A 56,520-nucleotide genomic window follows, 5' to 3' on the forward strand; every position below is an offset into this window, starting at 1 on the left:
AGTTGCCGCCGATCACGTCGCCGGCCGAGATGCCGGTGTCGACCCGCACGCCCGGGCCGGTGGGCAGCCGCAGTGCGGTGACCGTGCCCGGGGCCGGCAGGAAGTTGCGGCCCGGGTCCTCGCCGTTGATCCGGAACTCGATGGAGTGCCCACGCGGCGTCGGGTCCTCGGTGATCCGCAGCTTCTCACCGTCGGCGATCCGGAACTGCTCGCGGACCAGGTCGATGCCGGCGGTCTCCTCGGTGACCGGGTGCTCGACCTGGAGTCGGGTGTTGACCTCCAGGAACGAGATGGTGCCGTCCACGCCGACCAGGTATTCGACAGTGCCGGCGCCGTGGTAACCGGCTTCGCGGCAGATCGCCTTGGCGCTGTCGTGGATCTGGGCCCGCTGGGCGTCGCTGAGGAACGGCGCGGGAGCCTCCTCCACGAGCTTCTGGTGCCGACGCTGCAACGAGCAGTCCCGGGTGCCGACCACGATCACGTTGCCGTGCTGGTCGGCGAGGACCTGCGCCTCGACGTGCCGGGGCTTGTCCAGGTAACGCTCGACGAAGCACTCGCCCCGGCCGAACGCCGCGACCGCCTCCCGGGTGGCCGACTCGAAGAGCTGCGGGATCTCCTCCATCGTCCGGGCGACCTTGAGGCCGCGTCCGCCACCACCGAAGGCGGCCTTGATGGCGACCGGCAGGCCGTGGTCGACGGCGAACGCCATCACCTCGTCCGGGTTGGCCACCGGGTCCGGGGTGCCCGGCACCAGCGGAGCGCCGGCGCGCTGGGCGATGTGCCGCGCGGTCACCTTGTCACCCAGGTCGCGGATCGCCTGCGGGGTGGGACCGATCCAGGTCAGCCCGGCGTCGATGACAGCCTGGGCGAAGTCGGCGTTCTCGGAGAGGAAGCCGTAGCCGGGGTGCACGGCGTCGGCGCCGGACCGGGCGGCGACGTCGAGCAGTTTGTCGATGCGCAGGTACGTCTCGGTCGCGCTGTCGCCGCCGAGCGCGTACGCCTCGTCCGCGAGGGTGGCGTGCAGGGCGTCACGGTCGGAGTCCGCGTACACGGCGACGCTGTCCAGACCGGCGTCGCGGCACGCACGAATCACCCGGACGGCGATCTCGCCGCGGTTGGCGATGAGTACCTTGCGCACCTTCGTGGCTCCTCCCGGGCAGGTTACTGACGGGGAGTGTATCGGCCACCCTGCCGGCCCTAACGATCGCTCAGTGTGGGATGCCGCACTGTGCCGCAACACTCTAGTCAAACTTGTCTATTACGCTTGTGTGGTGTCTTCGACTCGATTGATGATCCTCGGTCTGGTGCGGTGGATGCAGCCCGTGCACGGCTACGACGTGCGCCGTGAGCTGCTGAGCTGGGGTGCCGACAAGTGGGCGAACGTGCAGCCCGGCTCGATCTATCACGCCCTGCGCAAGCTCAGCGAGGAAGGGCTGCTCAGGGCCGTTGCCACCGAGCAGGTCGGTGCCCGTCCGGCGCGGACCACGTACGAGGTGACGTCGACGGGGGAGGACGAGTTCCAGACGTTGCTGCGCGGCTTCTGGTGGGGGCTGTCCGAGCCGTTGGACCCGTTCTCCGCGGCGTTCGGCTTCCTGCCGGCGCTGCCCCGCTCCGAGGCGGCGGCGGCCCTACGGAACCGGGCCAACCTGCTGCGCGCCAGCGTCGCCTCGATGCGTGCCTCGTTGGAGTCCGACTGGATGCGCAAGAGCAAGCCGGTGCACGTCGGTTGGTTGTTCGAACTCTGGTCGGAGCGGGCGGAGGCTGAGCTGGGCTGGTGCGAGCGGATCGCGGAACGGATCGAATCCGGTGTGTCGTACCTGCCTGCTGAGCTGGAGAACGCCGAAGGTTGGTCGGGTTGGGGGAACGACGGGGACCCGCCGGGCTCCAACGCGAAATAATCAACGTTGACCATAGAAGCTATATCGCGTTAGCCTGCTGACGGCACAGCGGGGGAGTGCGCCGTCCGGCGTCGTCCCACTCGGAGGTCGGCCCGGCCGACCCGAACGACCAGGAGCAGAGATGATCGAGACCAGGGGGCTGCGGAAGTCCTTCCGCTCCCGCGCGGGTCGAGAGACGAAGACGGTGGACGCCGTGCGGGGCGTCGACCTCAAGGTCACCGAGGGCGAGATCTTCGGCTTTCTCGGCCCGAACGGCGCAGGCAAGACCACCACGCTGCGGATGCTCGCCACGCTGATCGAGCCGGACGGCGGCGACGCCACCATCGCCGGCGCCGACCTGCGCAAGGACCCGGCCGAGGTGCGCCGACGGATCGGCTACGTCCCGCAGGGCGGCAGCACCTGGGACGAGTCCACCGCCCGCGAGGAGCTGGTGCTGCACGCCCGCATGTACGGCATCGGCAAGGCCGACGCGCAGCGCCGCGCCGCCCGCGCGCTGGACGCCTTCCAGCTCACCGAGTACGCCGACCGCAAGTGCAAGACCTACTCCGGTGGACAGCGCCGGCGGGTCGAGATCGCGCTCGGCATCATCCACGAGCCGAAGATCGTCTTCCTGGACGAGCCGACCACCGGCCTCGACCCGCAGAGCCGCGCGCACATGTGGGACGAGATCCGGCGGCTGCGCAACGACGGGATGACCGTCTTCATCACCACGCACTACCTGGACGAGGCCGACGCGCTCTGCGACCGGATCGCGATCATGGACAACGGCGAGATCGTGGCCGAGGGCACCCCCGCCGAGCTCAAGCGGGAGATCTCCGGCGACGTCGTGCTGGTCGGCCTCGACCTGGCCGCCACCCCGCAGGCCGCCCAGTCGCTCGACGGCGAGGCGTACGTCAACAAGCTGGAAACCGTTGACGAGGGCGGCCTGCGCCTCTACGTCGACGAGGGCGCCACCGCCATCCCGCAGGTGCTACGCCGACTCGACCACGCAGGCCTGGAGTTGCGCTCGATCGAGCTGCACCGACCCAGCCTGGACGACGTCTTTCTCACCAAGACCGGCCGCTCGCTGCGCGAGTCCTGACCACCCGGAGACCACTCATGAAATTCGCCCGTGACACGTGGCTGATCTTCCAGCGGCAGACCCAGTTGCTGCTGCGCAACCCGGTCTGGGTTTTCGTCGGCGTCTTCCAGCCGGTGATGTACCTGCTGCTCTTCGCCCCGCTGCTCAAGCCAGCCCTGAACGCACCCACCCAGGCCGCCGCCTACAAGATCTTCGTGCCCGGTCTGCTCGTCCTGCTGGCCATCTTCGGTGGCCTGTTCCAGGGCTTCGGCCTCATCGCCGAGCTGCGAGCCGGGGTCATCGAACGCTCCCGGGTCACCCCGATCAGCCGGCTCGCCCTGCTGCTCGGCCGCTCGCTGCGCGACGTGGTCTCACTTCTCGTGCAGGCCGTCATCATCACCCTGTTGGCGCTCCTGTTCGACCTGCGGGTGTTCATCGGTGACCTGCTGCTGGCGTACCTGATGCTGGCCCTCATCGCCCTCATGACCTCGGCCGTCTCCTACGGCGTGGCGCTCAAGGTCAAGAGCGAGGACGCGCTGGCCCCCCTGATGAACACCGTGGCACAGCCGGTGCTGCTGCTGTCCGGCATCCTGCTGCCGCTGACGTTCGCGCCCGGTTGGTTGCAGGGCATCGCCGACTGGAACCCGTTCTCCTGGGCGGTCGACGGCACCCGCGCGTTGTTCGCCGGTGACCTGGGCAGCGACAAGGTCTGGCAGGGCCTGAGCATCACCGCGGTGCTCGCCGTGCTGGGCGTCTACTGGGCGGCACGCCAGTTCGCCCGCAGCGTCCGCTAGAAGCTGGCCGGCCTGCCTGCCTGGCGCCGGCCTGCTTGCCTGCTCGTCCTTGATCGACTCGGTTTCCTGGAAGTCGGGGTGTCCTACCGCGTGGGATGCCGCGACTTCCAGGAACTCGAGTGGATCATCGCGCTCAGCGCACGCGGGCGAGGGTGAGGCCGTCCGCGATCGGCAGCATCACCGGGTCCACCCGTACGTCGGCGAGCACCTCGTCGTTGAAGGCGGCGATGGCACGGTCGCCTTCGTTCTGCGGCGCGAGGATCCGCCCGCCGCGCAGGACGTTGTCGACCGCGATCACTCCACCGGGCCGCATCCGGGGCACCAACTCGGCCCAGTAGACCGGGTAGCCCGTCTTGTCGGCGTCGATGAACGCGAAGTCCAGGTAGCGCTCGTGCGGCAACTCCCGCAACGTTTCCCCGGCCGGGCCGATCCGGAGGTCGATCCGGTCCTGCACACCGGCACGCGCCCAGTAGCGCCGGGCGATGCCGGTGAACTCCTCGGAGACGTCGAAGCAGGTCAGTTGCCCACCGTCGGGTAGCCCACGGGCGATCGCCAGCGACGACAGCCCGGTGAACGTGCCGACCTCGACGGCCTGCCGCACGTCGAGGAGCCGGGTCAGGAAGGTCAGGAAGGCCGCCTGCTCCGGTGCCACCTGCATGGAGGCGTGCTCCGGCAACACCGACCGGGTTTCCTCGGCCAGATCCTGGATGATCTCGTCGGGCGGAGCGCCGTGTGCGACAAGGTACGCGTGCAGCTCATCGGTGAGCGGGATCGACTTGGTGGTCATGACCGGACGTTACCGAGTGGCTCGACAGATTGGCCGCCCGGCGCGACCTTCGTCCAGAGGTCGGTGATCCGCAGATCGAGTTCGGCGAGGAGGCGGCGCAGCAGCGGCATCGACAACCCGACCACCGTGCCCGGGTCACCCTCGATCCGCTCCACGAACGCCCCACCGAGCCCGTCGATCGTGAACGCGCCGGCCACAGCCAGCGGCTCGCCACTGGCCACGTACGCGGTGATCTCGTCGTCGCTGATGTCTGCGAAGTGGACGGTCGTCGACGCGACCGCCTCCGCGCGCCGCCCGGCGACGACGTCGATCAGGCAGTGCCCACTGTGCAGAACACCGCTGCGCCCACGCATCCGCTGCCAACGCCGCGTCGCATCGGCCGGGTCCGCCGGCTTACCGAGGATCTCCCCGTCGAAGGCCAGCACCGAGTCACAGCCGATCACCAACGTGCGTTGATCGCTGGCCGCGCTCAGCCGGGTCAGCACCGCCTGTGCCTTGAGCCGCGCCAACTCCAGGCACAACTCCTCGGCCCGGTCGGTCACCACCAGGGATTCGTCCACCCCGCTGACCAGCACGTCCGGCTCGATGCCGGCGGCCTGGAGGGACTTACGACGGGCAGGGCTCGCCGAAGCGAGCACGAGGCGAAGCGGCAAAGAGTCAGACACGAGCCCGACGTTACCGGCAAGCCCTCCACCACGACTCAAGACCAACCGTGACCAAGGTCGATCGCCCCTGATCCTTTCGGGCTCGCCCTCGATCTCCTGGGGCTCGCCCTTGATCGACTCGGGTTCCTTGAAATCGGGGGTGTCCTGCTGGCCTGGATACCGCGACATCAAGAAGCCCGAGTCGATCAGCCTGCCGCAGACCGATCAGCGGCTAATTCTGGGCGGCGGATCATCGCTGCGGCGCCGACGCCGCGCCACCACCGCCCAAGCCACCCCGGCAGCCACGATCACGCCCAGAGTGGCCAGGCCTCGTGCCGTCGCGCCGCTGCCATCATCACCTGGCCGCCACCCGGCCGCCGTCGTCGACGGGCCAGCACCGGCCGGCGCGCTCACCGACTCAAACCCAAGCGGCGGTACGTCTGCCGTCAGTGCCGCCACCAGGTCGATCACGCCATAGCCGTACTCGTCGTCACGCCCAGGCGGGCCCTTGTCGACGGCGGTCGCAGTGAGCCGGTGCGCTACCTCACGTGCGGGCAGATAGGGGTACTTCGACCTGATCAAGGCCGCCGCCCCTGCCACGATCGCCGTCGCGTCGGAGGTCCCAGTCCCTTTGCGGTACTTGCCGTCGATGCTCGTGCTGTAGATGTCGACCGCAGGTGCGACCACGTCAATCTCCGGTCCGGTAACGGAGACAGCAGCGCGGTTCCCATCCCGGTCGACTCCACCAACAGCGATAACCTCTGGATAGCGTGCGGGATAGCCAACGTTTTGTGCCGAAGGCGTATTGCCAGCGCCGGCGACAACAAGTATGTCGGATTGCGCAGCTGTTCTAATTGCCTGCTGTAGTCGACCACTCGCGCTGCCGCCAATCGATACGCTGATGACGTCCGCGCCACTGCTGATAGCATATTCGATCGCGGCTGCCAGTGACTCTGTATCGCCCTCCCGGCCAGGGGGTGAGCAAAAGATCGGCAAGATCTTGGCTCTAGGTGCAATGCCAACTGCGCCTAATTTCCCTTCGCCGTGAGCAGCGATCAGTCCAGCCATGCCTGTCCCGTGACCGTCTTTGTCGGCAAGTCCATCCCCGCTGCCTCCAGGGATCACATCCTTGCCGGGAAGGAGGTTCCCTTGTAGGTCCGGGTGCTGATCTACGCCGCTATCCGGAAGTGCAACCGTAATTCCGTCGCCCTGATTAATCTTGTGCGCATCCGCGACCCTGAGAAATCCTAGGTGCCACTGCTCCGGGTTGGTGCGATTGTCAGGAATTTGAAAATTAGGTGCGGCAGTTCCCCCCGGAAGGGTTAACACCGCCAGGAAGGTGAGGACAAGAAATGATCTCACCGAGGAAGGCCGAGGGCGGGGCCTGGGTCGACCGGACCATCCTCGTCGGGCGGCAGCACGACTGGGGCTACTCCTTGCTCTGTTCTCCAAGGATGGTCAGGGTCCCACCTGTCTGGCTTCCCGTCGCCGTCATCGTGATGGGGTCGCCCAGCGCGAGCGGATGGGCTGCCCAAGCTCCAATTGGTGCCTGTGCCAGGGGCGCCACCAAGGGGCGGCATGCCATTTGCGCCACCGTGCGCACGCGGAGCACTCGGCCGTGAGCCTGCCCCTCCCGTTGGTGCTGTTCCAGCGCTACCACCCCCGATAACTCCCCCAACGGGATTGACTCGACGCGGTGGGGTTGAACCACTGTTCGGTTGACCAAGTCCTAGAGCGGGTGTTCCACCGATTAAGCCGCCAGGTGGCATCGGTCGGGGCGTTGTCGTTGGGCTGACCCCATTGCCTCTAGATCCCTCAGAAGTTTGTCGTCCAAGCGGTCCGCGTGGTTCAGTCGGCGCCCGGCCGATTCGCGACCCAGTGGGAGCGGGCCCGAGGTTTGGTGGCAGCCCCAAGCTTGAAGGCTGGTTTACCTGGCCCAACTGCGGAGAGCGTAGCGAGTCCTGGACTGGTGTAGCTGGCGTCATGCTTGCCCCGCCAAGTACAGGACCCACCCCAGTCGCTGTGGACAATCGCTCTGCTTGGGGATTGCTCGGCGGGCGTTCGGCTGGGTAACTCGGTCCCGATGGTCGAATCGGTACCGGAATAATAGGGGGAATTAGCGGAGCGGCTTCTACCGACGTAGTTGAAAGCTGCTCATCGATCCGGGGGGCGGGTCGTGGCGGTGGTTTTTGGAGCGTCGCTTGGGCTTGTTGCAGTTCTCCGCTGAGGCTGAACATCATGGCCCGTGCCTGCGAGTTCAGCCGTTCCAGCTCGCCATCCGTAACGGGCGCCTCGGTGACCCGGTTGCCCATCACGGCTTTCGGGTCGGCGGCCATCGAGTCGTACGCCTGCTTCTGCTGGAGCTTGGCCGCGTACTCCTCGTAGATCTTGCTGAGCGCGGCGCGGGTGGTGCCGATGGCCTGGGTGGCGGCGGACAGGGCGGTGTAGTTCGCGGCGGCTGCGTCGTGGGTGCGCCGAACCTTGTCGATCAGCTGGTCGAGTTCGGCGAGGTACGTGCTGGAGGCGGCGCTGGTCTCGGGTGGCCAGGCCTCGGCGAGCCCGCGCCGGTATTCCTGGAGGCGGCCGAGGTGGATCTGCGCCAGGTCGCAGACCTTGCGCCAGCCGGCGACCTGTTTCCAGTGGTTGGCGGTGTCGTGGTCGTGCAGGCAGGCCCACATGCTGTTGACGTCCATGAGCTGCCAGTCGGTGAGGCCGGAGGTGCGGCCGGTGCCCCGTTCGATCACGGCAGCACCACCGGTCCTTCGGCGTCGGGGCCGGTCGGGTCGGTCAGCATGGGTGTCGGGCGGCCGGACAGGACGGTGCTCGGGTCGGCGAGGGCCCGTCGCACGTCGACGACGCGGGCGGCGGTGAAGGCGTCGCTGTCGGCGTAGTGCGTGGCGACCCGATCGGCGGCGGCGGCCAGGTGGCCGGTGGCGCCCCGGACGGCGTACACCATGTCGGCGGTGGCCTGCTGCGTCTCGTGGTGCGCGTGCAGGAACGTGACCAGCTCGACGAACGCGTCGCACGGGTTGGGCAGCTTCGCGGACATGTCCTCGGCGATGTACGACAGGTGCGGCGCGTAGTTGCTCTCGACCTCGGCGGCCAGCCGGTCGGCGAAGTCGCGGAGCTGGCTGATGTCGGCCTCGATGCCGCCGTAACCGCGTAGCCAGGGCGCTGGCCGGCCCTCTTCGGGGATCATGGATCCTCCCTACCTGTGACGGCACCGCTTCCCTGAGTGAGGGTAACGGCTGGGCGTGCCCCTGGCAGCCCCCGCCCGGGCGGGTCGGGTCAGCGGGGCAGGCCGGCGGCGCGCCACCCGCGGGAGCTGGCCGGTCGGCCGCTGTGCGCCCAGGCGGACGTGGCCGCCGGTGCGGGGGCCGTGGCCGGGCGGGAGCGGACGACGATCGCCCCCACGAGGGCGGCCAGTTCCTCGGCGGTGGGTACGCCGCGGACGACCCGGATCAGCGGCTCTTCGGCAGACATGACGCCAGGGTACGCGGCGCGAAGTTGCGGGAAGCGGACAGTGGCGTGCCGGCGGTGTGAGCGTCGGCGGGTCCGGGTACCGTCTCACCGATGTCGAACGCGCTTCCCCAACTTGTCGCTGACCGATACCGGCTTCTGTCGCCGCTCGGCCAGGGCGGCATGGGCCGGGTGTGGAAGGCGCGCGACGAGGTGCTGCACCGGGACGTCGCCATCAAGGAGTTGGTGCCGCCGCCCGGTCTCACCGACGAGGAGCGCCGCGAGATGCGGGAGCGCTCGTTGCGGGAGGCCCGGGCCATCGCCCGGCTCAACCACGCCAATGTCGTCCGCATCTTCGACGTGCTGCGCACCGATGGCGATCCGTGGATCGTCATGGAGTACGTGGCGTCGAAGTCGTTGCAGGACACTCTCGCCGAAGACGGCCCGGTGTCGGTGGCCCAGACGGTGGAGATCGGCCTCGGTGTGCTGGGTGCCCTGAGCGCCGCGCACAAGGCGGGCGTCATGCACCGCGACGTCAAGCCGGGCAACGTGCTGCTCGGTGACGACGGCCGGGTGGTGTTGACCGATTTCGGTCTCGCCACGATCCCGGGTGACCCCAATGTGACCCGCACCGGCATGGTTCTCGGCTCACCGGCGTACATCTCCCCGGAGCGTGCCCGCGACGGCACCGCCGGGCCGGAGGCGGACCTGTGGTCGCTGGGCGCGACGCTCTACGCGGCCGTGGAGGGCAAGTCTCCGTACGCTCGGCCGTCGGCGATCGGCACCCTGGCCGCGCTGGCCACCGAGCCGATCCCGCCGCCGAAGAACGCCGGCCCGCTCAAGGCCGTGCTCAACGGGCTGCTGCGCAAGGACCCGAACGAGCGGATCACCGCCGAGGTGGCGGAGCGGTTGCTGCGCCGCGCCGGGGGCAAGCGGGCGCGCGGGATTTCACTGCTCGATGGCGTACGCCGGCCGGGGCCGAACGGCCCGCGCCAGCCGCGCCTGCCGGTGGTGCCGGCACCGCGACCTGCCGAGAGCGCCGACCGGCCGGTGTCGCCGCCGCCGGCCTCCGCCACAGCCTCGGTTGCCGCTGCTGCGGCCCCCGCTGGCGATGCCAAGCCGACGACCGTCGTCCCCTCCGGCGAGCATTCCGACCCGACCGCACCGGTGCCAGCCGACCCGACCGCGGTGGTGCCGGCCGAGCCGACCGCCACGATCGACAGCCCGTCCGATGCCGACCCGACCGCGAAGGTCACGGCCACGGCCGACACGACCGGCGACGGTACGACGAGCGTCGGCGACGGTACGGCGAACGTCGACGAAGAACCGACTGTGGTCGACGGACCGCCGGTGGCCCCGGAGCAGCGCAAGCCGACGACGCCGACGTCGCTCATGCCGCCGGTGAGTCCGGCCGGGCGTGCGGCGGTCCCGCCGTCGGACGGCACGAAGCCGAACAACACCCGACGCAACGTGCTGATCGGGGCGCTTGTGGCCCTGCTGCTGATCGGCCTCGTGGTGATCGTGCCGATGCTCACCAAGGGCGACGACAACGAGACCCCGCAGACCGGCCCGACGACCGGTGCGGCCGCGACGTCGGCGCCGGCGCAGTCCTCGGCTCCGGCGGCGCCTCCGCCCACCACGGGCGCACCGAGTGCGTCGCCCTCGGCCACGCCGTCGATCGACCCGAACGCGCTGCCGGCGGGTTGGAAGCTGCACGAGGGGCCGACCTTCTCCATTCCGCTCCCACCCGGCTGGAGCGGCCGTCAGACCAGCTCGGACACGGTCGTCTTCAACCAGTCCGGCGGGCCTGGCAAGTTGCTGGTCCAGTGGACCCCCAGCCCGAAGAAGGACGCGGTCGTCGACTGGAAGGGTCAGGAACCGTACCGCAAGGGCCGGGTCACCAACTATCAGTTGGTGGGCAGCATCAAGTCCTGCGACTGGTATCGGACCTGCGCCGACTGGGAGTGGCTGGAGAGCCGGGACGGCACCCGCATCCACGTGCGCAACCGGGGCTTCGTAACCGCCACCAACCGGGGTTACGCCATCCGGTGGGAGATCGCGGAGAAGGACTGGCAGGCCAACCTCGCCAACTTCGACCAGATCGTCAAGGGCTTCAAGCCCGATCGGGTCAACTGACAGGCGTTCCGCACCTGCGCGAACCTCTCTCGCATGTTCTTGCGTCGTTCGGGGTATCTGATCTCCAACGACGGAGGGAGGTGCGACATGGGTTACCGATACAGGAACGCCCGGCCCCGGCTGGCACTGTGGATGCTCGTCGCACTCGGCGATGTGGCACTGCTGCTGATCAGCGTTGGGCTTCCGGTACTCGTCGCGCTGTTCGGCGTCGTTGCCATCACCGTTGGTTCGGTGGGCGTCCGGCGGCTCAGCCGGCGGGACGCGCTGGTCCGCGAGGATGCTCCGGTGATGGTGCCGGCGTTGAGTCGGCGGCGGGCCTGACCCGTAGCCCGGTGTGTGGCGGCAGCCGGACCGATTGTCGACCGTTTGGTGACCGTCGATCCCGCTGCCGCCAACGGCCCGGTCAGGTGTTGTTGGCCAACGCGATCAGTCGGCTCCGGTCGCCGTTCCAGTAGTTGCGGTCCACGTTGCCGCTGATTCCCGAGACGGCCCCGGTGCTGGTGTACTGCCAGAAGCTCCACACCGACGCGCCTGCCGGTAGGGCACCCGGCGTGCTCGACCAGCGGGCCAGCCAGAGCGGGTGGTTCGCCCACGGGCCGGTCCAGCTGCCGGTGCACTGGTTCCACCAGCTGGCGGTGGTGTAGATGACCGCGTACCGGCCGGTGCGGGAGCGGTAGGTGTTCAGGAAGTCCTGCACCCAGTTGCGCATTCCGGTCGTGCTGAGCCCGTAGCAGTAGCCGCCAGCGTACGGGTTGCCCTCGATGTCCAGGGCCGCCGGCAGGGTGCGGCTGTCCGCCGACCAGGCGCCACCGTTGGAGGCCAGGTAGTTGGCCTGGGTGGAGCCGGCGGAGATGTTCGGCCGGGCGAAGTGGTACGCCCCGCGGATCACCCCGGCGTTGTACGAGTTGACGTAGTTCGCGTTGAAGCGCGGGTCCTTGTAGCTGGTGCCCTCGGTCGCCTTGATGAAGGCGAACTGGATGCCCGCGTTGCGGACGCTGGTCCAGTTGATGGCGCCCTGGTAGTTGGATACGTCGACGCCCGGGGTGGTGGCGGCGGACGCCGGTCCGGCGGTCGCGACCAGGGCCGCCGCCGCGGTGGCGAGGACGGTGAGGCCGGCCGCGAGTGCGCGGCGCAGCGATGATCGGGTACGGGCCATGAGTGCCTCCAAGGGGGTGACTCTATCGACAACCATCTTTGAAGCTAAGTGCCCTAGATCGCAAGGCGAGCAGAGAAAAGCTTCATCGGCGGGTCGTGAAGGCCCCGTGGTCGTGGAGGGTGGTTCAGCGGAGAGTGGCCGGGTCGAGCTGCCAACGGAACGGCTCGACGACGGTCAGAGTCTCGCCCGGCTTTGCCACCTGGTCCTCGACGTAGTGCTCACCGTCCAGCCGGAACAGCCGCAATGAGTGACCGTCCCCGTCCTGCTCGACCAGCAGATACCAGGGGATTCGCGCAATGGCGTAGAGCTGCATCTTGACCAGCCGGTCGGCGGCGGCGTTGCCGGGCGAGACGATCTCGCAGACGAGCACCACCTCGGCAGCCTCCACCGCCGTGCCCTCGTCGTCGGTGTCCGCAACAACCACATCGGGGATGACGATCCGATCCACCCCGAGTCGAACGTTGACCGCCTCGAAGACGAGGAGGGATTGTGGTCGCACCGCTCGACGCAGGCTGTAGACGAGTTCCCACGACACCAACTGGTGCCGCTTGCTCGGGGCAGGGCTCACGATCAGGCTCCCGTCGAGCAGCTCGATCCGGTCCGGGGTTTCACCCAAGGCGAAGTAGTCGGCCTCGGTCCAGAGCCCGACATGGTGTCCCAGGGGTTCGGCACTCATCGGCGCTCACCTCCCGCTTCACTCGCCGCCCGATCAGTTTCACAGGATACGAGCCGGTGCCTCGGGAGCGACACGGAACGCCGCCGGTAGGCTCGCGCCCCATGATGTCGATGGACGGGCTGGGCGACCTGTGGGACACGCTGTTCGGTGCGCAGCCGGACCCGCCCCCGCTGCTGGTGCTGATCACCGCGGCCGTCGCGCTGGTGGTGGTGTCCACCCGACTGCCCTGGCGGATCGCCCGTAACGCCATCACCATCGCCCACGAGGGCGGGCACGCGCTCGTCGCCCTGCTCACCGGCCGCAAGCTGCGCGGTATCCGGCTGCACTCGGACACCTCGGGGCTCACGCTCTCCGCAGGGCGACCCACCGGCCCCGGCATGATCCTCACCCTGCTCGCCGGATACGTCGCCCCACCCCTGGTCGGGTTGGCCGGTGCGTGGCTGCTCGGCGGCAACCGGATCACCCTGCTGCTCTGGGTCGCTGTGGCGCTGCTGCTCGCCATGCTCATCATGATCCGCAACGCCTTCGGCGTGGTGTCGCTGCTGGTCACCGGCGCGCTGGTGTTCGCCGTCTCCTGGTACGCCACCCCGCAGGTGCAGGCCGCGTTCGCGTACGCCGGGGTGTGGTTTCTGCTGCTCGGCGGGGTGCGCCCGGTGGTGGAGCTGCAACGGCTGCGGTCGCGCGGCCGGATGCCCGCCTCCGACGCCGACCAGCTCGCGGGGCTGACCCCGTTCCCGGCGTTCTTCTGGGTGACCGTCTTCGCCCTGGTCAACCTGGCCGCCCTGATCACGGGCGCCCTGCTCCTGACCGGCCCGATCCTCACCGATGCAGGCCTGACGCTCAACCCCCCGGCCTCCGTTCGGGTCGATCAAGGAGTTGTGGTGGGCCGCGAAAGCCGCAATACCTCCGCAGCCAGGCACCACAACTCCATGATCGACGGCGGGAGGGGTGGCGGCGGGCAGAATGGGCGTCATGCGGTACGTGATCATTGGCGCGGGTGCGGTAGGCGGGACCATCGGCGTACGGCTCGCCGAGGCCGGCCGGGACGTGACACTGGTGGCCAGGGGCGCTCACCTGGACGCGATTCGTGCGCGGGGTCTGACCCTGCGGCAGCCCGACGGTGAGGTGACCGCCCGGCTCACCGCCGTGGATGGGCCCGACGAGCGGCCACTGCCTTCGGACACGGTGCTGGTGCTCACCGTCAAGTCGCAGGACACCGCCGGTGCGCTGGCCGCCTGGGTGGACGCCCCGGTGGTCGGCGGCGGTACGGCGGGCGAGCGGTTGCCGCTGGTGACCGCCCAGAACGGGGTGGCGAACGAGCGAGCGGCGCTACGCCTCTTCGCCGACGTGCACCCGGTCTGTGTCTGGCTGCCGGCCACCCATCTGGACCCGGGCGTGGTTGTCGCCAACGGCTACCCGCACCCCGGGATGCTCCACATCGGTCGCTACCCGGGCGGCGCCGACGACAGCGACCGGGCCATCGCCGCGGATCTGGACGCCGCCGGTTTCGTCGCCCCGGTGCGCGCGGACGTGCTGCGCTGGAAGTACGGCAAGCTGCTCAGCAACCTCGGCAACGGCCTCCAGGCGCTGCTCGGGCAGGGCATCCCGGACGCGCTGGTTGAGCGGGTACGCGGCGAAGGTGTCGCCGCGCTCGCCGCCGCCGGGATCGCGCACACCTCGCCGGAGGAGGAGAAGGTCGAACGCGGTGACCTGGTAGGGCAGCGCCCGGTCGACGGGGAGGCCCGCTCGGGTGGCTCCACCTGGCAGAGCCTGGCCCGGGGCACCGGCTCGACCGAGGTCGACCACCTCAACGGCGAGATCGCGCTGCTGGGCCGGCTGCACGGCGTGGCGACGCCGGTCAACGTCGCCGTCCAGCGGGCCGTACGCCGGGCGGTCCGCGAGCGAATCGCGGCCGGGGCGTTCCCGCTCGTCGAGCTGGAGAAGATGATCGGCTGATCGGGGCAACCGACGACCCTGCCCGGCGCGTGTTCCCTGCGAGCGACACGGGGAGGTAGCGGGTGCCGGACGTCGACGGGTTCGACGAGTTCTACCGGGGGAGCCGTCAACGGCTGCTCGGGTTCGTCTACGCCCTCACCGGCGACCGGGGCGAGGCACAGGACGCCGTGCAGGAGGCGTACATCCGGGCGTGGCAGCGCTGGTCGACGGTGAGCCGGTACGACGAGCCGGAGGCGTGGGTGCGGGTCGTGGCCAGCCGCATCGCGGTCAGCCGGTGGCGCAGCCTGCGCAGTCGTGCTCGCGCGTATCTGCGACACGGGGCCGTCGAGACCGTCCCCGGCCCGGGCACCGACACCGTCGAGGTGGTCGCCGCGCTGCGTCTGCTGCCCGAGGAGCAACGCGTCGCCATCGCCCTGTACTACCTGGTCGGCATGCCGGTCGCCGAGGTGGCACGGGAGACCGCGGCCCCGGTGGGCACGGTCAAGGCTCGACTCTCCCGGGGGCGCGCCGCGCTCGCCGGCCTGCTCGCCGTCTCTGAGCTGGAGGAGGCCACCGATGCGTGACGAACCGACCTTCGTCGAACACGTCCGGCGGGACCTGCTCGACGTGCGCTGGCCGGAGCCGCAGGAGATCCGCGCCCGAGCCCGTCGCCGCAGCCAGCGCAGGATCGTGGTGTCCACCGTCGTGCTGGCCCTCGCCGGGGTTTCCGCCGTGGCGGTCGCCGCGCCGAGGACGTCCCCGCCATTGGTTCAGCCGGCAGCCTCCGCCTCGCCGACCCGGCACGAGATCACCACCGACGCCCTGCTCCAGCCGACCGACCTGCCGGAGCCGGTTTACGTGCAGCTCAGCCAGGCAGGGCTGGGCGAGCCGGTCCGGCTGGACGACACGCTCCTCCGTTGCCGGACGAGCCAGGGGCAATCGGACGGCTGGCAGATGTCCGTCCTGTCCCGTTCACAGACCCTCATGCGGAAGGCCACTCAGGGCGTCCTGGTGCCGGGCGACGCCCTGGTCATGCAGGATCTCTTCAGGCTGGAACCACAGACGGCTCGACAGCTCTTCACCAGTCTGGACGACCTGGTCGCGCCGTGCGCCGAGTGGCGAAGCGTCGAGCAGTGGGAGTTGGCGGGCACGGAGACGGTGGACAGCACCCACACCGTGGAGGTGGTCCACCGGTGGGCGGTGGTGCAGCGGGGCTTCGCGGGGGACGACGCCGCCATCCTGCGGGACACGTTCACGGCTGCTCGGGACGTGCAGACCGGGCAGACGTTCGGCAATGCACCGCCGCCGACCCTCCTGGCCGTCGTCCGGGTCGGTGACACTGTCTCGCTGCTCCGCATCGCAGATGGCGGCACCGAGGCGAAACTCCGCCAGCTCGCCGTGGCGGCGGCAGCCCGGATGTGCGCCGCCGCCAACCCGGCCTGCTGACCCCAACCGAGGCGCTCGACCCGAGCAACACGCGGCGATGATCCGCACAACATCAGGGATGTTGGTGCCTCCCGGCGCCGGGAGGCAGCAACAACGCTGAAGTTGCGCGGATCAGGCGCGGATCAGGCGCGATCAGCGCCGCAGGGGCCGCGACAAGGGCTCAGAGCGGGATGTTGCCGTGCTTCTTCGGGGGCAGGGTCTCCCGCTTGGTGCGCAGCACGCGCAGCGCCCGGACGATCTGGGTGCGCGTCTCGTGTGGGGGGATCACCGAGTCGATGTATCCGCGCTCGGCCGCCACGTACGGGTTGGCCAGGGTGTCCTCGTACTCGGCGATCTTTTCGGCCCGGACCGCCGCCGGGTCGTCGGCGCCTGCCAGTTCGGAGCGGTAGAGGATGTTCACCGCGCCCTGCGCGCCCATCACGGCGATCTGGGCGGTCGGCCACGCGAAGTTCAGGTCCGCGCCGAGATGCTTGGAACCCATCACGTCGTACGCCCCGCCGTACGCCTTGCGGGTGATCACGGTGACCTTGGGGACGGTCGCCTCGGCGTACGCGTAGATGAGCTTGGCGCCCCGGCGGATGATGCCGTCCCACTCCTGGCCGGTGCCGGGCAGGAAGCCGGGCACGTCCACGAAGGTCAGCACCGGGATGTTGAACGCGTCGCAGGTGCGGACGAACCGGGCGGCCTTCTCCGAGGCGGCGATGTCCAGGGTGCCGGCGAAGTGCATCGGCTGGTTGGCCACCACGCCCACCGGCCGTCCCTCGACCCGGCCGTAGCCGACCACGATGTTCTGCGCGTAGAGCGGCTGGACCTCCAGGAACTCCCCGTCGTCGAGGACGTGCTCGATCACCGTGTGCATGTCGTACGGCTGGTTGGCCGAGTCCGGGATCAGGGTGTCCAGGGCCCGGTCCTCGTCGCTGACGGTCAGGTCGGCGGGAGCCTCGAGGACCATCGGCTCGTCGAGGTTGTTCGACGGCAGGTACGACAGCAGTGCCTTGACGTAGTCGACCGCGTCCTCCTCGTCGCTGGCGAGGTAGTGCGCGTTGCCGCTGCGGGAGTTGTGCGTGCGTGCCCCGCCCAGCTCCTCCATGCCGACGTCCTCGCCGGTCACCGTCTTGATCACGTCGGGGCCGGTGATGAACATGTGCGAGGTCTGGTCGACCATCACGGTGAAGTCGGTGACCGCCGGGGAGTAGACGGCGCCGCCGGCGCAGGGCCCCATCACCAGAGAGATCTGCGGGATGACGCCGGAGGCCCGCACGTTGCGGAAGAAGATCTCACCGTAGAGGCCGAGCGAGACCACGCCCTCCTGGATGCGCGCGCCACCGGAGTCGTTGATGCCGACCACCGGGCAGCCGATCTTCATGGCGAGGTCCATCACCTTGACGATCTTCTGGCCGAAGACCTCGCCGAGCGAGCCGCCGAAGACCGTGAAGTCCTGGGCGAAGACGCACACCTGCCGGCCGTCCACCGTGCCGTAGCCGGTGACCACACCGTCGCCGTACGGGCGGTTCTTCTCCAGCCCGAAGGCCGTGGACCGGTGCCGGGCCAACTCGTCGAGTTCGACGAAGGAGCCCTCGTCGAGCAGCATCTCGATTCGCTCGCGGGCGGTCTTCTTGCCGCGCGCATGCTGCTTCTCGACCGCGCGGGCCGACCCGGCGTGCACCGCCTCGTCGACCCGGCGCTCCAGGTCCGCCAGCTTGCCGGCAGTGCTGTGGATGTTGGTCCCGGTCTCGGTAGTCACCCAGGGAATATAACGATGGTTCAGGTCGGTGCCGCTGTGCAGTACGCCTCAGTGCCGCCGTGGCGACCGTCGTAGGCTGGCGGAATGTCGGGCTCCCCGTACACCAATCTGGACCGCCCGCCGCTGTCGGCGGCCCGGCTGAGCCGCGCGTTGATCGCGCCGAACGGGCCGTGGGCCCGGCTGGAGCTGCGCGCCGAGACCGGCTCCACCAACGCCGACGTGGCCGAGGCCGCCCGGGCCGGCGAGCCCGAGGGCCTGGTCGTGGTCGCCGAGCAGCAGACCGCCGGGCGCGGCCGGCGCGGTCGGGTCTGGCAGTCGCCGGCGCGCGCCGGCATCGCCACCAGCGTGCTGCTGCGACCCGGCGAGGCCGTGCCGGACCGCGGCTGGCTGCCGGTGACACCCACGGGGTACGGGTGGCTGCCGTTGCTGGCCGGGGTGGCGCTGGTGGAGGCGGTGGCCCGGTTGGCCGAGCTGGAAGCCTCCCTGAAGTGGCCCAACGACCTGCTGATCGACGGCGCGAAGTGTGCGGGCGTGTTGGCCGAGGTCGTGCCGGGTCGTTCGCCCGACGAACCGCCGGCCATCGTGCTCGGCATCGGGCTGAACGTGACGCTGCGCGCCGACGAGCTGCCGGTCAACCCGACCGGGTTGCCGGCCACCTCGCTGCAGCTGGCCGGCGCGGTGGCAACCGACCGGGACCCGCTGCTGCGGGCCCTGCTGCGCGCGGTGGCCGAGTGGTACGACCGTTGGCGTTCGGCGGGCGGCGACGCGGTGGCCAGCGGCCTGCGTGACGCCTACCTGGCGGCGTGCGGAACGGTTGGTCGTGAGGTGCGCGTCCTGCTCCCCGACGGGGAGGTTCTGACCGGCACCGCCACCGGGGTGGACCGGGACGGCCAGCTTCAGGTGGCCACCCCGACGGCCACCCGCACCCTGGCCGCTGGAGACGTCCTCCACCTGCGCTGATCCACCCTCCCGCGATCTTGCGGTCGCCGCCCACGCGCGACGGGCGAGAGCCGCAGGGCGGCGCCCCGACGTGCATGATCGGGAAGAGCGGGGTGGGGCCGCGTGGCGGATGTTGTGGTGGGCCCTGGGGGGTTTACCGTCTGCGCGTCGAGAAGAAGGCGTTGGAGGTTCCCCGTGGCGTTTCCAGAAGACGTGCTCACCAAGGACGAGCACGTCGTGCTGCACCTGCATCCGCACTGGAAGGCACTGATCCGGCCGATCGTGGTGCTGGTGCTGGCCATCGCCGCGGTGGTGGTCGGCGTGCTCCTGCTGCCCGAGAGCAGCGGTGGTTCGATCGCGATCGCCGTGATCGGGGTGGTCGCCCTGGTCGCGGTGCTCTGGCTCGGTCTGTGGCCGTTCCTGGTCTGGCGGACCACCCACTACCTGTTCACCAACGAGCGCGTGCTGCTCCAGCAGGGTGTCTTCTCCCGGGACCGGCGGGACCTCCCACTCACCCGGATCAACGACCACTCGATGAACCAGCACTTCTTCGAGCGGCTGCTCGGCTGCGGCACGCTCACCATCGAGTCGGCCGGCGAGCGCGGCCAGTCGGTGCTCGCCGACGTGCCGGGGGTCGGCCGGGTGCAGACCACCCTGTACGAGCTGGTCGAGGCACAGCACGACAAGCACTCGCTGGGTGACGGGGAGATGCGCGACATCCTCGCCGACATGCGCGAGGGAAAGCCGCTGCGCGACACCACGACCTGATCGTCCGCGCCGACTGAGGCCCGCCCTGGCCGGAGTCGGGGCGGGTCAGTCGTGTGGTTCGGCCTTCGTCGGGCCGCCTTCGGGCTGTTCGGGCCCGTCCGGGCTGGTCTCGGCTGGGTCGGTCCCGTCCGGGCTGGTCTCGGCTGGGTCGCTCGCGGGCTGGTCAGCGCCGGTCGGGCCGTCGTCGGGCCGGTCAGTCTCGGGCAGATCCGCCTCGGGTGGGTCGGCCGGGCCGGCTGGTTCGGCTTCGGTCGGTCGGGCGGCGAACCAGCCACGGAAGCGGGTCCGCAGCACCTCCTGCTCGGGCCGGTCGTCCGGGCCGAGGCGCAGCATGGTGCCGGTGAGGCTGACGGTGCCCAGCCCTGGGCGGGCGGTGGACGGCCGGGCGCCCATCACGTCGACCCGGACGGCGAGCCGGTCCCCGGCGCGCACCGGAGCGAGCCAGCGCAGCTCCTCCAGACCGGGGGAGGCGTCCGCGGCCGCCCGGGACAGCAGGTGGTCGACGTACGCGCGCATGAACAGGCTGACCGTGTAGAAGCCACTCGCGATCAACCCGCCGTGCCGGCTCTCCCCGGCCAGGTCGGTATCGACGTGGTACCACTGCGGGTCGAAGCGGCGGGCGAAGGCGACCATCTCGTCGCCGTCCACGGTGACCACGCCGAGATCGACGGTGAGCCCCGGGACGAGATCCTCGAAGAACAGCTCGGCGGGTTGCCCGGTGCCGGAGCGCGCGGCGGGTGTCGTCACCGGCGGGGCGAACGGCGGGTGCCGACGTGCATTTCCGCGGCGAGTTCCGCGTCCAGGTCGGCGGCGGGGCTGACGCTCAGCGGCGTGGCCCGACCCTGGGTGGGTGCGCCGGGCGGTAGGTCACCGCGTTGCACGGACTCCGCTTCCTCCAGCTCGGACACGGACTCGGCGAGCTCGGCGACCGGGTCCATCTCCGCCATGGTGTCCCACTCGTCGCGCGGGATGCCGTGCCAGGTGGAGTCGGGCTTCGTCTCCTCCTCGACCGGTGCGACGGGTTGGAAGACGAAGGTCCGGTAGGACCAGAACCGGAACAGCGTGGCCAGCAGGACACCGACGGTCTTGGCCACGTTCAGTGCCAGGAGGCCGTGTACGCCGAGGCCGTACTTGGCTGCGGCCACGGCACCAAGCTCAATGAGCAGACCGGCACCGTTGAATAGGAAGAAAAGGATGTATTCCCGGCGAAGTGCCGATTTCGGGCGATCTCGGTACGTCCAGTGCCGATTCATCAGGTACGACGTGATCGTGGCGACGATGGTCGCGATCACGGTCGCCTTCAACTGACCATTGACGAAAACAGTCAGTGCAAGGGCATTGAACACCGCGTAATTGATGACAGTGTTGATGCCGCCGACGATGCCGAACTTGAGCGCCTCGTGGATGAACTTCTGCCAGCGCTCAGGCAGCAGACGGACAAGACGCATGCGAAACACCTTAGGGCAGTTGGTGCGGCCGGTGATCACCGGCCGAACGAGGTGGGCGGCAGGTCACGCTCGGTGGTCACGCTCGGGCTTCACCTGCGGAAGAGTCGGGGTTCCCGCTTCGACGAAGACGAACCGCCGGTACGACCAGAATCGGAACAGCGTGCCAAGCCCCGTGCCGACGATGTAGCTGGCCACGTTGTCGGCCAGACGCGTCTGGAACACGGACGGCCAGATGCTGCCGAGCCCGTACCGGCTGAGCGCGAGGCAGGCCACCGCGATGCCGAGGCCGACCGCGTTGAACAGGAAGAACAGCGCGTACTCACGGGCCGGGTTGTTGCGTTGACGGTGTCGCCACGTCCAGAACCGGTTGCCGATGAAGGCCACGGAGGCCGCGATCACGGTGGAGATGGTCTTCGCCGTCAACTCCTCGACGCCGCGACTGCTCGTCAGGTAGTTGAAGAGCGCGAAGTCGATGAGGAAGGCGATCCCGCCCACGGTGGCGAACTTGCTCATCTCGCGGACGAGGTGGCCGAAGCGGTCCAGCAGTTTGCCGACCAGACCCCGTCGGGTCTGCCGGGGTCCCGGTTGCTCCCCGGTCATCGTGGCGGCCACGCAGGGAGCCTACCGGCTGCCGACCAGTCAGAGGGGTAGCAACGGCGAGCAGGCGTGGTCGCTCGAAGGAGCCCGTCACCCTGCGCGAAACCGTTGAACGCAGCGTAACCAATTGGGAGGACTGACGCGCCTCGGAACGGGAATCCACGCACCGGTCGGCGGGGCAGGTCACGGTCCGACCGCAACAAGCGTCCGCCGGGGTGCACAACAAGATTTGCGTGAAACTGCGCGGGAAAGCGGGTATCAGCTCGTGATGCCGCAGCGTGGCCGTACCTTGTGCAGTTCTTCACAACCAGTCCCACTGACTCGGAAGGCTGCCCGGTTTACGCTGAGGCCAATCCCAGGTTTCCACGAAGGCGACGCATCGCGCCGCTGAGTCTCGTGCATCCCATAGATCGGTCAGCGTCGACCACAAGGAGATGTGTCATGGTTGCTCCGGCTGTTGTGCGGGGTATTGATCAGGCCCCGACGTCCCATCCGAAACTGCTCGCCTGGGTCCGTGAGGTCGCGGAACTGACCACCCCCGATCGTGTGGTCTGGGTGGACGGGTCCGACGACGAGTGGCGCCGCCTCACCGACGAGCTGGTCGAGGCCGGAACGCTCATCCGGCTGAACCCGGAGAAGAAGCCCAACTCGTTCTACGCGCGTACCGATCCGACGGACGTCGCCCGGGTCGAGGAGCGCACCTACATCTGCTCCGTCGACGAGGCGGACGCCGGCCCCACGAACAACTGGATGTCGCCGCCGGAGATGAAGCGGACGATGACCGATCTCTACCGCGGCTCGATGCGCGGTCGGACGATGTACGTCATCCCGTTCGTCATGGGCCCGGTCGAGGCCGAGTCCCCGATGTTCGGTGTCGAGATCACCGACAGCCCGTACGTGGTCGCCTCGATGCGGATCATGACGCGGATGGGCGCCCGGGTTCTCGAGGCGATGGGTGACGACGCGGACTTCGTGCACGCGCTGCACTCGATCGGCGCCCCGCTCGCGCCCGGCCAGCAGGACGTCGCCTGGCCGTGCAACGAGACGAAGTACATCTCGCACTTCCCGGAGACCCGGGAGATCTGGTCGTACGGCTCGGGTTACGGCGGCAACTCGCTGCTCGGCAAGAAGTGCTACTCGCTGCGGATCGCGAGCGTGATGGGCCGGGACGAGGGCTGGCTCGCCGAGCACATGCTGATCCTCAAGATCACCTCGCCGGAGGGCAAGACCTACCACATCGCCGGCGCGTTCCCCTCGGCCTGCGGCAAGACCAACCTGGCCATGGTCGAGCCGACCATCCCGGGTTGGAAGGTCGAGACGATCGGCGACGACATCGCCTGGATGCGGTTCGGTCCGGACGGCCGCCTCTACGCGGTCAACCCGGAGTACGGGCTGTTCGGTGTGGCGCCCGGCACCGACTGGAAGACCAACGCCAACGCCATGCGCACCCTGGACCGGGGCAACTCCGTCTTCACCAACGTCGGCCTCACCGACGACGGTGACGTCTGGTGGGAGGGCATGGGGGAGCCGCCAGCGCACCTGATCGACTGGAAGGGCAACGACTGGACGCCGGAGAGCGAGGGCCTCTCCTCGCACGCGAACAGCCGTTTCTGCACCCCGATCACCCAGTGCCCGATCCTCGCCGACGAGTACTTCGACCCGAACGGCGTGCCGATCGACGCGATCCTCTTCGGTGGCCGCCGCAAGGACACCATCCCGCTGGTGACCGAGGCCCGCGACTGGGTGCACGGCGTCTACATGGGTGCCACGCTCTCCTCGGAGACCACCGCTGCCGCGTCCGGCGCCGTTGGCGTGGTCCGGCGTGACCCGATGGCGATGCTGCCGTTCATCGGCTACAACGCCGGGGACTACTTCCGGCACTGGATCGAGATGGGCAAGGGCACCGACGGCGACGAGGCGAAGCTGCCGAAGATCTACTACGTCAACTGGTTCCGTAAGGACCCGGAGGGTTCGTTCCTCTGGCCGGGCTTCGGGGAGAACTCCCGGGTGCTCAAGTGGGTCGTCGAGCGGATCGAGGGCACGGCTGACGCGGTCGAGACGCCGGTGGGTATGGTTCCCGCACCCGACGCGCTGGACGTCGAGGGCCTGGACATGACCCCGGAGGACGTTCGGATCGCCCTGAAGGTCGACCCGGACGAGTGGCGCAACGAGCTGCCGATGATCACCGAGTGGTTCGAGAAGTTCGGTGACAAGCTGCCGGGCGTGCTCTGGGCCGAGCTGGACGCGCTGCGCGCGCGCCTCGACGCCGCACAGCCGCAGCGGTAGGTGTGAAGAGCGCCCCCTGCGGGCAACATCGGATCCCATGAGGAGGACGGCCGCCGAGACCCAGGTCCGGCGGCCGTCCGCCGTCCGGGTGCTCACCATCCTGCTCGCGACGACGGCGGCGGCCACCGTCGTGGTCGAGCTGCTCAACTGGTGGTACGCCCCGGAGCAGGGTTTCGGGCTGGCCGTACGGACCGGCTGGGCGATGCTGCGCTCGTTCGGTTTCCTGCTGTTGATCGGGCACGTTCGGAAGGGCCGGACGGTGGCCCGCCCGTTCGGGCTGATCCTCGCGGTCACCACGATCTTCGCCGTCGGCCGGCTCATCGTGCCTCGGCAGGGGGTGCCGCCGCTGCCCGGCCTGCTCGGCTTCGCGATCCTCACAGCGCTCTGTGCCGCAGTGGTCTGGCTGCTCTACCGCTCGTCGGCGTTGGCCGGGCACCTGGTCCGGCACCGTCCACGCCTCGTCATCGACCGGGAGGGCATCTCCTGGCGGGAGACCCCTCCACGCCGACCGCAGGCCAGCGCCTGGCTGCTGACCAGCCGGGTGGCGGCGTTCACCTACAGCCCGCTGATGCTGGTGCCGGCCCTGGTGGCCGGGGGTTCCATCCTGGACGGGCGGCTGACCGCGGTGCCGGCCGTGCTGCTCTGGTTCGGTGCCGGCATCGCCGCCAGCTACGCGGTGCTGTTCTGCACCGCGTTCCTGATGCGGGGCAAGGACTGGGCGCGTGGGCTGCTGGTCGTCGTCACTGTGGCCGTACTCGCGGTGGACCTGCCGCTGTGCTGGTGGCTGTTGGGCTTGGACGGCCTGGTCCGCGACGGCGGCCCACTGCTCGCCGCGGCTGGGCTGGCCCTCTACGGCCTGCGCCGCGCTTCCCGCGCGGACGACGTCACGCCGGCCTGACGGCGGCGCCATCCCGCGCCCGGCTGGCCGCCATCCCTCAGCTCTGACCAGGTAGTGACAGCCGCTGTAGAGCTGCCCCAGATATGGGGCGACCCGCGCTGAAGTGGCGACCCGCGCTGAAGTCGCTCCCGCTCCGGCTCCGCTCCGGCTCCGCTCCGGCTCCGCTCCGGCTCCGCTCCGGCTCCGCTCCGGCTCCGCTCCGGCTCCCGTGTCCATGCCGTCCAGGCTCTGCCCGATGCCCCACATTCGGGGCAGGTCTACAGGCTGTTGGACAGATGGGCCCGCCTCCGCGCGGCGCTCATGCTTCCCGGCATGAGCGGCCTCTTCTGGCCACGCCCGGACTGCTCGCGCCTGCCGCTGGCGGCGTTCGCGTTCCTCACGGCAGGAAGTCAGCGCCGTGCGGGTGCGGCCCGCACGAGCGGACAGAGGGCAGGATGGCGGGTGGCGTCGGTCACAACGGTCGGCGCGGGTGGATCGTCGGGGCGGTGCGGGGACGGGCACAGCCGCATCGCGTTGGTCGGAGGGAGGCGCGGTGAGCGACGAGTTCGACGTGGTGGTGGTGGGAGCGGGGCCGGCCGGGGCGGCCGCCGCGCTGACGGCGCGACGGGCGGGTGCCAGTGTGCTGCTGCTGGACCGGGCCGACTTTCCCCGGGACAAGGCGTGTGGCGACGGGATCGCCGCGCATTCGGTGGACGTGCTCGCCGAGCTGGGGGTGACCGAGGCGGTGGAGGGTTACGCGCCGCTGCCCGCGCTGCGGATGATCGCGCCGGGCGGTGGCGCCGTGGCCCGGGCGCTGCCCCGACCCGCGTACACAGTGCCTCGGGAGGTTTTCGACGCGCGTCTGGTGGCGGCCGCCGTGGCGGCCGGCGCCCAGCTGCGCCGGCACACCGTGCGCCAGGTCGAAGCGCGCGCCGACCGGGTGGTGCTCGACGGCGAGTTGTCCGGCCGGGTGGTGGTGGGCGCGGACGGCGCCGGGTCGGTGGTCCGTCGGGCGCTCGGCCACCCGCAGAATCCCGACCGGCACCTGGCGCTGGCCATCCGGGGGTACGCTCCGGCGCTGCCCGGCCCGTCCGAGCAGCTCATCGTCACCTCGAAAGCCCGCTGGCCGGCGTACGCCTGGTCGTTTCCTATCGGTGACGGGCGGGCCAACGTCGGGTACGGGGAGGTGCTGCGCGGTGAGCCGTTGAGCCGGGCGTACCTGCTGGACCGGCTGGCCGCGCTGCTGCCCGGCACCGACCTGGCGACGGTGACCGCGTTGCGCGCCCATCACCTGCCGCTGTCCACCCACCGGCCGTCACCGGGTCAGGGGCGCACGCTGCTGGCCGGGGACGCGATGTCGCTGATCAATCCGTTCACCGGGGAGGGCATCTTCTACGCGCTGCTCTCCGGTGCGCTGGCCGGGGAGGCAGCGGCCCAGGCGCCGGAGACGGCTGCCCAGCGCTACGCCCACGGGTTGCGCCGCCGCCTCGGCACCCACCTGCGACACAGCTCGGTTGCGGCGTGGCTGGCCCGGCGGCGTCGGGTGGTGGATGCGGCGGTCCGGGCTGCCCGCCGGGACGACCGGGTGTTCTACGACGTGGTCGAGCTGGGGCTGGGCGACGGACGCCTCACCGCTCGCACGCTGGCAATGATCGGGATCGGTCTGCCCGGCGGGGATGGGGCTCCGAGGCAGTGATCTGGTCGAAGGGTCGCTACGCTGCTAGGTGATGACGCTGCGGAACCTTATCTACTCCGTCTACGAGCGCCGGCTCACGGCGAAGCTCGCGGGTAAGCCGGTGCCCCGACACGTCGGGGTGATGTGCGACGGCAACCGCCGTTGGGCGAAGGAAATGGGCTTCGTCGACCCGAACGACGGGCACCGGGTCGGCGCGGCGAAGATCAAGCATGTGCTCGGCTGGTGTGACCAGGCTGGCGTCGGGCACGTCACCCTCTATCTGCTGGCCACCGACAACCTGCGCCGTCCGGCGAGTGAGCTGGACCCACTCCTCAAGATCATTGAGGACCTGGCGGTGGAGTTGGCGGAGGAGGGCAACCCCTGGCGGCTGCGCATCGTCGGGGCTCTCGATCTGCTGCCGGCGCAGACCGCAGCGGCGCTCAAGGGCGCCGAGGAGCGCACCCGTGAGCGCACCGGCGGTGCGGAGGTCAACATCGCGGTGGGGTACGGCGGTCGCCGGGAGATCACCGACGCGGTCCGTTCGCTGCTGCTGGAGCACGCGGCCACCGGCGGCACGCTTGAGGAACTGGCCGAGGTGCTGGACGTCGAGCACATCGCCGAGCACCTCTACACCCGTGGCCAGCCCGACCCCGACCTGGTCATCCGCACGAGCGGCGAGCAGCGGCTGTCCGGCTTCATGCTCTGGCAGTCCGCGCACTCGGAGTTCTACTTCTGCGAGCTCAACTGGCCGGATTTCCGGCACATCGACTTCCTGCGGGCCCTGCGCTCGTACGCCACCAGACAACGCCGCTACGGCGTCTGAACGGGCGGCGACAGAGCTGTCGCCGCCCGACCGGTCAGGGCAGGCGGGTCAGTGCTCGGGTGAGGAAGTCACCCAGCGCAGCCGGGGACTCGATCGTCAGGTCGGCGGCGTTCGCCACCTCCTGACCGGTCTCCGGGTTGGCCACGGCCACGCAGACACCGACGAAGTCCGGGTCGGCGGCGGCGCGGGTGCGCAGCGCCGCGAAGGCCTTGATGTCCGAGACGTCGTCGCCGAAGTACCAGGCGCCGGTCGCACCCTTGATCGCTTCGCCGATCACCATGCCCTTGTCCCGGTCGACCGGAGGCTTGAGCTCCAGCACCATCCGCCCGGCCTGCACCCGCAGCCCCAGCCGGTCGGCCTGCGCCTGCCCCCACTGCTGCACCGTGGAGCCGAGCTGCGGGGCGGTACGCCAGTGCAACGCCACGGAGAGCCGCTTGAACTCGACCAGCGTGCCGGGCGGCAGCTCCGCCCGGGCCTGATCGGCCAGCTCCTCCATGGTCGGCACCCAGGGCAGCGCGGCCGGCTCGGTGACGGTTTCCCCGCCGCAGTGGCTGTGCTCCAGCCCGTAGAGGCCGTAGAGGTCCACGCCGGTGAGCCCGCCGAGCTGGTCCCGGAGGAACTCGACGGGCCGGGCGGACACGATCGCGACGCGCTGCACGATCGGGGCCAACGCCTCGATCGCGGCCAGCACCTTGGGCGCCGGGCGCACCGCGGTCGGATCGTCGTCGACGGGCGCGAGCGTGCCGTCGAAGTCGAAGAAGAGCACGGTCCCGGCCGCCCGGCTGGCGGTAATCCGCCAGGCCTGGTCGGCGTTCAACGGGGTTCTCGGCTGCTGATTGCCCAGATTCAACGGCGGCACGCGCGTCAGCGTACCCCGGCGATGGGGGCTCATTCCTGGCCGAGCGGACCCGTTCGGCGGTACGAGATCAGCGTTCAGCGGCTCCTCGTCCGCGCCGGCCGAACGGCACCACCGCCGCCTCCTGGCCATGGCTCAACAGGTAGCCCTCCACGAACCCGGTATTGCGATCACCGGTGTGGTTCTCGATCTCGTTGAGCCGTGCCACCAGAAACTCGGTGAGGGCGCTGATCCGGTTGTCGAGGCGCTCGTGCAGCTCGGCGACGACGGCCAGGACGACCGCGGTGCCGGCGGTGACGAGCGCAAAGAGATTGACGAGCAGCGGAAGCTGCCCACCTTCGACCGCGAGGGTCACCACGTTGCCGGTCGCCCACAGTGTCAACGACACCGTTGCGACCACGACTGCCAACCACTTCAGGGTCATGGACAGACCCCTCCTTCTGTCCCGCAGGGCTAGGTTCGGCCTTGTCCCGTCCCCCCGCCGATGACGAGCCCAAGCAGTACGAATAGGGACGCTAGCGTGCCCGTTCCTGCCCCGGAGGTAAACGAATGAACCCGACCAGGCGTTCTTTCGCTATCTGAGGAACTACCCTGCTTGATTGCCCCTTTTTCGGACATCGACCGGCAACGTTGGGCGGTATGCGAGATATCTGATGGTTTCCCGGATGTGGAACTTCTCCGCGTCCGACACGTTCGGGTCGACCAGGCGGCGCAGTAGCGCCTCGACATCGGGGTCCATCGGAGGGGCGGGTTGACCCGTGCGGGGGCCGGCCGTGGTGCGGTCCCAACCGAGCGCGGCGAAGGCGGCGGCCGGATTCAGCCCGAGGCCCTCGCAGAAGGCGACCACCCGTTCGGCTTCCGGGTCGCTGGCCCAGTCGCCCCGGACCCACCGGTTGATGGTCTGCCGGGAGACGCCGGTGCGCCGGGACACCTCGGTGCCACTCCAGGCCCGGGTCGCCCGTGCCTCGTCCAGGGCGCGTCGGACGAAGGTGGCGAAGGCGATCTTCCGCGCATTGGCCGTCTCGGTCACCCCGTGACGGTACGGCCAGCCTGCGACGGGCGCGCGCGCCGCCTCGCCACTGTCACGCAGACGTGACGGGATCTTCGGGTTTCCGGTAAACGATTCAGCTTCACTGTTGAGGGGTGCCACGCGGGCAGAATAGATGCCCGTAGTGGCGAAGGTAAGCGGACGAAAAGCTGATACTGTCACGCCCATGGGACAATCTACGGTGTGTCTCGTGCATGAGACGATTGGTGCTCACATGCGTCACCCCTCCGGTGCCAAGGGGGTGTGGTGACCGAGCTCGCCACCCGCGCCCAGGCCTTCGGGCTGATCGCCGAGGGAGTGGCTGCGGGGCTGACCGCCCCCTGGCGCCTCTACCTGGCCCGAGGCTGCCGCTACCTGTCGCTGAGCGTTGGCGATCGCATCGAGTGGAACGCCTGGCGTACCCATCTCGGCTGCCCTGAGCTGAGCGTTCGCGTCTACGACGCCGGCGGTGAGATCCGCAGGTCCTCGGTGGCCGAGGTCGTGCTGGACGGCTGCCGGATCAGCGTCGAGCTGGTCGAGGAGGTCAGCACCGACGACCTGGACCGGCTGCTCGTCGCGGATCCCACCACCATCGAGCCGGAGGAGCGATGACCTGCCGTCCTGGCCGGGCCGGAGCTGCCCGATGAGCCCTTTTCTCGCGGTCTTCCTCGTCCTGGTGCTCGGTGCCACCAGCTATGCGGCTGGCCGGCTGCACGGGCAGCTCAGCTACCGCATCGGCTACCGCTTCGGTTACCGGCAGGGCTACTTCGACGGTGACCGGGGCGCCTGGAACAGGCGTCGCCGCGACGCTCAGGCGGCGATCGCCTCGGCCCTGTCGGTCGCCCCGGCGAGCGTGACCCGATCGGCCAGCACCGTCGCCCGCCCGGGCACCACGTACACCGGCTCGTCGTTCACCGCGCCGGCCGCCCCGATCACCGGGCGGCACCCGACCGGCACGCTCGTCCGACGCACCGGTTGAGGTCGGTCGGCGGGCGTACACCCGCCGACCGACGCCACGAGCGCGGTGCGTCGTCCGCGGCGGACACGCACCGTCGGGCCCCGTCAGACCGGTGACGGTGGCCCCACCGGCCGGGATGCGCGCAGGGGGCATGCATCCCGGCCGGTTCCGCCGCGTCCACTGCCGGCATCCGCGCTGCTGAGGGGCCAGGCCAACCGGTGTGCGCACACCCGACTTGGGAGATCCACGTCCGACCTCTAGCCGGAAGGGTCCGGCGGGGCTAGCGTCTAGGCATGGCACGGGGTTCTCCCGAGCCAGCCGGTCCGCCCGGATCTGCGACCTCGCGCATGGGGTTCCGCATCCGACCCCGTGTCCCCGGGCACCGGAGGAGGCGGAACACGGGTGGCGGGTGCCCATCCGTCGGAGCAGGCCTGTGACGACTCGCCGTACCACCGCCGGTGCCGACCAGACCCCGGCCGCGACTGCCACGACCCGCCGCGCCACCAGGAGCCGCCGTACGGCGGCCGCCGCGCCGGCCGACCCGAAGGAGCCGCGACCAGCCGGCCAGGCCTTTGTCCTGGACACGTCCGTGCTGCTCTCCGATCCGGCGGCGTTCCACCGGTTCGCGGAGCACGAGGTGGTGCTGCCCCTGGTGGTCATCACCGAGCTGGAGGGCAAGCGGCACCATCCGGAGCTGGGCTGGTTCGCCCGGCAGTCGCTGCGGATGCTCGACGACCTGCGGGTTCGACATGGTCGACTCGACCAGCCGGTGCCGGCCAACGACGTCGGCGGCACCCTGCGTGTGGAGCTCAACCACACCGACGACGGGGTGTTGCCTCCCGGTTTCCGCACCGAGAGCAACGACGCCCGGATCCTCTCCGTCGCGCTCAACCTCGCCGGCGAGGGTCGGGAGGTGACCCTGGTCAGCAAGGACATGCCGCTGCGGGTCAAGGCGGCCTCGGTGGGCCTGCGCGCCGACGAATACCGCCACGGTCAGGCCAGCGACCCGACCTGGACCGGCATGTCCGAGATGGATCTGACCGATGAGCAGATCGGGTCGCTGTACGCCGGCGAGACGCTCGACCTCGACGAGGCGGCCGGGCTGCCCTGCCACACCGGCCTGGTGCTGCACTCGGGGCGTGGTTCGGCGCTCGGCCGGGTGCTGCCGGACAAGTCGGTCCGGTTGGTCCGGGGCGACCGGGAGGCCTTCGGGTTGCACGGCCGCTCGGCCGAGCAGCGCATCGCCCTCGACCTGCTGCTCGACGAGTCGATCGGGATCGTGTCGATGGGCGGTCGGGCGGGCACCGGCAAGTCGGCGTTGGCGCTCTGCGCCGGGCTGGAGGCGGTGATGGAGCGCCGCCGGCACAAGAAGGTGATCGTGTTCCGCCCGCTGTACGCCGTTGGTGGCCAGGAGTTGGGCTACCTGCCGGGCTCCGAGTCGGAGAAGATGTCGCCGTGGGCCCAGGCGGTCTTCGACACGCTCGGCGCGGTGGTCCACGAGAACGTGCTGGAGGAGGTCACCTCGCGGGGCATCCTCGAGGTGCTGCCGCTGACCCACATCCGCGGGCGCAGCCTGCACGATGCCTACGTGATCGTGGACGAGGCCCAGTCCCTGGAGCGCGGGGTGCTGTTGACCGTGCTGTCCCGGATCGGGCAGGGCTCCCGGGTGGTGCTCACCCATGACGTGGCCCAGCGGGACAATCTGCGGGTCGGCCGGCACGACGGGGTGACGGCCGTCATCGAAGCGCTCAAGGGCCATCCGCTCTTCGCGCACGTCACGCTCAGCCGTTCGGAGCGGTCGCCGATCGCCGCGATGGTGACGGATCTTCTGGAGGACATCCCGATCTGATGGAGTTTATGTAGGGGTTTGTCCGCATTCTAGGTGTGGCACAGATCACAAACAGGTCGGTTGGTTTCCCATCAGCCTCACTGTGCGCAATCGTGTCCCACGAGCGTCCACGCACCATGAGCATCGTTGATGATCGTTCGTCCTGGGATGGGCGGCATCGGCGGCGGTCGGTGCGTCGGCGCGACCGGCAACCGGTCGGGGCGCTCGTGGCACGGCTGACGGCCCACCTGTGGCCAGCCGCGCCGCGTCCTTGCCCCCGACGAAGGGACCACTTCGTGAGTCGGCTGTGGAGCCGGTTGGGTGCCCGTACAGCCGCCGTGGCGCTGCTCTCCGTGGGCGTAGCCGGCGGCTTCTATCTGGGCGAAGACCGTGAAACCCAGCAACAGGGCCTGACCGAGCAGGTCAGCGTCGAGGTCGACCGGGCCGATTTCGCGTACCAGCGCGAGCGGCAGTCGGCCCACCAGGTGAAGTTCGCCCAGCAGCGGGCCGCCGAATACCAGGCCAAGCTGCGTGCGGCGCAGGCCGCCAAGGAAGCCGCCGAGCGGGCCCGCAAGGCCGAGGCCGCCGCGGCGTCCCGTAAGCGCGAGCGCGAGGCCGCCGCCAACACGCCCGCCAAGCCGTACACCGGGCCGATCCCGGCGTCCTGCGAGGAATACAGCGGCAACCGCAAGACCGGCTGCGCCATGATGATCGACGCCGGCTTCGGTATCTCCGAGTTCCCCTGCCTGGAGAAGCTCTGGACCAAGGAGAGCGGCTGGAACCACAAGGCCGCCAACTCCTCGTCCGGTGCGTACGGCATCCCGCAGGCCCTGCCGGGCAGCAAGATGGGCACTGTCGCCTCCGACTGGCGGACCAACCCGGCCACCCAGATCAAGTGGGGGCTGGGCTACATCAAGGGCAGGTACAAGACGCCCTGCGGTGCCTGGGGTTACTTCCAGAGCAACGGCCACTACTGACGACGTCGACGGCGGGGCAGGTGGGCGACCACCAGCCCCGCCGTCGCGCGTACGCCGGGCTGCTCGGACGGGACGCGAGTGGCGGTAGGCCGATTTTGCTGATAGCAGTTGTACGGTGACCCTGCACCCGTCAAGCGGCGACCCCTTCCGGTTCGGCACCGAGGCGTTCTACGCCGCGCTCGGCCGAGCCTTCGTCGCCATGTGTGCGGTGGTCCCGTTCCTCTTCCTCATCGAGGCCGTCGACCAGGGTCTCGCGTTCGGCCTGGACGCCACCGCCGGCATCATCCCGCAACGCATCGACGGGCTGGACGGGGTCTTCTTCTCCCCGTTCCTGCACCACGGCTTCGACCACCTCTACAGCAACAGCATCCCGCTGATCCTGCTGGGCACGTTCGTCCTGGCCGCCGGAGCCCGCCGGTTCCTCTGGTCGACCCTGGTCATCATCCTGGTCAGCGGGCTCGGCGTCTGGTTCACCGGCTCACCCAACTCGGTGGTGGTCGGCGCCAGCGGCGTCATCTTCGGCTACCTGGGCATCCTGCTCACCCGGGGCATCGTCGAGCGCAGCTGGTGGAACTTCGCCGTCTTCCTCCTGGTCGGCCTGCTCTACGGCTGGCAACTGGTCGGCATCCTCCCCACCGACGAGCGGATCTCCTGGCAGGGTCACCTGTTCGGGCTGCTCGGCGGGGTGGTCGCGGCGATCCTGTTCCGCCGGCGGCGCCCGGCCGTGGACGGGCCGGACTACTCGGGTGACACACTCCGCCTGCCCTGACCGATTCCCCGGCGCGCCTCTGGGACATGCTTGCCGGACCGTCATCGCCCGCCTACGGTCGAGATCAGCAAGCGTTGATCCGTGAGCGGAAAGCGACGGTACGCCATGCGTGAGGTCGATGTCGCCGTGATCGGGGCCGGCCCGGCCGGTCTCTTCGCCGCGTACTACGCCGGGTTCCGGGGGTTGTCGGTGGCGGTGATCGACGCGCTGCCGGAACCGGGCGGCCAGGTCACCGCGATGTACCCGGAAAAGTTGATCCTCGACGTGGCCGGCTTTCCCGCCGTCAAGGGTCGCGACCTGGTGGCCAACCTGGTCGCCCAGGCAGCCCCGTTCAATCCGCAGTACCTGCTCGGCACACGCGCCGAGAAACTCTCGTACGCCGATGGGCGTCCGGTGCTCGGCCTGGCCGGCGGCGAGCAGCTCGGCTGCGGCGCGGTCGTGGTCACCGGCGGGCTCGGCAGCTTCAGTCCTCGGCCGCTGCCGTGCGCCGACGGCGCCCCGGCTCGGGGATCGTCTACTTCGTCACGGAGCCCGCCGAGTTGGCCGGCCGGGACGTGCTGATCGTCGGTGGCGGCGACTCCGCCTTCGACTGGGCGCTGGCGCTACAGCCGTTGGCCCGTTCGGTGACCCTGGTGCACCGACGGGAGAAGTTCCGGGCACACGCCTCGACGGTGGCCCGGGTGCTGTCGCTGCCGGTGCGGGTGGTGGTCAACGCCGAGGTCAGCCGACTGATCGGGGACGGCACGGTGACCGGCGCCGAGGTGACCGTACGCGGTGGTGCGGCCGAGACGCTGCCGGTGGACGTCGTGGTGGCGGCCCTCGGCTTCACCGCCGATCTGGGGCCCCTCGCCGAATGGGGGCTACAGCTCGACCGCCGGCACATCCTGGTGGACAGCGCGATGGCGACGAACCTGCCGAGGGTCTTCGCGGCGGGTGACATCACCGAATACCCGGGCAAGGTCCGGCTGATCGCGACCGGCTTCGGCGAGGCCGCCACGGCGGTCAACAACGCGGCCGTGGCCATCGACCCGAGCGCGCACCTCTTCCCCGGGCACTCCTCCGACGCCGGCTGACCCTCGGTACCGGAGACAGACCGGCTCGTGTCCGGATCGAGACGGGCGCCTGGCGCTTCGCGGTCAGCGCCTGGCGGGTGGCGCCAGCGCGGCGATCAGCACGGCCACCATGGTCAGCGCGGCCCCGAGCAGGGTGTTCAGGCCGGGGTGCGAGGCGGCTGTGGGCGAGACCAGGTCCAGCAGGACCGCCCCCACGATCTGGCCGGCGATGGTGGCCAGACCGAGCAGCAGGACCCCGGTGAAGCGCACGATGGCCGCCGCGATGGCGATGAACACGATGCCGATCGGCCCGCCCAGATAGAGCCACGGCTCGGTGGGGAGGTGACCGGTCGGCCAGCCGCGCACCGCGAGGTCGATCGCGAACGCCACGAGCAGGGTGACCGTGCCGACGAAGAAGTTGACCAGCGTGGCGGTCAACGCGCTGTCGGCCGCCGCCCGGACCCGGCCGTTGACCGCCTGCTGCCAGGCGGTGCCCACCCCGGCGATCAGGGGCAGCAGGGCCAGCGCCAACATGCCCGGGTCCTTGAGTCGGTCACCGACCGCGAGGCCGACCGCCAGCACGGTGAGCACCGCACCGGCGAGCCGTTGTCGGGTGACCGGCTGCCGGCCCGTCGGTCCGATCCCCGCCCGGTCCACGGCGAGGCTGCTGCCGCTCTGGCCGGCCACCACCGCCACGGTGAAGACGGCCACGCCCAGCGAGCCGATGGTCAGGCCCTGGGAGGCCACCAGGAACGCCCCACACATGCCGCCGAGGCACTGCCACGGCCGCAGCGCGCCCCTCGCGAGCGCGCCCCGCAACGCGGCCAGGCCACGCCGTCCACCGGGGGTGAGCGGCACCAGCACCAGGAGCACCACCAGGCCGCCGCCGAAGGAGACCACAGCGGCCGCGAAGCCGTCGGCCAGGCGTTCCCCCAGCTCGCCGTTGATGCGGGACTGCACCGCCACCGCGACCCCGGAGATCGATGCCAGCGCGACACCGATGATCCGGCGGGCGGCGGACAGGACCGGTGGGGTCGCTGTGTCGGTGATGGTCACTCCTGTTCGGCCAGCGGACGACCGTCGAAGTCGATCGCGGAGTAGAGCGCCAACTTCTCCAACCGGTGGTACGAGTCGATCACCCGGATGGTGCCGCTCTTCGAGCGCATCACGATCGACTGCGTGTACGCGCCGCCGGCCCGGTAGCGCACCCCGCGCAGCAGATCCCCGGAGGTGACCCCGGTCGCCACGAAGAAGCAGTTGTCGCCGGTTACAAGATCATCGGTGCTCAGCACCCGGTCCAGGTCGTGCCCGGCTGCGATCGCCTTCTCCCGCTCCTGCTCGTCGCGCGGCCAGAGCTTGGCCTGCATCGCACCGCCCATGCACTTCAATGCGCAGGCGGAGATGATGCCCTCCGGGGTGCCGCCGATGCCCATCAGCACGTCGACATCCGACTCGCCCCGGGCGGCCGCGATGGAGCCCGCGATGTCACCGTCGGAGATGAACCGGATGCCCGCCCCGGTCCGGCGGATCTGCGCGACCAGGTCGTCGTGGCGGCTCCGGTCCAGCACGCAGACGGTCACCTCGGAGACGTCGGTGCCCTTGACCTTGGCGATCCGGCGCAGGTTCTCCGCCACACCGGCGTTGATGTCGATCACGTCGGCGTACACCGGCCCGACGGCGAGCTTTTCCATGTAGAACACGGCGCTGGGGTCGAACATCGCGCCGCGCTCGGAGACGGCCAGCACCGCCACGGCGTTCGGCATGCCCTTGCTCATCAGCGTGGTGCCGTCGACCGGGTCGACGGCGACGTCCACCTCCGGGCCGGTGCCGTCGCCGACGTGTTCGCCGTTGAAGAGCATCGGGGCGTTGTCCTTCTCGCCCTCGCCGATCACCACCACGCCGCGCATCTGGATCGAGTTGATCAGCTTGCGCATCGCGTCGACAGCGGCTCCGTCGCCGCCCTCCTTGTCACCCCGGCCCACCCAACGGCCGGCGGCCATCGCCGCGGCCTCGGTGACCCGGACCAGGTCGAGGGCAAGGTTTCGGTCGAGATCCTGTGGGATCCGCGTCCTGGTGTTCGTCATGACGGCTACTCCTCCTCGCGACGGTGCGGGGACGACCGACGTCGGGGAGGCCCCCACTGCCGGCTTTGTCGCTGATCCTCACACGATGGCCGACCCGGGGTCGGCGCGGGGCGGTGATGGCCCGGATACCGCCGGTCGGGCGGCTGCGAAGATGGTGGGGTGGAACCTGCACAGCCAGCCGACCGCGTCCCCGCCGACCGCACGCCGCCCGACGGTCAGCCGCCGGTCGACGTCCCCAGCGGCCCCGGTGGTGAACCCGCCGCGACCGATCCGACGCCACCGCCTCCGCTGAAGTCCGGCAAGTCCGAGCGCTCGCCGAAGGACATGGCGATCTCGTTGCTGGTGCTGCTCGTCCCGATCGCCCTCCTGCTGGCGTTCTACCGGGGATTTCTCGGCGGCGACGAGCCCACCACAGTCGATCCGGCACCCGCGATCGAGCAGGCCCGGTCGGCGAACGTGTTTCCGGTGAGCCAACCGGAGGGCCTCGGCTCCGACTGGTCGACGGTCAGCGCCCGCTACCAGACCGTCGAGGGCGGCGCGAACCTGCGGCTCGGCTACCTCACGCCGGAGGGGCGGGGCGTCCAACTCCTGCAGAGCAACGTGCCGGCGGAGCGGTTGCTCCCCGCGGAGCTGACCAGTCAGGGTCAGCCTCAGGGCCCCACCGAGCTGGGCGGGCGCACCTGGCAGCTCTACACGGCCCGGGGAAACCAGCAGGCACTCGTGCTGCTGGAACCGACCCGGACGGTGATCGTGATCGGCGATGCCCGGGACAACGAACTGCGCGAACTGGCCGGCTCGCTGCGCTGAGCGAGCTGGGTCGATCGACGGCCCTGGTGGTGGCCGGAAAGGGCAACCGGACAGAAGGGTGATTGTCCGACCCGTCAACAGGGAACAGAGAGGGAGTGATCCGGGCGCGCTGCTCGGCCCGGGTCGCGCGGCGCAGCCGACGGTGCTGCTGCGTCGCCCGGTTTCCGGCGCCGTCCAGGTCGTCGGGTGACCCTCTTGGGAGACACGCATGACTGTTCGACGACTCGGCGCCGGCCTGGTAGCCGCCGCTCTGTTCACGCCCGCCCTGGCTGCCTGCGGCGACGGGACGACCGGCAACGCCGGATCGACCGCGTCCCCGACGGCGAGCTCCTCCGTCGCGCCGAGCGCGGCCAGCGGTACGCCCGTGCCGGGCGATGCCAAGCAGGCACTGCTCGACTCCACCAAGGAGATCAGCAACGGCAACTTCCGGTTCGCCCTCACCGCCGTCGGCTCGACGGTGGAGGGGCAGGTGCACCAGCCGAGCCAGAGCGCGGCCATGAAGATCGCCATCGGTGGGCCCTCGTCCGACCTGGCGATGAAGCTCGACGTGATCCACTACAAGCCGGACAGCTGGGTCAAGCTGGAGCTGACCGGCCCCACCGCCAACAGCCTGCCGGCCATCAAGCAGCTCAACCTCGGTAAGTACCAGCACCTGGACCAGGCCCGGATCAAGGGCAACCGCAACCTCGGCTTCGACTTCGACAAGGTCGACCCGGCCGGCAGCGCGGTGCTGACCCAGGGCATCACCGAGGTACGCAGCACCGGCACCGGCGCGTACGCCGGCACCATCGACGTCACCAAGGCCGCCGAGGCGGGCTCGCTGAACGCCGCCACGATCGCCGCGCTGGGCACCCAGGCGAAGACGGTCCCGTTCACCGCGAAGGTGGACCCGCAGGGCCGCCTCAGCGAGCTGGTGTTGCAGTTGCCGGCCGCCGGGCAGACCGCCGCCCAGGAGATCAAGATGACGTACTCCGACTACGGCACCGCCACCGCCGCGCAGAAGCCGCCGGCGGACCAGGTCGTCGAGGCGCCGGCCGAGCTGTACAGCCTGTTCAACTGACGTACGTGGGTGGGGGCGGCTCCGGCCGCCCCGCCCGCGGTCAGGAAGCGGGCTCCTGCCGGGCAGCGTCGATCCGTGCCCGCGCGCCATCCAGCCACCGTTGGCAGATCACCGCCAGTGCCTCGCCGCGCTCCCAGAGCGCCAGCGACTCCTCCAGGGACGTGCCGCCGGCTTCCAGCCGCTCGACCACTGAGGCCAACTCGGCGCGGGCCTGCTCGTAACTGAGCCGCTCGTCCGGCCCGGCCTTCGTGTCGTCGCTCATCCGTACCATCCCATCACACCGGGCCCGGCGACGTCGCAGGCGCTGGTGCACGACGTGCGGCCGACAGTAGCTGGTTGTCCAGCCGACACCGCCGAGGAGCGCTCGTGGTCCGACGTGCCGGTACGTTCCGATTGCTCAGACAAGCTGCTGGGCGGACGGGTTTCGCCGAGGTGAGGGTGAAGATCGGCTGGGACCGCGCGGGTCAGCCCGGGGTGGTCTGGAGGGTCGACCCGCTGGACGACACGTCTGTCCAACCTGAGCGGGACCCCGAGCTGGCCCGGGCGGCGGTGGAAGGCGCCATCATCGGGCTGCGCGCCATCGCGGCGATGGGATTCGACGTTGCGTCTACAACGGTTCACCTCACGTGGATCGGGATGAACGTGGTGGATACGGAAGCCACAGCGGTGAGAGCAGCGGCTTGTGCTGCCACCGCGGATGCCTTCGGCCTGCTCGATCGATTCGAGGTGTCTGGTGATGCCCAGGGGTGGCGGTGCGAACCGACACGGCAGTGAGCAGACCAGGCGGACCCCTTCTGTCAGCCGTCGACGGTGGCGGCCAGCTCGCCGTCGGCCAGCCGTACCCGCAGCGGGTCGCCCTTGCCCACCTCGGCCGCCGCCCGCACCACGTGCCCGTCGGCGCGCTGCACGATGGCGTACCCCCGGTCGAGGGTGGCGGCGGGGGAGAGGGCGCGCAGCCGGGCGAGGGTGTGCCGCAGCTCGTCGTCGGCGGCGGCGAGCCGGTGGTCCAGGCAGCGTCCGGCCCGTTGCTGCATCGCGGTCAGCTCGGTGGCGCGCTGGTCGACCATCACCTGGGGCCGGGCCAGCACCGGCCGGGAGCGCAGCAGGTCGAGGCGGTGGGTCTCCCGGTCGACGAGGTTGCGGACCGCCCGTTGCAGCCGGGAGCGGGCCTGGCCGATGAGGCGTACCTCCTCGGTGAGGTCGGGGACGATCCGCTTGGCCGCGTCGGTGGGGGTGGAGGCCCGCAGGTCGGCGACGTAGTCGATCAGTGGCGCGTCGGTCTCGTGGCCGATGGCGCTGACGACCGGGGTGCGGCAGGCGAAGACGGCCCGGCAGAGTGCCTCGTCGGAGAAGGGGAGCAGGTCCTCGATGCCGCCACCGCCCCGGGCGATGACGATCACGTCGATGCTCTCGTCGGCGTCGAGCACCTTGAGCGCCGCGACGATGTCGGGCACCGCGGCGGGTCCCTGCACGGCCACGTTGACGGTGCGGAACTCCACAGCCGGCCAGCGCCGCCGCGCGTTGGTCAGCACGTCCCGCTCGGCCGCCGACGCGCGACCGGTGATCAGCCCGATCCGGCCGGGCAGAAACGGCAGCCGACGCTTGCGAGACCGGTCGAACAGCCCTTCGGCGGCGAGCAGCTTCTTGAGCTTCTCCAGCCGGGCCAGCAGCTCACCGAGCCCCACCTGGCGGATCTCGTCGGCGCGCAGGCTCAGCGTGCCCCGGGCGGCGTAGAACTCCGGCTTGGCGTGCAGCACCACGCGGGCGCCCTCGCGTAGCTCCGGCGCGCCGGCGTCCAGTACGTCCCGGTTGGTGGTGACGGTCAGGCTCAGGTCGGCCGACGGGTCACGCAGGGTGAGAAAGACGGTGCTGGCCCCGGGGCGGCGGCTGATCTGCGCCACCTGCCCGTCCACCCACACCCAGCCCAGCTTGGCGATCCATGCCCCCACCTTCTGGCTGACCACCCGCACGGGCCAAGGCTCCTCCGCGCTGCTCCGCGCCCCCTCGGTCACCCGCCCACCCTACGGACCCCTGCGGTGATCAAGAAGTTTGCGTCAGCATCGGGCGCGTTTCTGACGCAAACCTCTTGATCACCGGGTCAGTACGGGGGTCGTGGGCCGGTGGCCGTGGGGGAGTCGGCACGTACGATGGACGGGTGACTGAGGCTGAGGCGACTCCCCGGACCGGCAAGCGCGTGCTCCTGGCGAAGCCGCGCGGCTACTGCGCTGGCGTCGACCGTGCGGTGCAGACCGTCGAGGAGGCGCTGAAGCTCTACGGCGCCCCGATCTACGTGCGCAAGCAGATCGTGCACAACAAGCACGTCGTGCAGACCCTGGAGGCCCAGGGTGCGATCTTCGTGGAGGAGAACGAGGAGGTGCCGGAGGGGTCCACCGTCATCTTCTCCGCGCACGGCGTGGCTCCCGAGGTCTACGAGCAGGCGAAGCAGCGCTCGCTGAAGGCGATCGACGCGACCTGCCCGCTGGTCACCAAGGTGCACCACGAGGCGAAGCGGTTCGCCGCCGAGGACTACGACATCCTGCTCATCGGGCACGAGGGGCACGAAGAGGTCATCGGCACCGCCGGTGAGGCCCCCGCGCACATCCAGCTGGTGGACGGTCCGGACGGCGCCGACAAGGTCACCGTCCGCGATCCGGAGAAGGTGGTCTGGCTGTCCCAGACCACGCTGTCGGTCGACGAGACGCTGGAGACGGTCGCCCGGCTCAAGCAGCGGTTGCCGCTGCTCCAGTCGCCACCCAGCGACGACATCTGCTACGCCACCTCCAACCGGCAGCACGTCGTCAAGGAGATCGCCCCCGAGTGCGACGTGGTGATCGTCGTCGGCTCGACGAACTCCTCGAACTCGGTCCGCCTGGTCGAGGTCGCCGTGGACGCGGGTGCCCGTGCCGGTCACCTGGTCGACTTCGCCCACGAGATCGACGACGCCTGGCTGGAGGGGGCCACCACGGTCGGTCTGACCTCCGGCGCGAGCGTGCCGGACGACCTGGTCCAGGACGTGCTGACCCACCTCGCCGCACGGGGCTTCGCTGACGTCGAGGAGATCACCACCGCCAACGAGCGGCTGATCTTCTCGCTGCCGCAGGAGCTGAAGCGGGACATGAAGGCCGCGGCGGTGCGCGGCTGAACACGGGAACGAACTCGGACCGGCGTACGTCAGATCAGCCATGAGGACATTTCGGCTCGCCGTTCCCGTGCTGGCCGTCTGCGTGGCGCTGAGTGCCTGCGGCAGTCAGGACACCGGAGGCGGCACACCCAGCCCGACCCCGACGGGAGCGCAGCCGGTGACCAGCCAACCCACGCCCGACCCGACCGCCCTGCCGCCGACCGTCGATCCCACCCCGCCCTCGGGGCCGAAGACTCCGAAGCCACCGAAGCCCGGCGGGCCCAGCACGCCCCCGGGTGTGGGTGCCACCACCCTGACCGGCACAGTGCAGGGCGGCGTGGAGCCCAACTGTGTGCTGCTCGACGGCTACCTGCTCGTCGGCGGTCCGCGTGACGTGCTGACGCCCGGTGCGCGGGTCGAGGTCACCGGTCGGGCCGAGCCCGGCATGATGACCACCTGCCAGCAGGGCACCCCGTTCGTCGTGACGGCCGCCCGCCCGACCTGACACCTCCGAACGCGAAGAAGCCCGCCCCGAACTCGGGGACGGGCTCCTTCGGTGTTGCGGACGGATCAGTTCACGGCGACGGCCGGTGCGGTGAACGTGCCCAGCGAGGCGGACGCACTCTCACATGCCTGACTAGCGGGCCGAGACCTCGCCGGCCGGGTCTGCCAGCTCAGGCGCCTGCGGCTGCCGGGGCGCCAACTCGACCTGCGCGGGCGTCGCCAACTCCTCGTCCGACACTCCCAGCTCGGCGAGCTTTCGGGCGCTGACCAGCACCCGCGCCTCCAACGAGCCGACCGCACGGTTGTACGCCGTCACGGCGCCGGCCAGCGACGACCCGAGCTTGCCGACGTGATCGCCCAGAGTGGAGAGCCGCCCGTACAGCTCCCGGGCGAGGGTGTGCACCGCGAGGGCGTTGCGGGCCAGTGCCTCCTGCCGCCACGAGTAGGCCACAGTGCGGAGCAGGGCGACCAGTGTGGCCGGTGTGGCCAGCACCACGTTGCGGGTGAAGGCGTGCTCCAGCAGTGACGGGTCACGTTGGAGGGCGACGTCGAGGAACGGGTCGGCGGGCACGAACAGCACCACGAAGTCGGGCGAGTTGTCGAACGCCGACCAGTACGACTTGGCGGCCAGCGCGTCGACATGCCCGCGCAGGTGGCGGGCGTGCGCGTCGAGGTGGGCATCCCGGCCGCGCTCGTCGCGAGACTCCATGGCCGTCAGGTACGCGTCGAACGGCGCCTTGGCGTCCACCACCACCGACCGGCCGCCGTGCAGCCGGACCACCAGGTCGGGGCGGACAACCTGCCCGTCGTTGTCGGCGGTGACCTGCTCGGAGAAGTCGCAGTGCTCCAGCATCCCGGCCGCCTCGACGATCCGGCGCAACTGGTGCTCGCCCCAGCGGCCCCGCACCTGTGGTGCCCGCAGCGCCGCCACCAACTGTTTGGTCTCGGTGCGCAGCTCACCGGAGACGGCGCTCATCGAGCGCACCTGCTCGCGCAGCTCGGCGTACGCGTCGACCCGGTCGTGCTCCAGCTCGGCCACCCGCTGCTCGTAGCGGCGCAGGGAGTCGTGCAGCGGGGCGACAGCGCGGGCCACCGCCTCCTGGGACTGCGCGGTCGCCTCGTAGCTCAGGGCCCGCATGGACTGCTCCAGCCGGCCCTCACCCTCTCGGGTGGCGGCCAGGGTGGCATCGAGGCGGGCGATGTCGGCCGCCGAGCGGGACCGGGCCGCGAGCCAGCCCACCGCCCCGCCGGCGCCGAGGCAGACGATCACCACAAGCAGCGTCGAGACGTCCATCACCGGAGCTTGCCAGACGGATATGACGTGACACCCGGGGGTACGTTCGATGACATGGAACTTGTGCTCTGCCTCGCTGTCGTGCTGGTCGGCGCACTGGGCGCCGCAGCGCTCATCCGCGCCCAGTCCGGCGCCCGCAGGCGTACCGAGCTCGGCGACGCCCGCGCGGAGGCGCAACGGTGGTACGAGCGGCTCGGCGGCCAGTTGATGAACCTGCAGGGCGAGGAGCCGGCGGTCCGCCAGGCGCTGGCCGACGCCGGTGAGCGCTACAACGCGGCCGGCTCACAGCTGGAGCAGGCGCGTACGCCGCACCAGTTCACCCTGGCTCGGGAAACCGCCCTGGAAGGGCTCGCGTACATCCGGGCGGCGCGTACCGCGTTGGGCATCGACCCGGGCCCCGAGGTGCCGGCGCTGGCCGCCGCCCGTGGCGTGGGCCAGCTCACCAAGGAGCGCGAGGTCGACGTGCAGGGGCAGACGTTCCGGGCCGGCCCCCAGCCCGGCCGGGAAACGCCCTACTACTACCCGGGTGGGCGTTATCAGGGTCGGCCGGTGCCGGCGGGGTGGTATTCGACGCCCTGGTGGAAGACGGCGCTGGGTGCCGGCGCCGGTGTGCTCGGCGGCATCCTGATCGCCGACGCGCTGTTCTCGCCCGCCTTCGCCGATCCCGGCTACGGCTACGACGCCGGCTACCAGGAGGGCTTCGGTGACGGCGTCGACCAGGGCGGGGACGGCGGCGACCAGGACTTCGGCGGCGGCGACCAGGGCGGCGGCGATTACGGCGGCGGCGACTACGCGGGCGGCGATTTCGGTGGCGGCGACTTTGGTGGCGGCGATTTCGGTGGCGGCGATTTCGGTGGCGGCGATTTCGGCGGCGGCGATTTCGGCGGCGGCGACTTCTGACCGTCCACTGATGCGTGAAAACAGGCCCCGGTCTCAGCGACCGGGGCCTGATTTCGTTCGGTCGATCAGCCGGTGTTGCGCATTCCGGCGGCGATGCCGTTCACCGTCGTGAGCAGCGCCCGCTCCAGGGCGGTGCCGTCGCTCGGCGCGCGTCGGCCACCCGGAGCGGTGGCCACCGCCCGCCCGGCAGCCCCGGACTCCCGGTACTGCCGCAGCAGGGCCACCTGGAGGTGGTGCAGCGGCTCCAGGTAGGTGTCGCGGACGGCCAGGGTGCGCTGGAGCACCGGCGAGTTTTCCAGCAGGGCCGGTGAGGCGGTGACCGCCAACAGCTCCCGCTTGGTCAGCTCGTACTCCTGCTCGATCTGCTCGAAGATCGGGTGCAGCTTCTTCGGCACCAGCGTCTCGACGTACCGACGGGCGATGCTCAGGTCGGTCTTGGTCACCATCATCTCGACGTTCGACAGGAACGTGCGGAAGAAGTGCCAGTTGCGGTGCATCTCGGCCAGCACGTCAGCCAGCCCGGCCTCACGCGCGGCGGCCAGGCCGGAGCCGACGCCGAACCAACCCGGCACGATCTGCCGGGTCTGCGTCCAGCCGAACACCCACGGGATGGCCCGCAGACCGGACAGGCCCGCGCCGGTGTTCGGGCGCTTCGCCGGCCGGGAGCCGATGTTGAGTGCGCCGAGCAGCTCGGTGGGGGTGGACGCCCAGAAGTACGCCGGCAGGTCCGGGTCCTCGACGAGCGACCGGTAGGAGCGGAACGCGGACTCGGAGACCACGTCCATGGTCGCGTCCCAGCGTTCCAACATCTCGGCCGGTTGCCGCGGTGCGGTGTGCAGCAGGGTCGCCTGGAGCACCGCCGCGAGGGTGAGCTCCAGGTTTTCCCGGGCCAGTGACGGCAGGGTGTACTTGTCGGAGATCACCTCACCCTGCTCGGTCACCTTGATCGCGCCGTCCATCGTCCCGTACGGCTGGGCCAGGATCGCCTCGTGCGTCGGCCCGCCGCCACGACCGACCGTGCCACCCCGGCCGTGGAACAGCCGCAGGTGCACCCCGTGCCGGGCCGCCACGTCACGCAGCGCGCGCTGCGCCCGGTGGATCGACCACTGGCTGGTGGTGATCCCGGCTTCCTTGTTGGAGTCGGAGTAGCCGAGCATGACCTCCTGCACGTCGCCGCGGGCGCTCACCAACGCCCGGTACGCGGGCAGCGACAGCAGCTCGTCGAGGAGCTCACCACCGGCGTTCAGCTCGGCCGGGGTCTCCAGCAGCGGCACGAACCCGACCCGGGCCCGCCCACTGTGCACGTCCACCAGGCCGGCCTCGCGGGCCAGCACCACGGCGGCCAGCACGTCGTCGACACCCAGGGTCATCGAGATGATGTACGACTCGATCACCTCGGAGCCGAACCGGTCCTGCGCCTCCCGGATGGTGCTGAACACGTCGAACGTCTTACGGGCCGGCTCGGACAGCGCCGTGTCGAGGGTGGACAGCGGCCGACGGCCGGTCAGCTCGTCGGCGAGAAGCTTGGTGCGCTCCAGGCGGGTCAGCGCCGGGTAGTCGGAGACCTCGCCGACGGCCTCGTAGAGTTGGGCGAGCACCGCGTGGTGCGCCTCGGCGTGCTCCCGGACGTCCATCGTGGCCAGGTGCAGGCCGAACGCGGACACCGTACGGATGGTGGAGGCCAGCCGGCCGACGGCGGTGAGCTGCCCGGAGTTGCGGGCCAGCGAGGCGCGCAGCAGATCCAGGTCAGCGATCAGCTCGGCGGAGCCCCGGTAGTCCCGACCCGGCACGTGCGCGGTGCCCTGGCGCAGCCTCTGCCGGGTGTTGGCGAGCTTCGCCTTCACGCAGCGCGCCTTGAGCCGGTACGGCTCCTCCGCGTTGACCCGCCGGAACCGCGTCGCCACCTCGGGCAGCGCGTCCAGGTCAGCGGCGAGGCTGGCGGAGAGGTCCAGGGAAACCCCGCGCAGCCGGCGGGAGACCGACACCTCGTTGATCAGATGGTCCATGGCCTTCTCGGTGGCCGCGATGCCGTGCTCGTGCTGGATGGTCAGCACCTCACGGGTGACCGCCGGGGTGACGAACGGGTTGCCGTCGCGGTCACCGCCGATCCAGGTGCCGAAGCTCAGCGGCCGGGCCGTCGGTGAGGTCTCCACACCGAGGGTGCGCAGCGTGTCGGCCAGGTCGTCGAGCACCTGCGGGGCGGCCTCGGCGTACAGGTCGCGCAGGTAGTAGATGGCGTTGCGGGCCTCGTCGGTCGGGTCCGGCCGGTCGAGCCGCAGCTCGTCGGTCTGCCACATCAGGTCCAGCAACTCGGCCAAGCGGCGGTTGGCGGGGCCCTCGTCGCTGGCGCCGTAGAGGATCGCGTTGGCGGTCTCGGTGTCCAACTCGTCGGCGATCGCCCGCAGCTTGGACAGGATCGAGCGGCGGGCCGCCTCGGTGGGATGCGCGGTGAAGACCGGACGGACCGCCAACCGGCGGGCCGCGTTGGCGATCTCCTCGGCGGGCACCCCGCGCTCGGCGATCATCTTGGCCGCCTGGTCCAGCCACCCGCCCTGCACCGCGCGGCGGCGGCGCAGATCCCGTGCGCGGTGCACCTGCTCGGTGATGTTGGCCAGGTGGAAGTAGGTGGAGAAGGCCCGCGCAAGCTTGGTGCCGGTGGTCACGTCGAGCCCGCCGAGGCGCTGGGCGGCCGCCGGTGCGTCGGTGCGGACCTGGGCGCGGATCTCCTCGACGAGGTCGAGCAGTGGGCGACCCTCCTGGCGGGCCAGGGTCTGCCCGAGCAGGGTGCCGAGCCGGCGGATGTCGGCACGCAGCGCGGCATCCGGGCCGTCGTGGTCATGCTGATCGGTCACGGTGCGCTCCCTTACGTGGGTACGAAGGACAGCGCTGTCCGACTCACCTGGATGGTATCCGCGTGCACCGGATGTCTGGAGGACCCCCGGGCGATCCAGTGCCCCTGGAACGGTGTTTTCGGACGTGATCTCAACCACCGTCGCCGGCGGGAGCGGGGCCGGGGTGGGTCGGGCCGGAGTCGGAGATGACGGCCCGGCGACCGCGGACGAGGCTCGCAGAGAGCAGACCCAGCCCGCCGAGCACCGCCCAGAGCGCGAGGGCGAAGGCCGGCCAGCCGGCTGATCGCCAGTCGAAGTAGACCGCCGCCTTGCTCAGGTCGTTGGCGAGGCCGGGGATGTTCCACCGGTGCATGCCGCGCAGCACGCCGGGCAGGAACTCGGGCGCGTAGATGCCGCCGGAGCCGGGGTTGCCGAGCACCACCAGGAGCAGGATGACGAGCGCGGTGCCCGCGACGCCGAGCCAGCCCTGGATGGCGCTGGCGAACATCGCGGCGGCGAAGACGGCCAGCGCGCCGATCGCCGCGATCGTCGGTACGTGGTGGTGCCAGATGTCCAGCACCGGTCCGACCACGACCGCGCCGGCGATGCCGAGCAGCACGCTGTAGACGGCCAGGGCGGCGATGCGCAGCCCGGCCCGCCGCACCGTACGTGGGGTGGTGCCGGCGGATATCCCGAGTACGGTCGAGGCCAGGTAGCCGCCGAGCACGTAGCCGACGTTCAGGTAGAAGGGCACCACCCCGCGCGGGTCGGCCGAGGTGACCGGCACCTCGTCGACGACCTGTAGCGGGGTGCCGCTGCCGGTGGCGGCGGTGGTGAGCACCTCTTTGATCGCGCTGGTGGCGGAGGGGCCGGAGGCGCTCGCGATGGTGAGGAGCAGGCCGTTGTCGGGGCTGGTGCTGAGCACGGCGTACACCGCGCGGCTGAGCAGGCCGTGCTCGGCGGCGCTCGCGTCGTCGTACCCGACGGACTTGATGATGTTGGTCTGACCACGCACGGCGTCGAGCGTCGCCTGGGCGCGCTGGTCGCCGTGGGCGACGCCGACCGGTAGGTCGCGGGGTGTGGGCTGGTGCAGTGCGCCGACGTAGGCCGCGATGAACGCGGTGGCGAGCACCAGCGTGCCGAGAAGCAACCCGATGCTGCGCGGCGCCCAGTCCCGGTCTCGGCCCTGCGATGCGGTGTCCACGTTGTGAGCCTATGGCCGGTTTTGTGATCGGTAGGGCGGAAACCGGTTGGCCGGACCGTTAGCGTTCGATCATGGTGTCGCTGAAATACCCGCCCAAACCCCGGCCTGGCGACCGGGTCGCGGTCGTCTCACCCTCCGCCGGCCTGCCGGCCGTCTTCCCCCACGTGTACGAGTTGGGGCTTCGCCGGCTGCGCGAGGAGTTCGGCCTGGAGCCGGTGGAGTATCCGACCACCCGGGTCCTGGGGGCCGACCCGCGCGACCGGGCCCGCGACCTGACCGCAGCCTTCGCCGACCCGAGCATCACCGCGGTGCTCGCCACTGTCGGCGGCGACGACCTGATCACGGTCACCCCGCACCTCGACAATGACGTGCTGCGGGCCAACCCCAAGCCCTACTTCGGCTACTCCGACAACACCAACGTGCTCAACCACCTCTACCGGCTGGGCATCGTCGCCTACCACGGTGGGTCGGTGCTGGTGCATCTCGGCCGGCCCGGCTCGCCGCACCCGCTGACCTTCGCCTCGCTGCGCGCGGCCCTGTTCACCACCGACTGGTACGAGTTGACGCCCGCCCATGACTGGGGCGACCGGCCGAACCCGTGGACCGAGCCGGAGACGCTGGCCCACGAGCCGGAGATGCTGCCCGGCGCGGGTTGGCGCTGGCAGGGCCCGCAGCGGGAGGTGCGGGGACGCACCTGGGGCGGCAATCTCGAGATCCTGCACTGGTTGCTGGCCACCGACCGGGTGCCCACCGCCGCCGAGCTGGACGGGTCAGTGCTTCTCGTCGAAACCTCCCAGGAGATGCCCGGCGCACAGGAGGTGTTCCGGATCGTGCGGAACATGGGGGAGCGGGGCCTGCTCGCCGCCTTCCCGGCCATCGTCGTCGGTCGCCCCAAGGCCTGGGACTTCCACAAGCCCCTGTCAGTGCCGGAACGGCAGGCGTGGGGCGACGCCCAGCGGGAGGCGATCACCCGCGCGCTCGCGCCGTACAACCCGGACGCGGTGGTGGTCTTCGACGTCGATCTCGGCCACACCGACCCGCAGTTGATCATCCCGTACGGCGGGGAGATCCGGGTGGACGCCGTGGCGCGCAGGATCTCGGTGCGCTACTGACCGGCCGACCGCGCGTTGCCGCCGCCACGGGTGGCGTCGGGGGTTGACCGGCCGCGCGTTGCCGCCGCTGCGGGTGGCGTCAGCGCTGCGGGTGGCGTCAGGGGTTGACGACGGCGAAGGCCCGGACCGGGAAGGTGCCCATGCCGGCCACCCTCGGTGGGGCCGCGGTGAACCGGAACCCGGTCGGGGGCAGCGCGTCCAGGCCGGTCAGGTGCTCCACGATCGGGATGCCGGCGGCGAGCAGCGCACTGTGCGCGGGGCGCTGACCTCCGGCCGCCGGGCTCATGTCGTCGATGTTGATCGAGTCGATGCCGACCAGGGTCGCGCCCGCGTCAACCAGCGCCTGGGCGGCGTCCCCGGTCAGGTACGGCGCCTCCGGCGCGCCGTACCGCTCGGTGCCGAAGTGCACGTCCCACCCGGTGTGCAGCAGGACCGCACGCCCGGCCACCTCGTACGGGGCCAGCATCAACCGGTCCACGGCCCGAACGCCGGCGGGCACCCGGACCACCACCCCGGGCAGGTCGGCGAGGTTGTCCAGCGACACCCCGGTCAGGTCGTCGCCGCCCGCCCAGCGATGGGCCGGAGTGTCCACGTACGTGCCGGTGTTGGCGATCAGGTCGATCCGCGCCACGTGGAACTCGGTGCCCGCCGCGTACCGCTCGCGGGATGCCGCGAACGTCAGCCAGTCGGTGATCCGCGGCCCCGGCCAGCCCGGCAGGGTGATCATCCCGTCGCTGATCACGTGGCTCAGCTCGACCAGTCTGCGGGCGGGCGCCGGCCGGTCAACGGCAACGGCCCGGCCGCCCTTGTGCGGTTCCTCGATGATCGTCTTCGCGCTGATCCGCACCTCGGCAACCATCAGCAACCCAAGGTGCCGGACGAACAACGCCACCAGGTCGTCGTCGCTGATCTCCTGACCGGGGATGTCCAGCCGGAACCCCTCGGTGCGCAGCCCGCCGCCGTTGGCGAAGCTCACCTCCGCGTCGAACTGTGCCCGCCACTGCTCATCCACCCCGAAACCCGACCATGTCAGAAGCCCACCGGTCAAGATCTATCTCCCGTTTCCGACCGCCTCGGGCCGCCGGGTTCGGGCTCTCGTCCCAAGATCCGCACAACATCAGGGAAGGTGCTGCCTCCCGCGCCCCGGAAGCAGCAACTTCCCCGAAGTTGCGTGGATCTTGGGGTGGCTCACGGGCCCGCGCGGGCGTGGCGCGGACCTGGGCTGAGGGTGCGCGGCGCGGGGTGTGGGTCGTGGGGGTGTGGGGCGCTGACCTGGTCGAAGGCGGCGTGCGCGGGCTTGGGTGCGGGGCGTGGACCTGGGCCGAGGGGGTGCGCGGGCGGGGTGCCGCGCGCCGCGCGGCGTGGACCTGGGCGGAAGGGGGTGTGTGTCGGTGGACGGGGATAGGCTTGTCGTCGTGCACCCCCCGTCCGGCTGGACGAGGGGCCGCCGTCGTGTGCGTCGATCCCCGGGAAGGATTCCCTTGCTCACCGGTCTGTTCTCCGCCGCCCTGGCCGACCCCGGGCTGACCCGGGCGCGTGACCTGGCGCGCTCCGGTGCCGCCCAGGTCGACGGCCTCGACATCACCGCCCCTGCGGCGTTGCGCCCGTTCGCGGTCGCTGCGGTCGCGGCCGACCCCGACGGCACCGGGGGTGGAGCCGGGCGACCCGTGCTCGCGGTGACCGCCACCAGCCGGGAGGCCGACGACCTGGCCGCCGCGCTGGGTGGGTTGCTGCCGGCGGAGCAGGTGGTGGTCTTCCCCTCCTGGGAGACGCTGCCGCACGAGCGGCTGTCGCCACGCTCGGACACGGTGGGCCGACGGCTGGCCGTGCTGCGCCGGTTGGCGCACCCGGAGGCTGCCGACGCGCACGGGAGCGCCGGGCCTCTGCGGGTGGTCGTGGCTCCGGTCCGTTCGCTGCTCCAACCGCAGCTCAAGGGGCTCGGCGATCTGGAGCCGGTGCAGCTCGCCGCCGGTGAGGAGGCCGACCTGGAGGAGGTCGCCCGCCGGCTGATCGACATGGCGTACGCCCGGGTCGACCTGGTCACCAAGCGCGGCGAGTTCGCCGTGCGCGGCGGCATCCTGGACGTCTTCCCGCCCACCGACGAGCACCCGTCCCGGGTCGAGTTCTGGGGCGACGAGGTGGAGGAGATCCGCACCTTCGCCGTCGCCGACCAGCGGACCATCGAGCAGGTTCCGCTGTTGTGGGCACCGCCCTGCCGGGAGTTGCTGCTGACCCCGGCGGTCCGTGACCGGGCCGCCGCGCTGGCCGAGCAGCACCCCGAGTTGGCGGAGATCCTCGACAAGCTGGCCGAGGGCATCCCGGTGGAGGGGATGGAGTCGCTGGCGCCGGTGCTGGTCGGTCCCGACTCGCTGGAGCTGCTGCTGGACGCGATGCCGTCCGGCACCCACGTGCTGCTCTGCGACCCGGAGCGCATCCGCACCCGGGCGCACGACCTGGTGCGTACCTCGGAGGAGTTTCTCCAGGCCAGCTGGGCCGCAGCTGCGGTCGGCGGCCAGGCCCCGGTGGACGTCGGCGCCGCCGCCTTCCGCACTCTCGGCGAGGTGCGCGCCACAGCTGGCAAACTCGGCCAGCCGTGGTGGACGCTGTCCCCGTTCGGTCTCGTCGAGGCGGAGACGCGGCAGCCCTGGGAGGACGCGCCGGAGCAGGCCGCGGTCACCCCGGACGACGCCATCGCTGTGACCCTCGCCGCCCAGCCGGCCCCGCTCTACCACGGCGAGACCAGCCGGGTGGTCGACGACCTCAAACGCTGGGCCGGCGAGGGCTGGTCGATCGCGCTGGTCTTCGAGGGCCACGGCCCCGCCCAGCGGGCGGTGGAGGTGCTGCGCGACGCCGGGCTGGGCGCCCGGTTGACCGAGGAGGTGCCGACCGCGCCGGTCGCCGGTGAGCTGGTGGTCACCTGCGGTGCGCTGAGCAGCGGGTTCGTCGACGAGGCGTCCCGTTTCGTGCTGTTGACCGGCAACGACGTGACCGGCGGTCGGGGCACCTCGACGCGGGACATGCGCAAGATGCCGAGCCGGCGGCGCAACACCATCGACCCGCTGGAGCTGAAGGCCGGCGACCACGTCGTGCACGAGCAGCACGGCATCGGCCGCTACGTCGAGCTGGTGCAGCGCACCGTCAACGGGGCCAGCCGCGAATACCTGGTCATCGAGTACGCGGCCAGCAAGCGTGGTCAGCCCGGCGACCGCCTGTTCGTCCCCACGGACCAGCTCGACCAGCTCTCCCGTTACGTGGGCGGCGAGCAGCCGACACTGCACAAGATGGGCGGCTCGGACTGGCAGAAGTCCAAGGCCCGGGCCCGTAAGGCGGTGCGGGAGATCGCCGCGCAGCTCATCCAGCTCTACGCAGCCCGCAAGGCGTCCAAGGGCCACTCGTTCGGCCCGGACACCCCCTGGCAGCGGGAGTTGGAGGACGCCTTCCCCTGGCAGGAGACGCCGGACCAGCTCGCCGCGATCGACGAGGTCAAGCGGGACATGGAGCAGACCGTCCCGATGGACCGGCTGATCTGCGGCGACGTCGGCTACGGCAAGACCGAGATCGCGGTCCGGGCGGCGTTCAAGGCGGTGCAGGACGGCAAGCAGGTGGCGGTGCTGGTGCCGACCACGCTGCTGGTGCAGCAGCACTACAACACGTTCGCCGAGCGGATGAGCCAGTTCCCGGTGGAGATCCGGCAGCTGTCGAGGTTCCAGACCCCGAAGGAGACCGAGCGGACGCTGGAGATGGTCGCCGACGGCACCGTCGACATCGTCATCGGCACCCACCGGCTGCTCCAGACCGCGACCCGGTTCAAGCAGTTGGGCCTGGTGGTCGTCGACGAGGAGCAGCGCTTCGGTGTCGAGCACAAGGAGCACCTGAAGACGCTGCGCGCGTCGGTCGACGTGCTGAGCATGTCGGCCACCCCGATCCCGCGCACCCTGGAGATGGCGATCACCGGCATCCGGGAGATGTCCACGATCGCCACTCCACCGGAGGAGCGGCACCCGGTTCTCACCTTCGTCGGCGCGCAGGACGACCGGCAGGTGGCGGCGTCCATCCACCGCGAGTTGCTCCGCGACGGGCAGGTCTTCTACCTGCACAACCGGGTCGAGTCGATCGACCGGGCGGCGCGGCGACTGCGGGAGCTGGTGCCGGAGGCGCGGGTCGCGGTGGCGCACGGCCAGATGGGTGAGGACGCTCTGGAGAAGGTCATGGTCGGCTTCTGGGAGAAGGAGTTCGACGTCCTGGTCTGCACCACGATCGTGGAGTCGGGCATCGACATCCCCAACGCCAACACGCTGATCGTGGAGCGGGCCGACCTGCTCGGCCTGGCCCAGCTGCACCAGATTCGTGGCCGGGTCGGCCGGGGCCGGGAGCGGGCGTACGCGTACTTCCTCTACCCGCCGGAGAAGCCGCTCACCGAGCACGCCCACGAGCGGCTGGCGACCATCGCGCAGCACACCGAGTTGGGCGCCGGCATGTACGTGGCGATGAAGGACCTGGAGATCCGGGGTGCCGGCAACCTGCTCGGCGGTGAGCAGTCCGGGCACATCGAGGGTGTCGGCTTCGACCTGTACGTGCGGATGGTCGGCGAGGCGGTCTCCGCCTTCAAGGGCGAGCGGTCGGAGGACGAGCCCGACGTCAAGATCGACCTGCCGATCGACGCGCACCTGCCGCACGACTACGTGAGCGTGGAGCGGCTGCGCCTGGAGATGTACCGCAAGCTCGCCGAGGCGCGGGACGAGGAGCGGCTGACCGAGGTGGTCGCCGAGATGACCGACCGGTACGGCGAGCCGCCGGCCCCGGTGCAGAACCTGGTGGAGGTGGCCCGGTTCCGCCTGCTGGCCCGCCGGTACGGCCTCACCGACGTGTCGATGCAGGGCAAGCACGTGCGGTTCGGCCCGTTGCCGTTGCCGGATTCGAAGCAGATGCGGCTCAAGCGCTACCACCCGGACGCCGTCTACAAGCAGGCCACCGACCAGGTCAGCGTGCCTCGGCCGAGCACCCGTCGGATCGGCGGGGAGCCGCTGCGTGACCAGGCGCTGTTGCAGTGGTGCGCGCAGTTGCTCTCCGATGTGCTCGGTGCCCCCGCCCCGCTCGCCGTCGCGGCCGGGTCAGGTGCGGCCGGGTGACGCGCCGCGGTGAACTGGAAGCTCGGTGAGGTGGGGGCCGTCACAGCACGGGAGAGGGCATGAGAGAGTGACGGGCATGCGTGCTCGCCGTGTGATCGCCGCCGCCAGCGTCGCGGCCCTGGGTGTCCTCTCCCTCGCTGCCTGCGGTAAGTCCGCACCAGGGGTCGCCGCGTACGTCGGTGATACCACCTATTCGGTGCAACGGGTCGACGAGATCCACGCCGAGGCCCAGGCGAAGTACGAGACGACCGCCCGGGCGGCGTTCCAGCAGCAGAACGGGCCGTCCGCGTCTCCCTCGCCGGAGATGCTCCGGATCGACGCGACCCCACAGGACATGCTCAACCTGCTCGTCGGCATCGACCTGGCCAAGCGGATCGTCGCGGAGAAGAAGATCCCGGTCCAGGACCAGCTCAAGGCCGACGAGTTGGGCAAGAGTTTCGGAGTTCCCGGCTCTGAGTACGCGAAGCTCGCCGCTGACTGGTACAACCTCTTCCTCGCCCTCCAGGCGGGTCTGCCGCCGGCCGAGCTGACCGACGAGCTGCGGTCGGTCGTCTACGCCAAGATGGTGGAGGGCGAGGTGGCCCCGGCCGGCTGGACGGTCGAGCAGCAGCGTTCGGCGTTCGCCGATCCGGCCATCGCCCCGCAGGTGGCCGCGGTGGTGGCCCTCAGCGCGGCGTTCGAGGCAGAGGTGGAGCGGGAGGACGTCTCGCTCAACCCGCGCTACTCCGCGCTGGAGATTCCGGCCCTGCTCCAGGTGCCGAACGGGGGCTTCGGCAGGTACAGCCTTCCCTACCTGAAGAAGGCGGGCACCGTCACCGACATCTCCACCCCGGAGCCGCTTCCGTCGGGCGCCAACCCGAGCGACGAGGCCACGCCCCCGAGCGACGAGGGCACGGCCAGCTGAGCATGACGGCACGGATCGTCCTCCTGGTCACCTCACCCCGGTTGCCCGCCGGCCTGCTGACCTCCGCGGCCTGGGATGTCGTACGCCAGCACCCGGTGTTGACCGGCGCGGAGAGCGAGCTGGTCACGGCCGTGCGCCAGGCGGGCGCCGAGGTCACAGTGGTGGAGGGGCCGGCGACGCAGCCGTTGCTGGATGCGGTGGCGACGCACGGCACTGTGGTGTGGTTGGCCGGTCCGGCGGGCGACGAGGCGCTGGCCCGTGAATTGGGTCTGCGGTTGGCCCGGCAGCCGGGGTTGGCCGAGATGGAGCTGATGTACGGCTCGTGGGATCCGCCGGGCGCCCGACTGCTCGACGCGGTGGCCGTGATGGACCGGCTGGCCTCGCCGGGCGGCGATCCGTGGAAACGCGCGCAGACGCACCGCAGCCTCGCCGGTTATCTGCTGGAGGAGAGCTACGAGGCGTACGACGCGATCAGCGCCGACGACACCGACGCTCTCCGCGAGGAGTTGGGTGACGTCCTGTTGCAGGTGGTGCTGCACGCGCGGCTCGCCGAGGAGTTGCCCGAGGACGAGCGGTGGACCATCGACGACGTGGCCGGTGGCCTGGTCGACAAGATGATCCGGCGCAATCCGCACGTCTTCGCGGGTGCCGAGGCGGGCACTCTGGAGGACATCACCGAGAACTGGGAGCGGATCAAGCGCGCCGAGAAGGCACGCGACTCGGTGCTGGACGGCGTGGCCCTGAGCCAGCCCGCCCTGGCCCTGGCCGCGCAGATCCTGAAGCGCGCCGCCCGCAGGGGCATCGAGGTCCCACCGCCGTTGGCAGACACCCAGGTGGACGCCGAAGCAAGGTTGGGCGCGAGCCTCCTGGCCACGGTAGCGGCGGCCCGCGAGGCGGGCATCGACCCGGAAGCTGCCCTGCGCCGCGCCACCCTGGCCTACGCAGAGGCCATCCG

52 protein-coding genes and 2 pseudogenes (2 of these 54 cut by a window edge) are annotated in these 56,520 nt (G+C 70.6%); 31 read left to right on the forward strand and 23 right to left on the reverse strand.

Annotated elements, in window-relative coordinates; genetic code table 11:
• On the reverse strand, positions 1 to 1,138 hold the 5' portion of the coding sequence (locus tag AC3CF1_RS23545) for an acetyl/propionyl/methylcrotonyl-CoA carboxylase subunit alpha (RefSeq protein ID WP_210793275.1). Its footprint begins 614 nt before the window's first position; only the first 1,138 of its 1,752 coding nucleotides appear in the window; it begins with the start codon at positions 1,136 to 1,138; its stop codon lies beyond the left edge, outside the window.
• 148 nt (positions 1,139 to 1,286) lie between these two features.
• Here AC3CF1_RS23545 and AC3CF1_RS23550 point away from each other — a divergent pair, with 148 nt between their 5' ends.
• From AC3CF1_RS23550 to AC3CF1_RS23560, 3 genes are all read left to right on the forward strand, one after another.
• Positions 1,287 to 1,898, forward strand: coding sequence for a PadR family transcriptional regulator (locus AC3CF1_RS23550; protein WP_354983507.1), 612 nt, complete (start codon positions 1,287 to 1,289; stop codon positions 1,896 to 1,898).
• 121 nt (positions 1,899 to 2,019) lie between these two features.
• Entirely contained in the window at positions 2,020 to 2,979 is a 960-nt protein-coding gene (locus tag AC3CF1_RS23555; RefSeq protein ID WP_088946185.1) for an ATP-binding cassette domain-containing protein, read from the forward strand.
• Positions 2,980 to 2,996: 17 nt separating this feature from the next.
• Positions 2,997 to 3,752, forward strand: a complete 756-nt coding sequence (locus AC3CF1_RS23560; protein ID WP_088946186.1) for an ABC transporter permease — start codon at positions 2,997 to 2,999, stop codon at positions 3,750 to 3,752.
• Between the two features lie 133 nt (positions 3,753 to 3,885).
• Here the strand turns inward: AC3CF1_RS23560 and AC3CF1_RS23565 are convergent, their stop codons facing one another.
• From AC3CF1_RS23565 to AC3CF1_RS23585, 5 genes are all read right to left on the reverse strand, one after another.
• Entirely contained in the window at positions 3,886 to 4,539 is a 654-nt protein-coding gene (locus AC3CF1_RS23565; RefSeq protein ID WP_210793273.1) for an O-methyltransferase, read from the reverse strand.
• Complete coding sequence (locus tag AC3CF1_RS23570; RefSeq protein WP_488451272.1) at positions 4,536 to 5,204, reverse strand: Maf family protein; 669 nt, start codon at positions 5,202 to 5,204, stop codon at positions 4,536 to 4,538. The genes AC3CF1_RS23565 and AC3CF1_RS23570 overlap by 4 nt, the downstream gene beginning before the upstream one ends.
• 204 nt (positions 5,205 to 5,408) lie before the next feature.
• Positions 5,409 to 6,545, reverse strand: coding sequence for a type VII secretion-associated serine protease mycosin (gene mycP, locus AC3CF1_RS23575; protein WP_435794525.1), 1,137 nt, complete (start codon positions 6,543 to 6,545; stop codon positions 5,409 to 5,411).
• Positions 6,546 to 7,923: 1,378 nt separating this feature from the next.
• A complete protein-coding gene (locus AC3CF1_RS23580) occupies positions 7,924 to 8,382 on the reverse strand; it encodes a hypothetical protein (protein ID WP_488451273.1) in 459 nt (152 codons plus the stop codon).
• A gap of 89 nt (positions 8,383 to 8,471) precedes the next feature.
• Positions 8,472 to 8,666: an acyl-CoA carboxylase epsilon subunit gene (locus AC3CF1_RS23585; RefSeq protein ID WP_488451274.1), complete on the reverse strand. Its 195-nt coding sequence runs from the start codon at positions 8,664 to 8,666 to the stop codon at positions 8,472 to 8,474.
• A gap of 90 nt (positions 8,667 to 8,756) precedes the next feature.
• On the opposite strand from AC3CF1_RS23585, the gene AC3CF1_RS23590 reads away from it, so the two are divergent.
• Positions 8,757 to 10,778 carry a protein kinase domain-containing protein gene (locus tag AC3CF1_RS23590; protein ID WP_488451275.1) on the forward strand — a complete coding sequence of 674 codons (2,022 nt, stop codon included), beginning with the start codon at positions 8,757 to 8,759 and terminating at the stop codon, positions 10,776 to 10,778.
• Positions 10,779 to 10,865: 87 nt separating this feature from the next.
• On the forward strand, positions 10,866 to 11,099 hold the full coding sequence (locus AC3CF1_RS23595) for a hypothetical protein (RefSeq protein WP_488451276.1): 234 nt from the start codon (positions 10,866 to 10,868) through the stop codon (positions 11,097 to 11,099).
• An 82-nt stretch (positions 11,100 to 11,181) separates the two neighbouring features.
• On the opposite strand, the gene AC3CF1_RS23600 is transcribed toward AC3CF1_RS23595, so the two are convergent.
• Positions 11,182 to 11,934, reverse strand: coding sequence for a GH25 family lysozyme (locus AC3CF1_RS23600; protein ID WP_210793268.1), 753 nt, complete (start codon positions 11,932 to 11,934; stop codon positions 11,182 to 11,184).
• A 124-nt stretch (positions 11,935 to 12,058) separates the two neighbouring features.
• Positions 12,059 to 12,610: a Uma2 family endonuclease gene (locus AC3CF1_RS23605; protein ID WP_328380904.1), complete on the reverse strand. Its 552-nt coding sequence runs from the start codon at positions 12,608 to 12,610 to the stop codon at positions 12,059 to 12,061.
• 101 nt (positions 12,611 to 12,711) lie between these two features.
• Between AC3CF1_RS23605 and AC3CF1_RS23610 the strand changes: the two are divergent.
• From AC3CF1_RS23610 to AC3CF1_RS23625, 4 genes and pseudogenes are all read left to right on the forward strand, one after another.
• Positions 12,712 to 13,449, forward strand: a pseudogene (locus AC3CF1_RS23610) (M50 family metallopeptidase); the annotation flags it as partial.
• Positions 13,450 to 13,582: 133 nt separating this feature from the next.
• Positions 13,583 to 14,566, forward strand: a complete 984-nt coding sequence (locus AC3CF1_RS23615; protein ID WP_488451277.1) for a ketopantoate reductase family protein — start codon at positions 13,583 to 13,585, stop codon at positions 14,564 to 14,566.
• Positions 14,567 to 14,628: 62 nt separating this feature from the next.
• Positions 14,629 to 15,129, forward strand: coding sequence for a SigE family RNA polymerase sigma factor (locus tag AC3CF1_RS23620; RefSeq protein WP_488451278.1), 501 nt, complete (start codon positions 14,629 to 14,631; stop codon positions 15,127 to 15,129).
• Complete coding sequence (locus tag AC3CF1_RS23625; protein ID WP_488451279.1) at positions 15,122 to 15,991, forward strand: hypothetical protein; 870 nt, start codon at positions 15,122 to 15,124, stop codon at positions 15,989 to 15,991. Before AC3CF1_RS23620 ends, AC3CF1_RS23625 begins: the two co-directional genes overlap by 8 nt.
• A gap of 160 nt (positions 15,992 to 16,151) precedes the next feature.
• Here the strand turns inward: AC3CF1_RS23625 and AC3CF1_RS23630 are convergent, their stop codons facing one another.
• A complete protein-coding gene (locus AC3CF1_RS23630; RefSeq protein WP_354983458.1) occupies positions 16,152 to 17,735 on the reverse strand; it encodes an acyl-CoA carboxylase subunit beta in 1,584 nt (527 codons plus the stop codon).
• 84 nt (positions 17,736 to 17,819) lie between these two features.
• Between AC3CF1_RS23630 and AC3CF1_RS23635 the strand changes: the two genes are divergently transcribed.
• Positions 17,820 to 18,695 carry a biotin--[acetyl-CoA-carboxylase] ligase gene (locus AC3CF1_RS23635; protein ID WP_210793261.1) on the forward strand — a complete coding sequence of 292 codons (876 nt, stop codon included), beginning with the start codon at positions 17,820 to 17,822 and terminating at the stop codon, positions 18,693 to 18,695.
• 174 nt (positions 18,696 to 18,869) lie between these two features.
• On the forward strand, positions 18,870 to 19,442 hold the full coding sequence (locus AC3CF1_RS23640; RefSeq protein ID WP_355162768.1) for a PH domain-containing protein: 573 nt from the start codon (positions 18,870 to 18,872) through the stop codon (positions 19,440 to 19,442).
• Between the two features lie 45 nt (positions 19,443 to 19,487).
• On the opposite strand, the gene AC3CF1_RS23645 is transcribed toward AC3CF1_RS23640, so the two are convergent.
• From AC3CF1_RS23645 to AC3CF1_RS23655, 3 genes are all read right to left on the reverse strand, one after another.
• Positions 19,488 to 20,189: a MaoC/PaaZ C-terminal domain-containing protein gene (locus AC3CF1_RS23645; protein ID WP_355162770.1), complete on the reverse strand. Its 702-nt coding sequence runs from the start codon at positions 20,187 to 20,189 to the stop codon at positions 19,488 to 19,490.
• A complete protein-coding gene (locus AC3CF1_RS23650; RefSeq protein ID WP_354983508.1) occupies positions 20,186 to 20,890 on the reverse strand; it encodes a GtrA family protein in 705 nt (234 codons plus the stop codon). The genes AC3CF1_RS23645 and AC3CF1_RS23650 overlap by 4 nt, the downstream gene beginning before the upstream one ends.
• A gap of 63 nt (positions 20,891 to 20,953) precedes the next feature.
• Complete coding sequence (locus tag AC3CF1_RS23655) at positions 20,954 to 21,490, reverse strand: GtrA family protein (protein WP_396679316.1); 537 nt, start codon at positions 21,488 to 21,490, stop codon at positions 20,954 to 20,956.
• Between the two features lie 438 nt (positions 21,491 to 21,928).
• Here AC3CF1_RS23655 and AC3CF1_RS23660 point away from each other — a divergent pair, with 438 nt between their 5' ends.
• The 4 genes from AC3CF1_RS23660 (at position 21,929) to AC3CF1_RS23675 (ending at position 27,148) form a co-directional block, all read left to right on the forward strand.
• Positions 21,929 to 23,773, forward strand: a complete 1,845-nt coding sequence (locus tag AC3CF1_RS23660) for a phosphoenolpyruvate carboxykinase (GTP) (RefSeq protein WP_088946203.1) — start codon at positions 21,929 to 21,931, stop codon at positions 23,771 to 23,773.
• 37 nt (positions 23,774 to 23,810) lie between these two features.
• Complete coding sequence (locus AC3CF1_RS23665; protein WP_488451280.1) at positions 23,811 to 24,671, forward strand: hypothetical protein; 861 nt, start codon at positions 23,811 to 23,813, stop codon at positions 24,669 to 24,671.
• Between the two features lie 532 nt (positions 24,672 to 25,203).
• Complete coding sequence (locus tag AC3CF1_RS23670) at positions 25,204 to 26,346, forward strand: NAD(P)/FAD-dependent oxidoreductase (RefSeq protein WP_354983462.1); 1,143 nt, start codon at positions 25,204 to 25,206, stop codon at positions 26,344 to 26,346.
• Between the two features lie 31 nt (positions 26,347 to 26,377).
• The gene (locus tag AC3CF1_RS23675; protein WP_088946206.1) at positions 26,378 to 27,148 is read left to right on the forward strand and encodes an isoprenyl transferase; all 771 of its coding nucleotides are present in this window, start codon (positions 26,378 to 26,380) and stop codon (positions 27,146 to 27,148) included.
• 34 nt (positions 27,149 to 27,182) lie between these two features.
• On the opposite strand, the gene otsB is transcribed toward AC3CF1_RS23675, so the two are convergent.
• The 3 genes from otsB to AC3CF1_RS23690 form a co-directional block, all read right to left on the reverse strand.
• On the reverse strand, positions 27,183 to 28,007 hold the full coding sequence (gene otsB, locus AC3CF1_RS23680; protein WP_488451281.1) for a trehalose-phosphatase: 825 nt from the start codon (positions 28,005 to 28,007) through the stop codon (positions 27,183 to 27,185).
• Positions 28,008 to 28,074: 67 nt separating this feature from the next.
• The gene (locus tag AC3CF1_RS23685) at positions 28,075 to 28,428 is read right to left on the reverse strand and encodes a hypothetical protein (protein ID WP_099850529.1); all 354 of its coding nucleotides are present in this window, start codon (positions 28,426 to 28,428) and stop codon (positions 28,075 to 28,077) included.
• A 162-nt stretch (positions 28,429 to 28,590) separates the two neighbouring features.
• A complete protein-coding gene (locus AC3CF1_RS23690; RefSeq protein ID WP_088946209.1) occupies positions 28,591 to 29,034 on the reverse strand; it encodes an XRE family transcriptional regulator in 444 nt (147 codons plus the stop codon).
• Positions 29,035 to 29,298: 264 nt separating this feature from the next.
• Between AC3CF1_RS23690 and AC3CF1_RS23695 the strand changes: the two genes are divergently transcribed.
• From AC3CF1_RS23695 to AC3CF1_RS23720, 6 genes and pseudogenes are all read left to right on the forward strand, one after another.
• Entirely contained in the window at positions 29,299 to 29,643 is a 345-nt protein-coding gene (locus tag AC3CF1_RS23695; RefSeq protein ID WP_088951461.1) for a hypothetical protein, read from the forward strand.
• A gap of 31 nt (positions 29,644 to 29,674) precedes the next feature.
• Positions 29,675 to 30,010 (forward strand): hypothetical protein, encoded by a 336-nt coding sequence (locus AC3CF1_RS23700; protein ID WP_088946210.1) that lies wholly within the window; start codon positions 29,675 to 29,677, stop codon positions 30,008 to 30,010.
• 412 nt (positions 30,011 to 30,422) lie between these two features.
• Complete coding sequence (gene phoH2 / locus AC3CF1_RS23705) at positions 30,423 to 31,838, forward strand: RNA 5'-3' helicase PhoH2 (protein ID WP_354983464.1); 1,416 nt, start codon at positions 30,423 to 30,425, stop codon at positions 31,836 to 31,838.
• Between the two features lie 275 nt (positions 31,839 to 32,113).
• A complete protein-coding gene (locus tag AC3CF1_RS23710; protein ID WP_354983465.1) occupies positions 32,114 to 32,794 on the forward strand; it encodes an aggregation-promoting factor C-terminal-like domain-containing protein in 681 nt (226 codons plus the stop codon).
• A 115-nt stretch (positions 32,795 to 32,909) separates the two neighbouring features.
• Entirely contained in the window at positions 32,910 to 33,563 is a 654-nt protein-coding gene (locus AC3CF1_RS23715) for a rhomboid family intramembrane serine protease (protein ID WP_099850536.1), read from the forward strand.
• A 105-nt stretch (positions 33,564 to 33,668) separates the two neighbouring features.
• Positions 33,669 to 34,636, forward strand: a pseudogene (locus tag AC3CF1_RS23720) (NAD(P)/FAD-dependent oxidoreductase).
• Positions 34,637 to 34,699: 63 nt separating this feature from the next.
• Here the strand turns inward: AC3CF1_RS23720 and AC3CF1_RS23725 are convergent.
• Entirely contained in the window at positions 34,700 to 35,665 is a 966-nt protein-coding gene (locus tag AC3CF1_RS23725) for a DMT family transporter (RefSeq protein ID WP_488452123.1), read from the reverse strand.
• 2 nt (positions 35,666 to 35,667) lie between these two features.
• A complete protein-coding gene (gene glpX, locus AC3CF1_RS23730; protein WP_088946216.1) occupies positions 35,668 to 36,699 on the reverse strand; it encodes a class II fructose-bisphosphatase in 1,032 nt (343 codons plus the stop codon).
• Between the two features lie 159 nt (positions 36,700 to 36,858).
• Here glpX and AC3CF1_RS23735 point away from each other — a divergent pair, with 159 nt between their 5' ends.
• Both AC3CF1_RS23735 and AC3CF1_RS23740 read left to right on the forward strand, forming a co-directional pair.
• Positions 36,859 to 37,506: a DUF4245 domain-containing protein gene (locus tag AC3CF1_RS23735; protein ID WP_099850541.1), complete on the forward strand. Its 648-nt coding sequence runs from the start codon at positions 36,859 to 36,861 to the stop codon at positions 37,504 to 37,506.
• 208 nt (positions 37,507 to 37,714) lie between these two features.
• Positions 37,715 to 38,566 carry a hypothetical protein gene (locus tag AC3CF1_RS23740; protein WP_088946218.1) on the forward strand — a complete coding sequence of 284 codons (852 nt, stop codon included), beginning with the start codon at positions 37,715 to 37,717 and terminating at the stop codon, positions 38,564 to 38,566.
• 40 nt (positions 38,567 to 38,606) lie between these two features.
• On the opposite strand, the gene AC3CF1_RS23745 is transcribed toward AC3CF1_RS23740, so the two are convergent.
• Complete coding sequence (locus AC3CF1_RS23745; protein ID WP_141907898.1) at positions 38,607 to 38,828, reverse strand: exodeoxyribonuclease VII small subunit; 222 nt, start codon at positions 38,826 to 38,828, stop codon at positions 38,607 to 38,609.
• 176 nt (positions 38,829 to 39,004) lie between these two features.
• On the opposite strand from AC3CF1_RS23745, the gene AC3CF1_RS23750 reads away from it, so the two are divergent.
• Positions 39,005 to 39,340: a hypothetical protein gene (locus AC3CF1_RS23750; RefSeq protein ID WP_488451282.1), complete on the forward strand. Its 336-nt coding sequence runs from the start codon at positions 39,005 to 39,007 to the stop codon at positions 39,338 to 39,340.
• 23 nt (positions 39,341 to 39,363) lie between these two features.
• On the opposite strand, the gene xseA is transcribed toward AC3CF1_RS23750, so the two are convergent.
• Entirely contained in the window at positions 39,364 to 40,578 is a 1,215-nt protein-coding gene (xseA, locus tag AC3CF1_RS23755; protein ID WP_354983467.1) for an exodeoxyribonuclease VII large subunit, read from the reverse strand.
• Positions 40,579 to 40,721: 143 nt separating this feature from the next.
• On the opposite strand from xseA, the gene AC3CF1_RS23760 reads away from it, so the two are divergent.
• Together AC3CF1_RS23760 and AC3CF1_RS23765 are read left to right on the forward strand one after the other, a co-directional pair.
• Positions 40,722 to 41,708 carry a 4-hydroxy-3-methylbut-2-enyl diphosphate reductase gene (locus tag AC3CF1_RS23760; protein WP_488451283.1) on the forward strand — a complete coding sequence of 329 codons (987 nt, stop codon included), beginning with the start codon at positions 40,722 to 40,724 and terminating at the stop codon, positions 41,706 to 41,708.
• 40 nt (positions 41,709 to 41,748) lie between these two features.
• On the forward strand, positions 41,749 to 42,192 hold the full coding sequence (locus AC3CF1_RS23765) for a hypothetical protein (RefSeq protein WP_088946221.1): 444 nt from the start codon (positions 41,749 to 41,751) through the stop codon (positions 42,190 to 42,192).
• 132 nt (positions 42,193 to 42,324) lie between these two features.
• On the opposite strand, the gene rmuC is transcribed toward AC3CF1_RS23765, so the two are convergent.
• Positions 42,325 to 43,485, reverse strand: coding sequence for a DNA recombination protein RmuC (rmuC, locus tag AC3CF1_RS23770; RefSeq protein ID WP_354983470.1), 1,161 nt, complete (start codon positions 43,483 to 43,485; stop codon positions 42,325 to 42,327).
• Between the two features lie 54 nt (positions 43,486 to 43,539).
• On the opposite strand from rmuC, the gene AC3CF1_RS23775 reads away from it, so the two are divergent.
• Entirely contained in the window at positions 43,540 to 44,385 is an 846-nt protein-coding gene (locus tag AC3CF1_RS23775) for a hypothetical protein (RefSeq protein WP_488451284.1), read from the forward strand.
• Positions 44,386 to 44,450: 65 nt separating this feature from the next.
• Here the strand turns inward: AC3CF1_RS23775 and ppc are convergent, their stop codons facing one another.
• Together ppc and AC3CF1_RS23785 are read right to left on the reverse strand one after the other, a co-directional pair.
• On the reverse strand, positions 44,451 to 47,237 hold the full coding sequence (ppc, locus tag AC3CF1_RS23780) for a phosphoenolpyruvate carboxylase (protein ID WP_355160262.1): 2,787 nt from the start codon (positions 47,235 to 47,237) through the stop codon (positions 44,451 to 44,453).
• 130 nt (positions 47,238 to 47,367) lie between these two features.
• Positions 47,368 to 48,420, reverse strand: coding sequence for a hypothetical protein (locus tag AC3CF1_RS23785; RefSeq protein ID WP_488451285.1), 1,053 nt, complete (start codon positions 48,418 to 48,420; stop codon positions 47,368 to 47,370).
• Positions 48,421 to 48,491: 71 nt separating this feature from the next.
• Between AC3CF1_RS23785 and AC3CF1_RS23790 the strand changes: the two genes are divergently transcribed.
• A complete protein-coding gene (locus AC3CF1_RS23790) occupies positions 48,492 to 49,532 on the forward strand; it encodes a S66 family peptidase (RefSeq protein ID WP_355160260.1) in 1,041 nt (346 codons plus the stop codon).
• A gap of 97 nt (positions 49,533 to 49,629) precedes the next feature.
• Here the strand turns inward: AC3CF1_RS23790 and AC3CF1_RS23795 are convergent, their stop codons facing one another.
• Entirely contained in the window at positions 49,630 to 50,544 is a 915-nt protein-coding gene (locus tag AC3CF1_RS23795; RefSeq protein WP_488451286.1) for a cyclase family protein, read from the reverse strand.
• 469 nt (positions 50,545 to 51,013) lie between these two features.
• On the opposite strand from AC3CF1_RS23795, the gene mfd reads away from it, so the two are divergent.
• From mfd to AC3CF1_RS23810, 3 genes are all read left to right on the forward strand, one after another.
• Positions 51,014 to 54,661: a transcription-repair coupling factor gene (gene mfd, locus AC3CF1_RS23800; protein ID WP_488451287.1), complete on the forward strand. Its 3,648-nt coding sequence runs from the start codon at positions 51,014 to 51,016 to the stop codon at positions 54,659 to 54,661.
• 76 nt (positions 54,662 to 54,737) lie between these two features.
• Positions 54,738 to 55,565, forward strand: a complete 828-nt coding sequence (locus AC3CF1_RS23805) for a hypothetical protein (protein WP_354983477.1) — start codon at positions 54,738 to 54,740, stop codon at positions 55,563 to 55,565.
• Positions 55,566 to 55,567: 2 nt separating this feature from the next.
• Positions 55,568 to 56,520, forward strand: the 5' portion of a protein-coding gene (locus AC3CF1_RS23810; protein ID WP_488451288.1) for a nucleoside triphosphate pyrophosphohydrolase. Its footprint extends 25 nt past the window's final position; only the first 953 of its 978 coding nucleotides appear in the window; it begins with the start codon at positions 55,568 to 55,570; the stop codon falls past the right edge of the window.

Source organism: Micromonospora sp. MGP-C2 (assembly GCF_057766525.1).

Bases quoted from the DNA above. Each gene is read 5' to 3' on its own strand.
- AC3CF1_RS23605 (WP_328380904.1), bottom strand. From the start codon at position 12,610: ATGAGTGCCGAACCCCTGGGACACCATGTCGGGCTCTGGACCGAGGCC.
- AC3CF1_RS23635 (WP_210793261.1), top strand. From the start codon at position 17,820: ATGTCGGGCTCCCCGTACACCAATCTGGACCGCCCGCCGCTGTCGGCG.
- AC3CF1_RS23655 (WP_396679316.1), bottom strand. From the start codon at position 21,490: ATGACCGGGGAGCAACCGGGACCCCGGCAGACCCGACGGGGTCTGGTC.
- AC3CF1_RS23790 (WP_355160260.1), top strand. From the start codon at position 48,492: ATGGTGTCGCTGAAATACCCGCCCAAACCCCGGCCTGGCGACCGGGTC.
- AC3CF1_RS23745 (WP_141907898.1), bottom strand. From the start codon at position 38,828: ATGAGCGACGACACGAAGGCCGGGCCGGACGAGCGGCTCAGTTACGAG.
- AC3CF1_RS23625 (WP_488451279.1), top strand. From the start codon at position 15,122: ATGCGTGACGAACCGACCTTCGTCGAACACGTCCGGCGGGACCTGCTC.
- AC3CF1_RS23585 (WP_488451274.1), bottom strand. From the start codon at position 8,666: ATGTCTGCCGAAGAGCCGCTGATCCGGGTCGTCCGCGGCGTACCCACC.
- AC3CF1_RS23615 (WP_488451277.1), top strand. From the start codon at position 13,583: ATGCGGTACGTGATCATTGGCGCGGGTGCGGTAGGCGGGACCATCGGC.
- glpX (WP_088946216.1), bottom strand. From the start codon at position 36,699: ATGACGAACACCAGGACGCGGATCCCACAGGATCTCGACCGAAACCTT.
- AC3CF1_RS23560 (WP_088946186.1), top strand. From the start codon at position 2,997: ATGAAATTCGCCCGTGACACGTGGCTGATCTTCCAGCGGCAGACCCAG.
- AC3CF1_RS23590 (WP_488451275.1), top strand. From the start codon at position 8,757: ATGTCGAACGCGCTTCCCCAACTTGTCGCTGACCGATACCGGCTTCTG.
- AC3CF1_RS23685 (WP_099850529.1), bottom strand. From the start codon at position 28,428: ATGACCCTGAAGTGGTTGGCAGTCGTGGTCGCAACGGTGTCGTTGACA.
- AC3CF1_RS23660 (WP_088946203.1), top strand. From the start codon at position 21,929: ATGGTTGCTCCGGCTGTTGTGCGGGGTATTGATCAGGCCCCGACGTCC.
- AC3CF1_RS23555 (WP_088946185.1), top strand. From the start codon at position 2,020: ATGATCGAGACCAGGGGGCTGCGGAAGTCCTTCCGCTCCCGCGCGGGT.
- AC3CF1_RS23740 (WP_088946218.1), top strand. From the start codon at position 37,715: ATGACTGTTCGACGACTCGGCGCCGGCCTGGTAGCCGCCGCTCTGTTC.
- AC3CF1_RS23595 (WP_488451276.1), top strand. From the start codon at position 10,866: ATGGGTTACCGATACAGGAACGCCCGGCCCCGGCTGGCACTGTGGATG.
- AC3CF1_RS23675 (WP_088946206.1), top strand. From the start codon at position 26,378: ATGACGCTGCGGAACCTTATCTACTCCGTCTACGAGCGCCGGCTCACG.
- AC3CF1_RS23805 (WP_354983477.1), top strand. From the start codon at position 54,738: ATGCGTGCTCGCCGTGTGATCGCCGCCGCCAGCGTCGCGGCCCTGGGT.
- AC3CF1_RS23650 (WP_354983508.1), bottom strand. From the start codon at position 20,890: ATGCGTCTTGTCCGTCTGCTGCCTGAGCGCTGGCAGAAGTTCATCCAC.
- rmuC (WP_354983470.1), bottom strand. From the start codon at position 43,485: ATGGACGTCTCGACGCTGCTTGTGGTGATCGTCTGCCTCGGCGCCGGC.
- AC3CF1_RS23565 (WP_210793273.1), bottom strand. From the start codon at position 4,539: ATGACCACCAAGTCGATCCCGCTCACCGATGAGCTGCACGCGTACCTT.
- AC3CF1_RS23765 (WP_088946221.1), top strand. From the start codon at position 41,749: ATGAGGACATTTCGGCTCGCCGTTCCCGTGCTGGCCGTCTGCGTGGCG.
- AC3CF1_RS23600 (WP_210793268.1), bottom strand. From the start codon at position 11,934: ATGGCCCGTACCCGATCATCGCTGCGCCGCGCACTCGCGGCCGGCCTC.
- AC3CF1_RS23580 (WP_488451273.1), bottom strand. From the start codon at position 8,382: ATGATCCCCGAAGAGGGCCGGCCAGCGCCCTGGCTACGCGGTTACGGC.
- AC3CF1_RS23775 (WP_488451284.1), top strand. From the start codon at position 43,540: ATGGAACTTGTGCTCTGCCTCGCTGTCGTGCTGGTCGGCGCACTGGGC.
- AC3CF1_RS23665 (WP_488451280.1), top strand. From the start codon at position 23,811: ATGAGGAGGACGGCCGCCGAGACCCAGGTCCGGCGGCCGTCCGCCGTC.
- AC3CF1_RS23700 (WP_088946210.1), top strand. From the start codon at position 29,675: ATGAGCCCTTTTCTCGCGGTCTTCCTCGTCCTGGTGCTCGGTGCCACC.